Source organism: Companilactobacillus nodensis DSM 19682 = JCM 14932 = NBRC 107160 (assembly GCF_000615905.1).
In the GTDB taxonomy this organism is placed as follows: domain Bacteria; phylum Bacillota; class Bacilli; order Lactobacillales; family Lactobacillaceae; genus Companilactobacillus; species Companilactobacillus nodensis.
Window position 1 is genome coordinate 57672 of record NZ_BAMN01000008.1, and the last position, 57671, is coordinate 115342.

At 37.4% G+C, this 57671-nt stretch carries 53 protein-coding genes, 6 pseudogenes and 1 riboswitch (2 of these 60 cut by a window edge); of the genes and pseudogenes, 12 read left to right on the forward strand and 47 right to left on the reverse strand.

The window, feature by feature from the left end; translation table 11 throughout:
* Positions 1 to 46, reverse strand: the start of a protein-coding gene (gene parC / locus JCM14932_RS07360) for a DNA topoisomerase IV subunit A (protein ID WP_025024316.1). The gene continues 2396 nt to the left of window position 1, outside the view; 46 of the gene's 2442 nt are visible here — the first part of the coding sequence; it begins with the start codon at positions 44 to 46; its stop codon lies off the left edge, out of view.
* A gap of 10 nt (positions 47 to 56) precedes the next feature.
* Positions 57 to 2057 carry a DNA topoisomerase IV subunit B gene (gene parE, locus JCM14932_RS07365; protein ID WP_025024317.1) on the reverse strand — a complete coding sequence of 667 codons (2001 nt, stop codon included), beginning with the start codon at positions 2055 to 2057 and terminating at the stop codon, positions 57 to 59.
* 219 nt (positions 2058 to 2276) lie between these two features.
* Here parE and plsY point away from each other — a divergent pair, with 219 nt between their 5' ends.
* Positions 2277 to 2897, forward strand: coding sequence for a glycerol-3-phosphate 1-O-acyltransferase PlsY (gene plsY / locus JCM14932_RS07370; protein ID WP_025024318.1), 621 nt, complete (start codon positions 2277 to 2279; stop codon positions 2895 to 2897).
* Between the two features lie 19 nt (positions 2898 to 2916).
* On the opposite strand, the gene JCM14932_RS07375 is transcribed toward plsY, so the two are convergent.
* The 12 genes and pseudogenes from JCM14932_RS07375 to JCM14932_RS07430 all read right to left on the reverse strand — a co-directional run bounded on the left by JCM14932_RS07375 (position 2917) and on the right by JCM14932_RS07430 (position 13970).
* Entirely contained in the window at positions 2917 to 3792 is an 876-nt protein-coding gene (locus JCM14932_RS07375) for an aldose 1-epimerase family protein (protein ID WP_025024319.1), read from the reverse strand.
* An 11-nt stretch (positions 3793 to 3803) separates the two neighbouring features.
* Positions 3804 to 5243: an ATP-dependent protease ATPase subunit HslU gene (gene hslU / locus JCM14932_RS07380; protein ID WP_025024320.1), complete on the reverse strand. Its 1440-nt coding sequence runs from the start codon at positions 5241 to 5243 to the stop codon at positions 3804 to 3806.
* Between the two features lie 15 nt (positions 5244 to 5258).
* The gene (gene hslV, locus JCM14932_RS07385) at positions 5259 to 5783 is read right to left on the reverse strand and encodes an HslVU peptidase proteolytic subunit (RefSeq protein WP_025024321.1); all 525 of its coding nucleotides are present in this window, start codon (positions 5781 to 5783) and stop codon (positions 5259 to 5261) included.
* 13 nt (positions 5784 to 5796) lie between these two features.
* Positions 5797 to 6653, reverse strand: a pseudogene (xerC, locus tag JCM14932_RS14925) (tyrosine recombinase XerC).
* A gap of 41 nt (positions 6654 to 6694) precedes the next feature.
* Positions 6695 to 8779 (reverse strand): type I DNA topoisomerase, encoded by a 2085-nt coding sequence (gene topA, locus JCM14932_RS07395; RefSeq protein ID WP_025024322.1) that lies wholly within the window; start codon positions 8777 to 8779, stop codon positions 6695 to 6697.
* 112 nt (positions 8780 to 8891) lie between these two features.
* Positions 8892 to 9713, reverse strand: a complete 822-nt coding sequence (dprA, locus tag JCM14932_RS07400) for a DNA-processing protein DprA (protein WP_025024323.1) — start codon at positions 9711 to 9713, stop codon at positions 8892 to 8894.
* Between the two features lie 25 nt (positions 9714 to 9738).
* Positions 9739 to 10512 (reverse strand): ribonuclease HII, encoded by a 774-nt coding sequence (gene rnhB / locus JCM14932_RS07405; RefSeq protein WP_025024324.1) that lies wholly within the window; start codon positions 10510 to 10512, stop codon positions 9739 to 9741.
* A 1-nt stretch (position 10513) separates the two neighbouring features.
* Positions 10514 to 11368, reverse strand: coding sequence for a ribosome biogenesis GTPase YlqF (gene ylqF / locus JCM14932_RS07410; protein ID WP_025024325.1), 855 nt, complete (start codon positions 11366 to 11368; stop codon positions 10514 to 10516).
* Between the two features lie 9 nt (positions 11369 to 11377).
* Positions 11378 to 11602 carry a YozE family protein gene (locus JCM14932_RS07415; RefSeq protein ID WP_025024326.1) on the reverse strand — a complete coding sequence of 75 codons (225 nt, stop codon included), beginning with the start codon at positions 11600 to 11602 and terminating at the stop codon, positions 11378 to 11380.
* Positions 11603 to 11623: 21 nt separating this feature from the next.
* Positions 11624 to 12220, reverse strand: coding sequence for a YpmS family protein (locus JCM14932_RS07420; RefSeq protein ID WP_025024327.1), 597 nt, complete (start codon positions 12218 to 12220; stop codon positions 11624 to 11626).
* Positions 12221 to 12222: 2 nt separating this feature from the next.
* Positions 12223 to 13083 carry a GDSL-type esterase/lipase family protein gene (locus tag JCM14932_RS07425; protein ID WP_025024328.1) on the reverse strand — a complete coding sequence of 287 codons (861 nt, stop codon included), beginning with the start codon at positions 13081 to 13083 and terminating at the stop codon, positions 12223 to 12225.
* Between the two features lie 44 nt (positions 13084 to 13127).
* Positions 13128 to 13970: a DegV family protein gene (locus JCM14932_RS07430; protein ID WP_025024329.1), complete on the reverse strand. Its 843-nt coding sequence runs from the start codon at positions 13968 to 13970 to the stop codon at positions 13128 to 13130.
* A gap of 272 nt (positions 13971 to 14242) precedes the next feature.
* Between JCM14932_RS07430 and trhA the strand changes: the two are divergent.
* A pseudogene (gene trhA / locus JCM14932_RS14930) lies at positions 14243 to 14895 on the forward strand (PAQR family membrane homeostasis protein TrhA).
* Here trhA and JCM14932_RS07440 read toward each other — a convergent pair.
* The 18 genes from JCM14932_RS07440 to JCM14932_RS14935 form a co-directional block, all read right to left on the reverse strand.
* A complete protein-coding gene (locus JCM14932_RS07440) occupies positions 14892 to 15383 on the reverse strand; it encodes a dihydrofolate reductase (protein WP_235700558.1) in 492 nt (163 codons plus the stop codon). The pseudogene trhA and the gene JCM14932_RS07440 overlap by 4 nt on opposite strands.
* Positions 15373 to 16350, reverse strand: a complete 978-nt coding sequence (locus JCM14932_RS07445; RefSeq protein WP_051528088.1) for a thymidylate synthase — start codon at positions 16348 to 16350, stop codon at positions 15373 to 15375. Before JCM14932_RS07445 ends, JCM14932_RS07440 begins: the two co-directional genes overlap by 11 nt.
* 17 nt (positions 16351 to 16367) lie before the next feature.
* On the reverse strand, positions 16368 to 18269 hold the full coding sequence (locus JCM14932_RS07450; protein ID WP_051528089.1) for an ABC-F family ATP-binding cassette domain-containing protein: 1902 nt from the start codon (positions 18267 to 18269) through the stop codon (positions 16368 to 16370).
* Between the two features lie 114 nt (positions 18270 to 18383).
* The gene (locus tag JCM14932_RS07455; RefSeq protein WP_025024333.1) at positions 18384 to 18848 is read right to left on the reverse strand and encodes a hypothetical protein; all 465 of its coding nucleotides are present in this window, start codon (positions 18846 to 18848) and stop codon (positions 18384 to 18386) included.
* 56 nt (positions 18849 to 18904) lie between these two features.
* Entirely contained in the window at positions 18905 to 20104 is a 1200-nt protein-coding gene (locus tag JCM14932_RS07460) for a CCA tRNA nucleotidyltransferase (RefSeq protein ID WP_025024334.1), read from the reverse strand.
* Positions 20105 to 20121: 17 nt separating this feature from the next.
* Complete coding sequence (locus JCM14932_RS07465) at positions 20122 to 21366, reverse strand: tetratricopeptide repeat protein (RefSeq protein WP_025024335.1); 1245 nt, start codon at positions 21364 to 21366, stop codon at positions 20122 to 20124.
* Positions 21367 to 21481: 115 nt separating this feature from the next.
* A complete protein-coding gene (hbs, locus tag JCM14932_RS07470; RefSeq protein ID WP_010623460.1) occupies positions 21482 to 21757 on the reverse strand; it encodes a non-specific DNA-binding protein Hbs in 276 nt (91 codons plus the stop codon).
* A gap of 194 nt (positions 21758 to 21951) precedes the next feature.
* A complete protein-coding gene (gene der / locus JCM14932_RS07475) occupies positions 21952 to 23265 on the reverse strand; it encodes a ribosome biogenesis GTPase Der (RefSeq protein ID WP_025024336.1) in 1314 nt (437 codons plus the stop codon).
* A 20-nt stretch (positions 23266 to 23285) separates the two neighbouring features.
* Complete coding sequence (gene cmk / locus JCM14932_RS07480) at positions 23286 to 23945, reverse strand: (d)CMP kinase (RefSeq protein ID WP_025024337.1); 660 nt, start codon at positions 23943 to 23945, stop codon at positions 23286 to 23288.
* Positions 23946 to 24017: 72 nt separating this feature from the next.
* Positions 24018 to 25277, reverse strand: a complete 1260-nt coding sequence (locus JCM14932_RS17135) for a LysM peptidoglycan-binding domain-containing protein (protein WP_025024338.1) — start codon at positions 25275 to 25277, stop codon at positions 24018 to 24020.
* A 110-nt stretch (positions 25278 to 25387) separates the two neighbouring features.
* On the reverse strand, positions 25388 to 25939 hold the full coding sequence (locus JCM14932_RS07490; RefSeq protein ID WP_025024339.1) for an ECF transporter S component: 552 nt from the start codon (positions 25937 to 25939) through the stop codon (positions 25388 to 25390).
* Between the two features lie 82 nt (positions 25940 to 26021).
* A riboswitch (FMN riboswitch) is annotated at positions 26022 to 26141 on the reverse strand.
* Positions 26142 to 26172: 31 nt separating this feature from the next.
* A complete protein-coding gene (locus JCM14932_RS07495; RefSeq protein ID WP_025024340.1) occupies positions 26173 to 26895 on the reverse strand; it encodes a pseudouridine synthase in 723 nt (240 codons plus the stop codon).
* A complete protein-coding gene (scpB, locus tag JCM14932_RS07500; RefSeq protein WP_025024341.1) occupies positions 26882 to 27433 on the reverse strand; it encodes an SMC-Scp complex subunit ScpB in 552 nt (183 codons plus the stop codon). The genes JCM14932_RS07495 and scpB overlap by 14 nt, the downstream gene beginning before the upstream one ends.
* A 2-nt stretch (positions 27434 to 27435) precedes the next feature.
* The gene (locus JCM14932_RS07505; protein ID WP_025024342.1) at positions 27436 to 28161 is read right to left on the reverse strand and encodes a segregation and condensation protein A; all 726 of its coding nucleotides are present in this window, start codon (positions 28159 to 28161) and stop codon (positions 27436 to 27438) included.
* Complete coding sequence (locus JCM14932_RS07510) at positions 28161 to 28547, reverse strand: hypothetical protein (RefSeq protein ID WP_025024343.1); 387 nt, start codon at positions 28545 to 28547, stop codon at positions 28161 to 28163. Before JCM14932_RS07510 ends, JCM14932_RS07505 begins: the two co-directional genes overlap by 1 nt.
* A gap of 11 nt (positions 28548 to 28558) precedes the next feature.
* Complete coding sequence (gene xerD / locus JCM14932_RS07515; protein ID WP_025024344.1) at positions 28559 to 29446, reverse strand: site-specific tyrosine recombinase XerD; 888 nt, start codon at positions 29444 to 29446, stop codon at positions 28559 to 28561.
* Between the two features lie 45 nt (positions 29447 to 29491).
* Positions 29492 to 29671 carry a S1 RNA-binding domain-containing protein gene (locus JCM14932_RS17140; RefSeq protein ID WP_235700559.1) on the reverse strand — a complete coding sequence of 60 codons (180 nt, stop codon included), beginning with the start codon at positions 29669 to 29671 and terminating at the stop codon, positions 29492 to 29494.
* On the reverse strand, positions 29668 to 30351 hold the full coding sequence (locus tag JCM14932_RS14935) for a S1-like domain-containing RNA-binding protein (protein ID WP_235700560.1): 684 nt from the start codon (positions 30349 to 30351) through the stop codon (positions 29668 to 29670). The genes JCM14932_RS17140 and JCM14932_RS14935 overlap by 4 nt, the downstream gene beginning before the upstream one ends.
* Before the next feature lie 360 nt (positions 30352 to 30711).
* Between JCM14932_RS14935 and JCM14932_RS07525 the strand changes: the two genes are divergently transcribed.
* From JCM14932_RS07525 to JCM14932_RS07545, 5 genes are all read left to right on the forward strand, one after another.
* Positions 30712 to 31833, forward strand: coding sequence for an NAD(P)-dependent alcohol dehydrogenase (locus tag JCM14932_RS07525; protein WP_025024345.1), 1122 nt, complete (start codon positions 30712 to 30714; stop codon positions 31831 to 31833).
* A gap of 151 nt (positions 31834 to 31984) precedes the next feature.
* The gene (locus JCM14932_RS07530) at positions 31985 to 32869 is read left to right on the forward strand and encodes an ABC transporter ATP-binding protein (RefSeq protein WP_025024346.1); all 885 of its coding nucleotides are present in this window, start codon (positions 31985 to 31987) and stop codon (positions 32867 to 32869) included.
* Positions 32862 to 33623: an ABC transporter permease gene (locus JCM14932_RS07535; protein ID WP_025024347.1), complete on the forward strand. Its 762-nt coding sequence runs from the start codon at positions 32862 to 32864 to the stop codon at positions 33621 to 33623. The genes JCM14932_RS07530 and JCM14932_RS07535 overlap by 8 nt, the downstream gene beginning before the upstream one ends.
* Positions 33620 to 34720, forward strand: coding sequence for a sensor histidine kinase (locus tag JCM14932_RS07540; protein WP_025024348.1), 1101 nt, complete (start codon positions 33620 to 33622; stop codon positions 34718 to 34720). Before JCM14932_RS07535 ends, JCM14932_RS07540 begins: the two co-directional genes overlap by 4 nt.
* A 1-nt stretch (position 34721) precedes the next feature.
* Entirely contained in the window at positions 34722 to 35327 is a 606-nt protein-coding gene (locus tag JCM14932_RS07545) for a response regulator transcription factor (protein ID WP_025024349.1), read from the forward strand.
* A 274-nt stretch (positions 35328 to 35601) separates the two neighbouring features.
* Here the strand turns inward: JCM14932_RS07545 and JCM14932_RS07550 are convergent, their stop codons facing one another.
* From JCM14932_RS07550 to JCM14932_RS17145, 5 genes are all read right to left on the reverse strand, one after another.
* On the reverse strand, positions 35602 to 36402 hold the full coding sequence (locus tag JCM14932_RS07550) for a DUF4931 domain-containing protein (RefSeq protein ID WP_420834772.1): 801 nt from the start codon (positions 36400 to 36402) through the stop codon (positions 35602 to 35604).
* A gap of 102 nt (positions 36403 to 36504) precedes the next feature.
* Entirely contained in the window at positions 36505 to 38274 is a 1770-nt protein-coding gene (pyk, locus tag JCM14932_RS07555) for a pyruvate kinase (RefSeq protein ID WP_025024351.1), read from the reverse strand.
* A gap of 46 nt (positions 38275 to 38320) precedes the next feature.
* Positions 38321 to 39280: a 6-phosphofructokinase gene (gene pfkA, locus JCM14932_RS07560; RefSeq protein ID WP_025024352.1), complete on the reverse strand. Its 960-nt coding sequence runs from the start codon at positions 39278 to 39280 to the stop codon at positions 38321 to 38323.
* A gap of 100 nt (positions 39281 to 39380) precedes the next feature.
* Complete coding sequence (locus JCM14932_RS14940) at positions 39381 to 41966, reverse strand: DNA polymerase III subunit alpha (protein ID WP_369342828.1); 2586 nt, start codon at positions 41964 to 41966, stop codon at positions 39381 to 39383.
* Positions 41864 to 42706 carry a PHP domain-containing protein gene (locus JCM14932_RS17145; protein ID WP_235700561.1) on the reverse strand — a complete coding sequence of 281 codons (843 nt, stop codon included), beginning with the start codon at positions 42704 to 42706 and terminating at the stop codon, positions 41864 to 41866. The genes JCM14932_RS14940 and JCM14932_RS17145 overlap by 103 nt, the downstream gene beginning before the upstream one ends.
* A gap of 92 nt (positions 42707 to 42798) precedes the next feature.
* Between JCM14932_RS17145 and JCM14932_RS07570 the strand changes: the two genes are divergently transcribed.
* Entirely contained in the window at positions 42799 to 42990 is a 192-nt protein-coding gene (locus JCM14932_RS07570) for a YjzD family protein (RefSeq protein ID WP_225422997.1), read from the forward strand.
* Between the two features lie 145 nt (positions 42991 to 43135).
* On the opposite strand, the gene JCM14932_RS07575 is transcribed toward JCM14932_RS07570, so the two are convergent.
* From JCM14932_RS07575 to obgE, 7 genes are all read right to left on the reverse strand, one after another.
* Positions 43136 to 43864, reverse strand: coding sequence for a hypothetical protein (locus JCM14932_RS07575; protein WP_155832090.1), 729 nt, complete (start codon positions 43862 to 43864; stop codon positions 43136 to 43138).
* A 58-nt stretch (positions 43865 to 43922) separates the two neighbouring features.
* On the reverse strand, positions 43923 to 44105 hold the full coding sequence (gene rpmF, locus JCM14932_RS07580) for a 50S ribosomal protein L32 (RefSeq protein WP_025024355.1): 183 nt from the start codon (positions 44103 to 44105) through the stop codon (positions 43923 to 43925).
* Between the two features lie 87 nt (positions 44106 to 44192).
* A complete protein-coding gene (locus JCM14932_RS07585) occupies positions 44193 to 44510 on the reverse strand; it encodes a lipopolysaccharide assembly protein LapA domain-containing protein (RefSeq protein WP_025024356.1) in 318 nt (105 codons plus the stop codon).
* Between the two features lie 12 nt (positions 44511 to 44522).
* Positions 44523 to 45320, reverse strand: a complete 798-nt coding sequence (locus tag JCM14932_RS07590) for an SDR family NAD(P)-dependent oxidoreductase (protein WP_025024357.1) — start codon at positions 45318 to 45320, stop codon at positions 44523 to 44525.
* Between the two features lie 16 nt (positions 45321 to 45336).
* Positions 45337 to 46266: a ribonuclease Z gene (gene rnz, locus JCM14932_RS07595; RefSeq protein ID WP_025024358.1), complete on the reverse strand. Its 930-nt coding sequence runs from the start codon at positions 46264 to 46266 to the stop codon at positions 45337 to 45339.
* Positions 46267 to 46280: 14 nt separating this feature from the next.
* Positions 46281 to 48203 carry an acyltransferase family protein gene (locus JCM14932_RS07600; protein WP_025024359.1) on the reverse strand — a complete coding sequence of 641 codons (1923 nt, stop codon included), beginning with the start codon at positions 48201 to 48203 and terminating at the stop codon, positions 46281 to 46283.
* 15 nt (positions 48204 to 48218) lie between these two features.
* Positions 48219 to 49508: a GTPase ObgE gene (obgE, locus tag JCM14932_RS07605; RefSeq protein ID WP_025024360.1), complete on the reverse strand. Its 1290-nt coding sequence runs from the start codon at positions 49506 to 49508 to the stop codon at positions 48219 to 48221.
* Positions 49509 to 49721: 213 nt separating this feature from the next.
* Between obgE and JCM14932_RS07610 the strand changes: the two genes are divergently transcribed.
* The 4 genes and pseudogenes from JCM14932_RS07610 to JCM14932_RS07625 all read left to right on the forward strand — a co-directional run bounded on the left by JCM14932_RS07610 (position 49722) and on the right by JCM14932_RS07625 (position 54192).
* Positions 49722 to 50474, forward strand: a complete 753-nt coding sequence (locus JCM14932_RS07610; protein ID WP_025024361.1) for a DeoR/GlpR family DNA-binding transcription regulator — start codon at positions 49722 to 49724, stop codon at positions 50472 to 50474.
* A pseudogene (pfkB, locus tag JCM14932_RS14945) lies at positions 50475 to 51397 on the forward strand (1-phosphofructokinase).
* A gap of 15 nt (positions 51398 to 51412) precedes the next feature.
* Positions 51413 to 53364 (forward strand): annotated as a pseudogene (locus JCM14932_RS14950) (PTS fructose transporter subunit IIABC).
* A gap of 126 nt (positions 53365 to 53490) precedes the next feature.
* Entirely contained in the window at positions 53491 to 54192 is a 702-nt protein-coding gene (locus tag JCM14932_RS07625) for a DUF3862 domain-containing protein (protein WP_025024362.1), read from the forward strand.
* A gap of 55 nt (positions 54193 to 54247) precedes the next feature.
* Here JCM14932_RS07625 and JCM14932_RS14955 read toward each other — a convergent pair whose 3' ends face one another.
* The 3 genes and pseudogenes from JCM14932_RS14955 to JCM14932_RS14965 all read right to left on the reverse strand — a co-directional run.
* On the reverse strand, positions 54248 to 55246 hold the full coding sequence (locus JCM14932_RS14955) for a LacI family DNA-binding transcriptional regulator (RefSeq protein ID WP_034542838.1): 999 nt from the start codon (positions 55244 to 55246) through the stop codon (positions 54248 to 54250).
* 34 nt (positions 55247 to 55280) lie between these two features.
* Positions 55281 to 56569 (reverse strand): annotated as a pseudogene (locus JCM14932_RS14960) (SLC45 family MFS transporter).
* Positions 56570 to 56683: 114 nt separating this feature from the next.
* A pseudogene (locus tag JCM14932_RS14965) lies at positions 56684 to 57671 on the reverse strand (glycoside hydrolase family 13 protein) (it continues 688 nt past the right edge of the window).

The window sequence follows — 57671 nt, forward strand, 5'->3', positions numbered from 1 at the left end:
TTTTTTCTAACGGCAGGTCTTGAATTTTAGGAGAATTTTTAGCCAATATATATCACCTATTCCTTATTCAATAAATCATCAACGATTTTATTATCGATTGGATCAGTCTCGTCGACCTTTTCCAAAATATTGTCGCCCTCTTCTGTACCGTTGAATCGAACATTCTTCTCGATCCAGTCACGTCTAGGTTTAACTTTGTCACCCATCAGTGTTGTAACACGGCGCTCAGCTAGAGCAGCATCGTCGATATTGACACGAATTAAAATTCTTGATTCAGGATCCATAGTTGTATTCCACAACTGATCGGCATTCATTTCACCAAGACCCTTAAATCGTTGTAATTCGTAGCCTTTAACCATTTCTTTGATAGCACTCTTCAACTCATCAGGAGTCCAGCAGTACTTCATCTTTGTCTTTTCACCCTTACCCTTTTGTAGCTTGTACAAAGGTGGCAAAGCAATATAGACATGTCCGGAATCAACTAATGGTCTCATGTAACGATAGAAGAATGTCAACAATAGAATCTGAATGTGGGAACCATCATCATCGGCATCGGTCATGATAATTACCTTATCGTAATTGCGGTCTTCTAGTTTGAAGTCTGCACCAACACCGGCTCCGATAGTATAAATCATTGTATTGATTTCTTCGTTTTTATAAATATCTTCAAGTTTTGCTTTTTGAGTATTCAAAACCTTACCACGTAATGGCAAGATAGCTTGGAACTTACGATCCCGACCTTGCTTAGCGGAACCACCAGCTGAATCACCCTCGACTAAGAATAGCTCATTCTTAGCAGCATTCTTAGATTGCGCTGGAGTAAGCTTCCCAGACAATAAGCCATCAGTTTTTTTGTTTTTCTTACCATTTCTAGTAGTTTCACGCGCTTTTCTAGCCGCTTCACGTGCCTCACGCGCCTTCAGAGACTTCTTTACAAGAGTTTGGGCCTGTTCCCCATTCTCCATCAAATAAAAGCTCATCTGCTCGTATACTAGCTGATCTACAGCAGATCTGGCTTGCGGTGTACCCAATTTACCTTTGGTCTGACCTTCAAACTGAAGGATCTCTTCGGGAATACGGACTGAAATGATAGCTGAGAGCCCCTCACGAACGTCGCTGCCTTCAAGGTTCTTACTATTCTCCTTCAACAATCCAACTTTTCTAGCATAATCATTGAACGCCTTAGTAAGCCCTGACTTCATACCAGATTCGTGAGTACCACCATCAGCGGTTCTAACATTATTGACGAATGAAATAATGTTCTCTGAGTATCCGTCGTTATATTGACCAGAAAATTCGATTTCCATATCTGAATTAGTACCTTCAATATAGAAAATACCGCCGATCGTATCTTTATCTTCGTTTAGATATTTAACGAAAGATTGAATACCATCTTCATAATGAAAAACATCAGTCTTTTCTTCCTCACCACGTTTGTCAGTGATAGTGAACTTAACACCCTTAAGTAAGAAAGCTGATTCGCGAAGTCTTTCGGCTAACGTATCGTAATTGTATTTAGTTGTTTGGAAGATACTTGCATCAGGCTTAAAGCTGATAGTCGTACCACTATCTTCCTTGGTCGTTCCAGTCTTCTTGAGTGTTCCAACTGGATGGCCACCATTTTCAAATCTTTCTTCGTATACTTTATGGTCACGTACAACACGTACAGTCATCCATTCGGACAATGCATTAACAACAGAAGAACCAACCCCGTGAAGTCCACCGGAAGTCTTGTAACTATTCTCGGAGAACTTACCACCGGCATGAAGTACCGTTAAGATAACTTCAATTGTTGGCTTACCGCTGGAGTGCATCCCTGTAGGCATTCCACGTCCATGATCGACAACCGTGATACTACCGTCATGATTGATCGTAACGTTTATTTCTTTTCCAAATCCTGATAGAGCTTCGTCAACCGCGTTATCAACGATTTCATAGACTAAGTGATGTAGTCCACGAGTATCAGTTGAACCAATGTACATACCTGGACGCTTACGAACAGCTTCCAAGCCTTCCAAAATCTGGATCGACGAATCATCATAAGATGATTTTGGCATTTATATCATTCCTTTTTTATTAATTACTAGCTCGACATTTTACTATTATATCACTATATTTTAACACCTAAGAATCTTTTTGAACATATGTTCGATTTTTAGACTTTTACTTTTTAGTCGTTTTAGTAGATAATGTCTAAGTTGGTATTTGTTATTCGAAATAAAAATACCTTAGAGTTACAATATACCAAAAAATAAAACATAGAGAGTGATTTTTATATGAAACTTCTCATTTGTGCAATTCTAGCCTACTTAATTGGCTCATTCCCAACCGCATACATAGTTGGTAAAGTATTTTTCCATAAAAATATTTTTAACTACGGTAGTGGAAACGTTGGAACAACTAACGCATATCGAGTATTCGGCCCATATGCAGGTACAGGGGTCTTAGTAGTCGATATCTTGAAAGGAACTTTAGGGGCACTGATGCCTGTGTTCTTCGGACTCGATCATCATTGGATCTTATTCATTGGAATTTTTGCCGTAATCGGGCATGTCTTTTCGATCTTCCTCAAATTCCGTGGTGGTAAAGCAGTAGCTACGAGTGCTGGTATTCTTCTAGCCTATAATCCACTATTGTTCGCAATTTGTTTTATCTGTCTAGCAACGATCGTCTATGTTACTAGTATGGTCAGTGTGGCAAGCTTAACAACTGTCTTATTCTTCGCCATTGCATCTATATTCCTGCATGACTGGATTTTGACCACAGCAGCGGTCATCGTCACTATTATCGTATATGTACGTCACATACCGAATATCAAGCGTTTGATCAAAGGAAAAGAAAATCTCGTTCCTATTGGATTAGCTTATAAACGCCAACAAAAAAACGACCAAAAATAATTGGTCGTTTTTTTTATGTCTACTTAATTGAAATACTGAAGTATGCCTCGAATTGTTCGCTAGGAGCCAATTTGTTAACGCCATACTTAGTCTTAAAGTTATTGTCACTGTCTTTCTTGTCAGCAAGTCCCCACCATGGTTCGATACACATGAAGTTACCTGCATCAGGATATGTTGACCACATACCGAAGTATTTGGCATTTCCTGTATCAAGAGTTAGCTTGTGTGCTGACTTCTCGCTTGAGATCGATACTACTGCTGGATCGTTTAAGCGATAGACAACAGCATCGTCTTTGAATTCATCACGATTCATTGCAAAGTTTTGATTTTCAACTTTGTGTTCAGTATCAAGGTCGATTTGGTGTTCTACGATAGGAATACTTGTTCTTGTTTCAGCTGGATCAACTTCAACATTGAAGTCCTCGAACTTAAGATTCTTGTCAAATGGAACTGAGAAACCAGGATGTGCACCAATATTGAAGTACATATCGTCTGATTCTTCAAGACTATCGACTAAGTAACTAACTTGTACTGTATCTTTAACAAGTTGATAAATAACACTCAACTTGAAGTGATATGGATACTTAGCAAGACTTGCTTCACTTGTTGTGAGTGTCAAAACAAGCTTTGAATCTGTTTGTGATTCAAGAGTGAACTCTTGATCTCTAGCAAATCCATGTTGTGTCATCTTATATTCTTTGCCATCAATAAAGTAATGGTCATCCTTTAAACGTCCAACAATTGGGAAGAGGATTGGCGCATGTCTACCCCAGAAGTTTGAATCTGCTTGCCAAATGAACTCAACGTCCTTGTCATCTTTGATGCTGCTTAATTCAGCACCTTTTGAATTGACTTGAACGGTTAAGAAGTCGTTCTTTAATTCGTACATTTCCATAATCTTTCCCCCTAGAGAATATAACGCGATAGATCCTGATCATCGGCAATTTTACCGACTTGCTCTTTGACGTACTCACGAGTGATCGTAATATCACCCATTTGCATATCTGGACCTTCATATAGAATATCTGCCAAAATCTTTTCTAGCACGGTTGCCAACCTTCTGGCACCAATGTTCTGATTAGTATTATTAAGGTTGAAAGCGATTTTTGCAATCTCTTCAACTGATTCTTTAGTAAAAGTTAAATGAATTCCATCTGCACGAGTCAATGCAACATATTGCTTAGTCAAAGCATTGTCAGGTTTAGTTAGGATTTGAATAAAGTCTTCCTCAGTCAAATCTTGTAATTCAACACGAATTGGAAAACGTCCTTGCAATTCAGCAATTAAATCACTAGGTTTGCTTTCAGCAAAAGCACCAGAAGCAATGAACAAAATATGATCAGTATTAACGGCACCATACTTAGTATTGATCTGTGAGCCTTCAACGATGGGTAAAATATCACGTTGAACACCTTCACGAGAAACCTCTCCAGAATTCTTCTTACTTCCGGCAGCAATCTTATCAAACTCATCAATAAAGATAATTCCGTTATTTTGAGTACGTTCGATTGCTGATTGATAGATCTCATCATGATCGACACGTTTTTGTGATTCTTGTTGAATCAACAATTCACGTGCTTCGCTAACTGTCAGAGTTCTAGTGATCATCTTCTTAGGCATCAACGAATCCATCATGCCACCCATATCAAGACCCATTTGAGCCATTTGGTCATTCATAGGGTTCACTTTACGTGATTCTTCAACTTTGATAGTAACTTCGTGGTCTTCAAGCAAGCCCTTATCCAATTGTTCTTTAACTGATAGTCGTTGGTCACGTACTTCGTCAGTTACATCCGCATTACTATCGGGATCGTCATCGTTATTATTTTGACCACCCAATGCATCTTGTAAGTTTGATGAGTTTTGAAGGTTGTTCAACATAGACATAAAGTCCATATTGTTATTTTCTTGACGGCGTTCCTTCTTGATACCGGGAACTAGTAACTTAACCAATTTCTTATCAACGTCACGACGAACTTCAGGACGAATCTCATCGAACTTTTCTTTTTCTTCCATCGTTACTGCAACGTCGACCAAATCACGAACCATTGATTCAACATCACGTCCAACGTATCCAACTTCAGTAAACTTAGTAGCTTCAACCTTTACGAATGGAGCTTTAACAACTTTAGCCAGACGTCGAGCAATTTCGGTTTTACCAACACCAGTTGGTCCAATCATCATCAAGTTCTTTGGAGTAATTTCTTGTTGTAACTTCTTTGGGACTTGCATACGGCGATAACGATTGTACAATGCAATCGCAACAGCCTTCTTAGCATCATCCTGTCCAATAATATAATTATCCAATTGAGCGACTATTTCTTTAGGTGTTAAAATGTTGTCCATTTATTACTCTCCAATTTAAAATTTGTCTGAAATAATATTATCGTTTGTAAAAATATCGATTCCTGAAGCAATTTTGATCGACTCACGAGCAATCTGTTCTGCATCCATATCTTGAGCATGGCGTTGCATAGCGATTGCTGCGGCTTGAGCAAAATTACCACCTGAACCAATCGACACTACATCTTCATCTGGTTCGATGATTTCACCACTACCAGAGATCAATAGCAGGTTATCCTTATCCATGGCGATCAACATAGCCTCAAGCTTTTGAAGAGTAGGATCTTTTCTCCAGTCTTGAGCTAATTCAACCGCAGCACGTTTAAGATTACCGGAATATGATTTTAATTTCTTCTCTAACCAGTCTTGCAATGTAATAGCATCAGCGACACCACCAGCGAATCCGATAATAACTTGATCATCGAAGATACGTCTGATCTTGTGGGCTGAGCCTTTCATAATGAATTTCTCACTTAATGTAACTTGTCCATCACCAGCAATAGCTGTATGGCCATCATGTTTAACTGCAACAATAGTAGTCATTTATTTACCTGCCTTACCTTGGAAAATATTTTTTATAGTCTTTTTGTAGATGTTCCATCGTCACATGTGTATAGATCTGTGTCGTCGAAAGACTCGAATGTCCAAGTAACTCCTGAACTGTTCTCAGATCAGCGCCATGATCCAACATGTGTGTGGCAAAGGTGTGACGAATCATATGGGGATGGATATCTGAAGTCAAACTAGTTTTTTGATAACTTGATTCAAGATATATTCAATCCCACGACTAGTCAGACCCTTACCACGGTTATTGACAAAGACAAATTGATGGTCCTGTTTACCAGCGGCCATCAATTTTTTTCTGCCGTCATCGATATAACGTTTTAGTGCATTAATGGAATAACTGCCAAAGGGAACATAGCGATCTTTGTCACCTTTACCATGTACGAGGACAATGCCATTAGTAAAGTCCAATTGCTCTAATTGCAAGTTGGAACATTCACTGACACGCATCCCTGTAGCATATAATAACTCTAACAAAGCTGAGTTTCTTTCAGAAAGAGGATCATCGCCCTTCACAGCTTCGAAGAGTTGATTCATTTCTTTTTCATAAAAGAAACGTGGAAGTTTTCTTCCCTTGTGGCGTAACTGAACTAAATCGAATGGGTTAGTCTTAATGAATTTATTGCGCAACATGAAATTATAAAACGACCGCAACGCAGAAATTCTCCTAGCCACTGTTTCGTCAGCATAATCTTTTTCATCCAAATAGGTCAAATAAGTTTCAACATCAACGCGATTGACTTTTGTGAATCCTTTGAAACCACCATTCTGATCCAAAAATTTCACAAAATTATTAATATCTTCTAAATATGAGCTCTTTGTATCTTGAGAATAATGGTGATTGATCATCAAATAATCAATGAACTTATCAATTAAATCTTGTTCTATCACTATTTTTGAACCTGTTCTTCATAGTCGCCATTTGGACAAATAACTTGACGACCACCCTTAACTTTCTTTTCAACTAGATAGTGACCATCCTTAGGACAATCACGGCCAATTGGTTTGTCCCATGAAACAAAGTCACAATCAGGATATCTTGAACAACCATAAAAAATACGATTCTTCTTAGATTTTCTCTCAATAACTTGGCCCTTCTTACACTTAGGACAAACTACACCGATTTCTTTAACGATTGGCTTAGTATTACGACAATCAGGGAATCTTGAACAGGCATAGAACTTACCATAGCGTCCCATCTTGATAACCATTGGGGCGCCACAGATGTCACAGTCCATACCAGCTGGTTCATCTTTGATCTGAACCTTTTCAATTTTGCTTTCGGCTGACTCAAGTTCCTTGGCAAATGGCTTGTAGTAGTGATCAACTACTTCGACCCAATTTTCCTTGCCTTCTTCGATCTCATCAAGTTCATCTTCAAGGTGAGCTGTAAAATCAATATTAACAATGTCAGGGAAGTAATCTTGAATCAAGTTATCAACGATCTCACCAAGTTCGGTTGGTTCAAAACTCTTACCGTTCAATTTAACGTAATAACGTCTTTGGATAGTATCGATTGTTGGAGCATACGTTGAAGGACGACCAACACCATTTTCTTCCAATGCCTTAACCAATGATGCTTCAGTAAATCTTGCTGGTGGCTGTGTGAAATGTTGTGCAGGGTCATTTGATTGAAGCTTGGCCTTATCACCTTCAGCCAATTCAGGAAGAATATTATCCTTCTTGTTAGATTCTGAAGTACTTTGGTAAACCTTGCGGTAACCTTCAAACTTGATCTTTGAACCATTGGCTCTGAACATTACGCCATTCTGTGTTAAATCAACTGTCATTGTGTCATAAACAGCTGGTGTCATTTGACTGGCAACAAATCTTGACCAGATCAATTCATACAAACGGAATTGGTCACGGCTAAGGATGTCTTTTAGTGACTTAGGTGTACGTAGGACAGAAGATGGACGGATAGCTTCATGGGCATCCTGGGCGCCTTCTTGATTCTTGTCCTTACGCATCTTAACAGCAGCGAATGGTTCACCATACTCTGCATGAATGAATTCAGATGCTTCTGTTTGAGCAACTTTAGAAATACGCTTGGAGTCAGTACGCATATAAGTAATTAAGCCTACAGTACCTTCTTTTCTACCAAGGTTGATTCCTTCGTAAAGTTGTTGAGCTATCATCATTGTCTTTCTAGTCTTGTAATTCAACTTACGGTTAGCTTCTTGTTGAAGTGAACTAGTTGTAAATGGTGCGGCAGGGAATCTCTTACGTTCCTTCTTAGTAACCTTTTCAATTTCGAAGTCATCAGTCTTGTTGATACGACCAAGAACATCTTGTACTTGATCATTATTCTTTAATTCAAGCTTTTTGTGATCGACTCCATAAAAATTAGCTTTAAATTTATCTTTACCATGTTTGAAAATGGATTCAATAGTCCAGTATTCTTCAGGTACAAACTTTTTAATATCTTTTTCACGTTCAATTACTAACTTCAATGCAATTGATTGAACACGTCCGGCACTCAAACCTTTTTTGACTTTAGCCCACAAAATTGGTGAGATAGAATAACCAACGATTCGGTCCAACACACGACGTGCTTGTTGTGCATCAACCAAGTTCATATCAATACTACGAGGTGTTTTGAATGCTTGTTTAACAGCATCCTTAGTGATCTCGTTAAATACAACACGGTTATCTCCGTCAACATCGAGTCCCAATAAATGAGAAACATGCCATGCAATAGCCTCTCCTTCACGATCCGGATCGGCTGCGAGATATACTCGTTTGGCTTTTTTAGCCTCTTTCTTCAAATCTTTAATGACAGGACCTTTACCACGAATAGAAATGTACTTAGGTTGGTAGTCATGTTCAAAGTCGATACCCATTTGACTCTTAGGTAAGTCACGAACATGTCCCAAACTAGCAACTACGTGATAATTACGTCCCAAATACTTTTCAATTGTTTTTGCTTTTGAGGGTGATTCTACAATCACCAAATTCTTTTGTTTCGCTGGCACGTAAAGTGCTCCTTTCTGAATGAATCAATTAAAACTGTTCAATATATTATATGATTTTTTAAAATTGTCAATTCAAATGATACATTTAATTACCGAATTGCGAAAGCGTTATCTACAATTCCTTAAAATTAATCAACGGAATTGCTCCTTCTTCGATCAATTTATTGCAACCAAGAGAAAGGGTATCTCCGATTCTCCCAGGTATGGCATAAACGTCTCTATTTTCTTGCAATGCGATTTCGGCAGTGATCAATGAGCCGCTTCTTTCCTTGGCTTCAGTAACGATCACTTTTTGACTGACACCTGCGATTATACGGTTTCGTTGCGGAAAATGCCACCTCATTATGTGACAACCAGGTGGATATTCACTGATCACCAGACCATATTCGAAGATATCATCTTGTAATTTTTTGTTTTTGGTAGGGTAATAATCATCCAAACAATTGCCGATCACTGCGATCGTTTTAGCATGATTATTCAAAGCGGCCTGATGTGCCCATCCGTCGACCCCTTTAGCCAATCCACTGACGATCGTGTACTGAGACTTGATTGTAGAAATAATGCCGTTAATGCAGCGATAACTGTATTCTGTAGCCTCTCTGGCTCCAACTATCGCTAGACAATTGGTCTTTAACAACTTTATATCTCCACGATAAAACAACAACGCAGGAGGATTATAAATTTCTCGTAAAATATCTGGATATTCATCACTAAGATAATTTATCGCCAAAATATCGGACACATTTTGTTGCCTAAATAATGGAAGAAACTGGTTAAATTTTTCTCCACGCCATTTATTTTTGAGAAATAAAAAAGCATCTTGTTCCAGATTATCACTATTCTGTGAAATTTTGATAATATAAAGCATTTCTTGATTTGAAATCATCATCGTTAATCTTGCTTTAATTAATAATTCTGTCAATTTATTTTTCATATAAAAAAACCACCTTCATAATAAATTACGAAAATGGTGTTTGATATACCTTTTTTGTATTGCGAACTGGTGAAAAACTCAAGCGATGAATCGGTGTTCGACCGAACTCATCCAAAGCATGAAGATGTTCTTTAGTACCATAACCATCATTCTTCAAGAATCCAAATTCAGGATAGAGCTTATCATAAGCGCTCATAAGTCTATCTCTGGACACTTTAGCAACGATACTGGCTGCTCCAATGCTCAACGACTTTGAATCACCTTTAATAAGCTTAGTCTGACCGATATTTACTGGAATAGTCATCGCATCAACTAAAATATGATCTGGCTTCAGATATAAACGGTCGATGGCATCCCTCGTGACAAGTTCTGTAGCATGATAAATATTCTCTCGATCGATCAATTGAGGGCTTCCCACACCAATGCTGATGTCAATAGCCTGCTCACAAATTTGACGATAGATTTTGTCACGTTTTTTGGCAGTTAACTTCTTCGAGTCATCAACTTCGTACAAGGTATTGTCGGCAGGCAAAATAACCGCGGCGGTGACGACTGGACCAGCCAACGGGCCACGTCCTACTTCATCCACACCAGCGACTGTTAAACCATGATCCCAATAATCCCGTTCAAGAAATTCTTTTTTATGAAATTTCTCGATGAGTTCAGATTTTTGCTGTTCTTTTTTGAAATATTGCGTTAATAATTTTTGAACACCGGTCCGTTTATCATCAGCCAACAATTCTAGATCATTCTGATCTACATCACCGGCTAATAACTCCTTAACGTCCTTGATGGTCAACTTATTCTTCATAGAATTCACCTGGAATATCAAAGGTGATCCGACCAACTTTAAGCTTACGAACGTCATCAATGATACGTCTTGAAGCCCGTTCATAATCTTCAATATAGCCAAACTTTTCCGTCAAATGCATCAATAATTCAGACGTTGTATGATTCAAAAGATCCGCTCTATCTAGCTTATATACATCTAATAAACGATCCAAATAATGAGTTTCTAAGAAGTTCAATGCATAGATGGCAACATCATCCGGAGCATAGATTTTATCCTTAATAGCACCTGAAAGTGCTAGTTTCATCCCTACTTTAGGATCGTCGATCTTAGGCCACAAAATACCAGGGGTATCTAATAAATCGATATCGTACTTTGTCTTCAACCAATTTTGATTCTTGGTAACGCCGGGTTTGTTACCAGTAACGGCAACATTCTTACCCACGATACGATTAAGGATCGTCGATTTACCAACATTAGGGATTCCAATACACATTGCCTTGATACGGTAGTTCTTAACACCATTCTTCTCATACTTGGCGATTTTGTCAGCAAGCTCCTGATGAATAAGTGTATTGATCTTACCTAATCCTTTATTATGTTTAGCATCTAACTCAACCGCTGGTGTACCTTCTTGTTCAAAGTTAAGTTTCCAATCAGCTGTTAATTTGGGATCAGCCAAGTCAGCCTTATTCAAAATAATAATGTGCTTCTTTTGATCAATAATTTGTTCCAATACTGGATTTCTTGAGCTAAAAGGCAAACGTGCATCAACGATTTCAAGTACGATATCAACCATTTTTAGTCGGTCTTGTACTTGATTCTTTGCCTTATTCATATGTCCTGGATACCATTGTAACGCCATATTTATCACCTATTTTCTGTCTGTGTCTTGGTACTTTTGGTACGCTTCATCAAAAATTGTCATGCTTGGTAAATACCCAGCATTCAATTCTAAATAGTTGGATATTCTTTCATAATCTGTTTCTTGTTTAGGAAAAGACTGATCGCGGTGAGCATTGGCAGCAAACTCTGCTTCTGGTTCAGTACTATCCGCGTTTCTTAACGTCATTAAAAACTCATAAAAACTACGCTTCATTACTCCTCCTCTGAAATACAATTATTGTTTACTAGTGATCTTTTCGTTCATAATATCAAATTTAAGTATATTGTTCTTCAAATCAATCTTTTTGGCACGGATTCCATATCCTTCTTTGGTCGTGAATTTAGTAAACTTCAGCAAGATAGTCTTATCCTTACTATTCACACTGACCCATTCAGGAACCTTAAAACTATTATTAATGTAATTCATAACAAAGCTGATCGGCAATGACAAATCGCCAATTTTAATGGCTTTAGCCTTCAATAATACATCACCATTGGTTTTGGCAAAGGGTGACATGACCAATGTGAAATGGATCTTTGAACCCAAGAAAGCAATGGCTCCAGTCAATTCAGCGTCACTTTTTAACTTCAATTGATATTCAGTTTTACCATCATTCAAAGTGTTCTTCAGATAGTATTGCGCCATCTTATTAGCTTCTTCTTTGTCCATATCAACCGAAAATACTTTGTTATTTTGTGATTCTATCTTAGATGATACTTGATAAGTTTCACTTGGTGAACTAAAAACCTTAGTCCCTAAAATTCCTAGACCAACTACTAAAACTGCTACTAAAGCGATAAATGCATATTTCCAATAATTTCTTTTCTTCATAACTATTTAATCAGCCATTCCTTCGATGTTTTACTTACTTCCTCAAAAACCTTAGCAGTCATCATATCATACCCGACTGCATTGGGGTGGAAATGATCTTCTGTATACAGGTATGGATTAACACCGTCTTTTTTAACCTTTTTCATTGCCTTCTTAGACATATAGAGATTATTGATATCGATGAAGTAAGTATCATTCACGGTTGCAGCAACTTGTGCTGAACCCTTGTTCCAATTAATAAATGCTGTCTTAGCATCTTTAATATTTGATAAATAGATACTAAACGGATTATAAATACCTATCAAATAAATCGGTGCTTCTTTGTTGTAACTTCTAATATCTGACAACAATTGTTTCAATCGTTCGTCGAATTTGGACTGTTCATTCGCAATATCAGTCGCTGTCAGGTCAATACCCTTACGCTTAAGTAAATGCATAAAATCATTTCCGCCAACGGTAACAGTGATGATATCAGCCTTAGGAAGGTCCTCGTGCATCTTATTATCATTTTGAATTCTAGTCATGATCTGATTACTAGTATCACCAGAAACTCCATAATTATACGCATTAGTCTTCACTTTATATTTGTCATGGACCTTATTCTTCAATCGAGTCACATATCCGCCACCAATTGACTTAGAATCACCTATTCCTTCGGTCAAAGAATCACCGACTGCAACAATATTAATCGTACTTTTCTTAGGAATGACTTTTTTCTTCTTTTTCTTAGTTACATTTTCGGTCTTATTAGTATCAGCAGTCTGATCACTGGTTTTAGATTGAGTAAAATAATAACCTAATCCGCCACCAATTACTACTAAAACAATCACAATTATTGTGATCCATATACTTTTTTTCTTCATATATTAATCCATCTTTCAAAAAAAGCTGATGTTTTCATCAGCTTTTACTCTGTATAAAATTCAATTGCGAAAGCTCCTGAACCAGCATGTGTAGCAATAACTGGGCTAGTTACTCTAATGAGTAAGGGAACATCCGGTACAATTTCTTTTAATTTATCTTTTAATTCATTTACATAATCCATCTTATCAACGTATGAAATACCAATAGCCTTGATATTCTCTAAGCTCTTAACTTCTTCCATAACGTTGTTCATGTATTTTTCAATTGTCTTGCGACCACGGCCACGTTTAGCAATATCCAAGCTGTTATTCTTCAATGTCAAAACAAGATTAATGTTCAATAGTGTCGACAAAGTGCTGGCGAATCTACTTAAACGTCCACCACGTAAGATGTTTTCAATACTTGTAACACCCATGTACAAATATGTGTGATCACGAACTACTTCAATTGCTTGCTTAATTTCATCGATCGACTTGCCTTCTTGTGCAAGTTGAGCAGCACGAATAACTTGGAACGCTAACGCACGATCAGTGAATTCAGTATCGACTACTTCCATTTTACGATCGGTCATTTCAGCCACTTGTCTAGCAGCGTTAACTGTACCACTAATAGATTCAGTCATGTTCAACGACAAAATATCAGTATAATCAGCTGGAACTTTGTCAATAATACTCATAAATGTTCCGATAGAAGGCTGAGAAGTCTTGGGTAATTCATTTGACGTATCCATTTCTTGAACGAACTCTTCACGAGTAATATCAACACCATCAGTATAAGTATTACCATCGATGTTAATTGTAAGTGGAACAACTCCAATATCGTACTTTTCGATTTCCTCTGGAGTAATTTGTACCGACGAGTCGGTAATGATTTTTACTTTGCTCATTTTATCCCTCTTTCATAGGGTTTTCATTATTATCGATTAAATTATAACAGATTTGAACTGCTATATTAAATGTTATTGATATATCAACGTTTTGAGATTCTGATAAAACAATAAAATTTCAAAAACATATTCATAAATTTTAACATCTTTTTCTATTATATTATACTTGCTTCAATTATTGAAAATAAAAATGAGCTTTCAATAGATTAATTGAAAGCTCCGGACAAACTAAGTTAGAATATAGACAAGCAACATGAAAGTAGGTTTTAAACTTGGCTAAAAAAGTTAAAGCATTTACTAGAAGATATATTATAACCAACGAAATATTCAGCGCCGTCACACACGGTATTGGTATCATTCTTGCAATAATCGGTGCGGTATTCCTATTAATCAAGGGATTCAAACAAGGAGATCCTTTAGAGATCACGGCATACTTTATCTACGCATTCACACTCTTCTTCTTGTATCTCAGTTCAACTCTGTTTCACAGCCTATACTTCACCAAGGCAAAGGTGTATTCCAAATATTTGACCACAGTTCAATTTTTTTGATGATTGCTGGTACGTACACACCATATTGTTTAGTAGCTCTTAGAGGCTCTGCATTTGGTATTATCATACTTTCAACAATCTGGATACTAGCGATTCTCGGTATCCTTTACAAAATATTCAATGTAGGTAAGTTCAAGTACTTAGAAACCCTGCTTTACGTCTTAATGGGTTGGGCAATCGTCATTGCGATGAAACCACTCTACCATTCAATCGGTGCAACTGGTATCTGGTTACTAGCTGCCGGCGGCATCGCCTTTACATTAGGAGCATGTTTGTATCTGATGAAAAACCTCAAATACATTCACGTTATCTGGCACATATTCGTCATGATCGGCACAGCTTTAATGTATTTTTCAGTTTATTTCTACGTCTAAATTTTATCGTAAGTTTCGAAGGTATATGGATAGATATTCTTATCATCCACAATACCTTCTTTTTTTTCACTTAATTTGAATTTGCTGTAATCCAGATCGATCATCTTAACATCACCGTCGAAGGCATGATCAATGCGTGTTAAATATAATCGATCCACATCATCTTTGAACATCTCAAAGATACCGGCACCACCGATTACCATAACTTCCGTGTCATCATCAACGTAATCTGACAGCTTATTCTTATCAGTCAGTAAGACGACTGATTCTGGAACTTGATAGTTTGGATTACGTGAGATCACAATATTTAATCGATTTGGTAACGGACCATTGGGAAAGCTCTCATAAGTCTTCCGCCCCATAACAATCGTGTGGTGCGCAGTCACGTCCCTAAAATGCTTCAAATCATTTGGCATTGACCATGGCAATGTACCGTCCTTACCAATAATGTGGTTCTTATCTTCAGCCCATACAAAACTAATAATCATCTGTCTTCTCCTTATACGGCAACAGGTGCTTGATTGCTGGTTCTGGATTATAATCTTTAACTTTGATATCAGATACTTCCAAATCAAAAATACTCTTATCTGAGTTGATTTCCAATTGTGGTCCTTCGTGAGGCTCACGTGATAATTGTGTCTTAACTTGATCTAAGTGATTCAAGTAGATATGTGCATCACCTAATGTGTGAACAAAGTCCCCAACCTCAAGGCCAGTTTCACGTGCAACTAGGTGTGTTAACAGTGCATAGCTAGCAATATTGAACGGAACTCCCAAGAAGAGATCACCACTTCTTTGATACAACTGACATGACAATTTACCATCATTCACATAGAACTGGAATAATGTGTGGCATGGGGGCAACGCCATTGAAGGAACATCTTCAGGGTTCCAAGCGCTAACGATCATCCTTCTAGAGTCAGGTGTCGTCTTGATTTGTTCAATAACATTCTTGATTTGATCAATAATCCCGCCATCACGTTTTTGCCAATGACGCCATTGTGCACCGTAGACAAATCCTAGATCACCATACTTCTTGGCAAAGTCATCGTTCTCAAGAATATTCTTATCAAACTGACTCTTTTGAATTTTGTAATCTTTTGCAAAATCAGCATCTACCAAGCTTCGACGACCGAAGTCAGTCATATCTGGACCTTTGTATTCATCACTTTCAATGTACTTTTTAAAAGCCCATTCATCCCAAATATGATTCTTATGTTCTAACAAGAATCTAATATTGGTATCTCCATGTAAAAACCATAATAATTCACTCTTAATGAGTCCAAATGGTACCTTCTTTGTCGTCAACAAGGGAAATGACTTCGACAAATCAAATCTCATTTGATAACCAAAAGTACTGATCGTACCAGTTCCGGTGCGATCACTTTTTTTATGTCCATTCTCTAATACATAATTTAAAAGATCCAAATATTGTTGCTCATTAGTATTTGTCATGATTTCTCCTTCAAGTCCTATTCAAATTGACCTAAATATTCCCAGCGTTCCATTAACTTATCTGCTTCAGCATTTTTTTCATCCAACTGACGTTGAAAGTCCATCAGCTCTTGATATCCATTGGAATCATCATTTAATTGATCCTTCAAAGTAGAAATTTCATCATCTAATTTTTCAATTTGAGGTTCTAACTTATCAAATTCTATTTTCTCAGCATAAGTTAATTTGGTTTTTTCTTGAACCTTTTTCTCAGCATCTGATTCTTCTTGTTTCTTTTCCTTAGCCTCATGATGCTTGGCTTGCTCTAAGTCATTCATCTTCTTGAGGTATTCAGAATAGGAATCGTAGCTCTCTTTGATCTTGCCGTTTCCTTCAAAAATCAAAAGTTTGTCTGCTGTCTTGTCTAAGAAGTATCTATCATGGGATACAGCTAAGACAGTTCCTTTGAAGCTTTCCAAATAATTTTCAAGGATAGTCAAAGTTTCAATATCCAAATTATTAGTTGGCTCATCTAGCAGCAACACATTTGGCTGATTCATCAAAATAGATAGTAGATACAAACGACGCTTCTCACCACCAGATAGTTCACGAATGAAAGCACTCTGCATATTGTGATCAAATTTGAACGTATCTAGTAATTGTGAAGCTGACATTCTTTCTCCATCAGTATTACGAACGTTTTGACCGATTCCTTCGAGATAAAGAATGACACGCTTGTCTGGATCCATATCTTCCGTGTACTGAGTATAGTAACCGATTTTGACCGTTTGACCAGTCTTAATCTCACCAGAATCCAGCGGGATCTTATTGACGATCGTATTCAAAAAAGTCGTTTTACCAGAACCATTTGAACCTGTGACACCGATTCTGTCACCTTTAGTTATCAAATAACTGAAATCATCAATGATGACTTTGTCATCAAATTTCAAACTAGCATCACGGATATCAAAGACATCATTTCCCAGACGTTGTTGGGCGATGTCGATCGACATATCTTGTTGTACATCTGGCTTGTCCTGTAGATCAGCCTTCAAACCCTTAAAGCGGTCAATACGGGCTTGTTGCTTGGTTCCACGGGCTTTAACACCAGCACGCATCCAGTTCAATTCCTGCTTGTACATTTGTGTCTTATGGTGTTGCTCAGAAGCATAAATTTCTTCTTTGGCAGCTTTTTGCTGTAGATATTTTTCGTAATTACCATCATATTCAGTCACATTACGATTCTCAAGTTCAAAAATCCGTGTAGCAACAGTATTCAAGAAATAACGATCATGGGTAACAAATAGAACTGATCCCTTGTATTTGTTCAAGTAGCCTTCCAACCAATCAATTGCTTCATAGTCCAAGTGATTAGTAGGCTCATCTAAGATCAACAGGTCAGAGTCAGAGATCAACGTTTGTGCAAGTGCCACACGTCTTTGTTGGCCACCTGACAGATCCTCAACTTTTTTATCTAATTCTGTAATTCCCAACTTGTTCAAAATCGACTTAACATCTGATTCCATTTGCCAAGCTTCAGCGGCATTCATTTGTTCTTGTAATTTGAAGAATTCATCTTGTGCCTTAGAATCATTCGAATCAGCGTTAAATTTAGTCAATGCACGTTCATATTTTCTGATCAGTTGAAATTTTTCACCACTACCAGCAAAAACCGAATCAATGACTGATAACTTTTCGTCCAACTCAGGTTGCTGAGTCAGATATGTGATTTTATAATTTTTAGGTTTTTCTATTCCAATCGAGTTTAAATCTTCAGGATTAACGATTCCATCCAATAACGTTGTCTTACCCGCACCGTTCAGTCCAAGTAATCCAATTCTGTCGCCTTCACCGATGGTGAAAGTCACATCTTTAAAAAGTGTTCTCTCTCCAAATGACTTATATGCATTTGTGATATTTAAAGTTTTCAAATAATTCACCACGTTAGTTTTAGTATAGTTGCTTCGTCGTCACTTTGAGACAGACGATATCCTACTAATTATCACATAAAATTAGGCAAAACAAAAACCCCACATCAATGTGAGGCATTTATTTTATAAATCTTTGCCGTATGTATCAAAGACAGTGTGTTCTTTATCAATTGAGATATAGAGATTACCTGTCTTACTTGAGATTGTAGAAGTTTGATATACGTTATCCAAACCTTCAGAATCCTTTTGCTTGAATGGGAAATAGATTTGCATTGGTTCCTTATCTTCATCATCTTCAAAGACAAGATCACATTTCTCAATGTCTTGATACTTGATTACACGGTTGAACATTCCTTCAGCCATTGCAGCTGTCGAAACATCAGCATCTTTAATATAATCAGCCTCTGGTAGAATTTCGATTCTGAAACGTTTGCATGGGTGAATCTCTTGCATACGTCCACCAGCGATACGTCCATAACTAGTAGTTACACGAGAAATCCAAACGTCACTCATTTCACTGTGACTTACTGTCCAAGTATCATCATTTCTGAAGTAGAATTTTAATTCTTTGAAAACATGTTTAGTCATATTACCACCCTTTCGAATACTAAATTACTTACTAGATTAATGATACCACAGCAAACCTATTCATTTAACAAATAATGTTCCAAATTATCAAAATTGTTGTAAACGGTTCCTTCCACGACCTTATGCTCTATTTCAGACATGTACTTTCCGATTTTTGGCCCGGGTTTTATACCTAATATCTTGATAATATCATTACCCGTAATTGCTAAATCTCGACTAGATTTTATCGGAATATTAAGAACTTTTTTTGTCAGGGCCTCATCATCGAATTCGATCTTGAATAATTTACATAGACTGATGACTCTAGCATAGTTATCAACTCCCAATGAGTATATCTTCCATAAGTCGAACTCGCCTTCACGGAAATTCTTCAGCATCTTATCGGTTGAAACACTGGCCTCACGTGATTTATTAGAAACTTTCCAGTCACGAAGCATCTTATTGAATTGCTTTGGTGTTAATTCCATCACATAGCCAATCGCCGTCCAAGCGGCTTCTTCATCAAAAAATTTCAAATTTTCTAATTTTAATAATTTTTCTAGATTATCATGCTTATTTTTGAATGCTGGACAGTATTCTGACAAATCCAGCTTCAAAAAATCCGCAAAGCCAGTTTGCCAAGCCTTGCCTAACATTAATTTAATGAACTCTTCTCTGATACGTTCAATGGCAATTTTTTCTAATAGATAAGAATTATCTTTGATAGCGACTGCCGTTTCTTCTTCGATGGTGAAATCCAATTGAGATTGAAATCTGACTGCACGCATCATACGTAGTGCATCTTCATGGAATCGTTCTTCAGCTTTACCAACTGCACGGATCACACGTTTATCGAGGTCTCCTAGTCCATCAAACTTATCGATCACGTCACCATTACGATCCACAGCCAAAGCATTGATCGTAAAATCACGTCGTTTCAAATCATCTTCTAGTGAACGTACAAAAGTGACTTGATCCGGTCGACGAAAGTCTTGATAACCTGACTCGGTCCTGAATGTCGTAATTTCATATGAGTCATCCCCAACAAGCACTGTCACCGTTCCATGTTGAATTCCAGTATCAACGGTACGTTTAAAGATAGTCTTGATCTCTTCAGGATAAGCACTCGTCGCAATATCAACATCATGAATTGGTAATCCTAAAATGTGATCACGCACACTTCCCCCAACAAAATAAGCTTCATATCCTGCTTTTTCGATTTCTTCTAAGACTGGAAGTGCTTGTTTGAAGTCCGAAGGAAGTTGTTCAATACGCATAAAATTACCTCACCAAATTAAATTTGATCCATCAAGTCTCGCATTTCATCATTATCAGGATCTTGCTTCAAGTACAATGTCAATGCTGCTTTCAAGGCATCCTTATCACCACTACTACGCAAAATTTCAATAACGTCAGTCAAGTAGTCAAGATTATCCTTGTATTCATCTAGAACTAAGAGAATATTCTCCTGAGCCTTAGCCACATCATCAGTTTCAAAGTATGACTTAGCTAAATTCCAAGTTAGTTTAGGATTACCATTGATATCAACTCCACTCAATAGATCCAAGTTATTCTTGTATTGTCCACGTGTAACGTAGAAGTCACTCAAGCGAATGATCAATGGCAATGGAGTCTCAACAGTCTTTATACCCTTTTGAATAATAGACATAGCTTCATCTGGTTCTTCTGAGACACCAGCATCAAAAGCAATTTGATACAATCTTTCATCTAATTCATTCAAGTTGATACCCAACTGTGCATACTTAAATGCTTCTTGATTCTTCTTAATATTCAAGTAATCCTCAGCCAAAATGGCATAGGCAGTTGGATAATCATGATTGATCTCAAGCAGTTTTTCTAAAGTACTAATGGATTTATTATAATCCTTTACTTGATTATACAAAAATCCTAATTGGTACTGAGCGTCTTCATTCAATTCAATAGCATTTAACTTCTCAAATTCAGAGATAGCATCTTCATATTGTCCATCTCCAGCCAATGAGCTGGCCTTACGAAGTACAATCGAGATTCCTGAATAATTGGTAATATCTTCATCTAGAAGCATGTCATAGTACGTCAAAGCCTTGCTGAAGAGATTCTCGTCAAAATATAATTCCGCAATCGCAAACTTGAAGACATCTTCATCGGGATAGTTTCTAATACCCGTTAGTAGCTTCTGCTCACTGACTTCATACAATCCTTGTGATTGATAAATATCAGCTGATACCAACAAGTTCTCAGCGTACGCCGGTGAATCTGGTCCTATTTGTGATATATAATCTAGCGCTTTATCCGAATCGCCATCAGATACGGCGATTTCTGCCAATCTAGAGAGTATTTGACCCTCATCTGGATAAAATACCAGTAAGTGTTCATAAATTGTCTTAGCTTGGACTGAGAGCCCGCGGCTCATCAATGTTTCAGCTAAAGAAAATTGTGTTTGATCGTCGTCTTGCTCAAGTGATTGCTTGATTAAACTATTTACATTAGTAAAATCACCTGCATCAATTGTGTCCATTACTTCGTCTGCTTTAGTCAAATTATTTCCTCCGTTTATTCAATAATTTCTTTCAAAACGAGTTGCGAGAAACAAATGGTTCTCTCCACTCTCTCAACAAAAAAAGACGGTCATCCGACCGCCCCCAAGATTAAAACTATTTAACTGAGTCTTTCAAAGCCTTACCTGGCTTAAATGCTGGAACCTTGCTTGCTGGAATCTTAATTTCTTCACCAGTTTGTGGGTTACGGCCTTTACGAGCTGCACGTTGACGTACTTCAAAGTTACCAAAGCCAATCAATTGAACTTTGTTACCTTCTGATAAGTTTTCTTGAATGCTTTCGAAAACAGCATCAACAGCTGAAGTAGCATCCTTCTTTGTTAGACCTGTCTTACTTGCAACACTATCGATAAGTTCTGCTTTATTTGCCATACATAATACCTCCGGAGATTTGTATAATTTTAGAACACATGAACGACGACCTGTGTTCATCATTCCATTAACAAAAGTACCATAGCAGTAGGGTTGTGGCAAGCTTTTACGCTCTAATTTAGGATAAAAATGTAAATCTTTACATAAATTATAATTATAATTATAAAAACGTTCGTTTTACCGCCGTTTGGGGCTTATTTACGCTTTCTAGGCAGAATTTTAATTGGAGTACCTTCAAAATCAAAAGTATCTCGCAATTGGTTCTTCAAGAATCTTTCGTAAGAGAAATGCAACAATTCATTGTCATTAACGAACACAACAAATGTTGGTGGTTGAACGGCAACTTGTGTCATGTAGTAAATTCTCAATCTCTTACCATTAACAACTGGTGTCGGTGCGATCGATGTTGCACGCAATAATAAGTCATTTAAGACAGCAGATTGAATTCTACGATCACGGTTATCATAAACTCTTGATACTAATTCTGGAATTTGATCTAGTCTTTGTCCCTTAACAGCTGATGTAAAGAGGATCGGTGCATAGGCCAAATATTGGAATCCATCCCTAATTTGATTTTCAAAGTCCTTCATCGTGTGGTTATCTTTTTTCAGAGTATCCCACTTATTAACGACGATAATAACACCCTTACCGGCATTATGAGCATATCCAGCAACACGTTTATCTTGTTCACGGATACCCTCTTCAGCATTCAATACAACACAGACAACATCTGACTTATCAATAGCGCTCAGAGCTCTCAAGACAGAATATTTTTCAGTATTTTCGTAGACTTTACCACGTTTTCTGATACCAGCTGTATCGATCATCGTGAAGTCCTTGTCTAACTTGTCATCATGATACTTAGTATCGATGGCGTCACGTGTTGTTCCTTCCATATTAGAAACAATAACACGCTCATCACCAAGAATAGCGTTCACCAATGATGATTTACCAACATTGGGACGGCCGATAAAACTAAACTTTATAGTTTCATCTTCTTCACTTGTATCTTCAACTGGAAATGCTTTGACGATTTCATCCAGTAAATCACCAATACCAGTACCTTGAGCACCAGAAATTGGATTAGGATCGCCAAATCCTAAAGTATAGAAGTCATAAATGTTTTCACGTTGTTCTGGATTATCAGCTTTGTTTACTGCCAAAATAACAGGTTTCTTAGTACGATAAAGGATTTTAGCAACATCCTCATCTTCTTTAGTAACACTGTTCTGACCATTAACGATAAAGACAATAACGTCAGCCTCATCAATTGCGATTTCAGCTTGGTTCTTGATTTGAACCGTCATTGGTTCCCCACTCATATCAATACCACCAGTATCGATCAAACGGAATTCTTTACCTAACCAGCTGGCACGTGCATAAATACGGTCACGTGTAACACCAGGTGTATCCTCAACGATACTCAATCGTTCATTAATGATTCTATTAAAAATAGTTGATTTACCAATATTTGGACGCCCAACTAAAGCTACTACTGGAACTGCCATAAATCTACCTCCCTACATTTCTATTTCTTTTGATTAATAATTTTTGTAATTTGTTCAACAACTTGTTCAATATTCATATTTGAAGAATCAACTTCAATAGCATCATCAGCTTTTTTAAGTGGTGAAATTTTGCGATGTGAATCCTTGTAGTCGCGCGCAGCAATTTCATCTTTTAAGACATCTAACGATGTGTCAATTCCACGTTCGATATTTTCTTTGTATCTGCGTTCTGCTCGAACAGCGACACTTGCAATCAAAAATATCTTGACATCGGCATCTGGCAAAACAGTTGTACCAATGTCTCTTCCATCCATGACAATATTAATATCTCCCGCCATTTGACGTTGCATTTCAACTAATTCAGTGCGAACTTCCTTAATTGCTGAAACCTGCGAGACATTATTTGTGATTTCTTCAGTTCTGATGGCATCAGAAACATCTTCATCGTCAAGCATGACGTGTTGACCATCAGTTTTATTAATAAAATGAATTTTATGTTCATTCATTAATTTCAAAATATTGGAACTATCACCATAATCTATATTGTGCTTTTTTGCAAGTAAAGTAACTGTACGATACATTGCACCAGTATCACAATAGACAAAGTTTAAGTTTTTTGCAATCAATTTAGCAATTGTACTTTTACCAGCTGATGCTGGTCCATCGATAGCTATTTGCATGTTTCTTGTTCCACCCTCTGCTTAACAAAAGGGTCTAGGACATAATCGTCTAAGACCCTTCATAATATAATATTATTTAACTCTTAATTGTGTACCTGGTGTTAATGTTGAAATTCCACCGTTTAAGTTCTGTAATTGTGCTGTCGTCAAATTATGATTGTAGGCAATTCTGAACCAATTATCACCGGACTTCACAGTGTAATATGATGATGCACCATTATCACTGGCATTGTTTGCTGAATTGTTATCAGTTGTTGTACCAGTTGATGATGTATTAGAGTTACCTTGATTTGTCGACTGTTGGTTCTGTGAGTTGTCTGTAGTACTTGAATTATCATTACTATCACTAGCATTTGAATTATTCTCTGCATTACTCTTTGCGGCAGCGGCTTCTTGAGCTGCTTTATCATCAGCTGCTTTTTTGGCTGCGGCTTTCTTTTCAGCGGCGGCAGCTTCATCAGCCTTCTTCTTGTCAGCGGCCTTTTTGGCTGCGGCTTTCTTAGCAGCTGCTTTCTTCTTTGCGGCAGCAGCCTTTTTAGCTGCAGCTTTCTTATCTTTGCTCTCAGTAGAGTTCTCAGATTGAGTGCTACCCAAGTCACCATTACCGCTACCATGAACTGCGCTAATGACAACTGGAGCAAACATAATAACGATCAATCCAATTACTAATGTAGCAACCAATGTATGATTACCACGTTGCTTACCTTTGCTTACAGCACGTGATACATGTCCATCTTCGTCTTCATCTGAATCAAAAGTCTTTTCCCAAGGTTTTGCCTCTTCATTAGACTCTGAATTATCAGGTTCCTCTTGAGAACTAGTATCATCAGTTGCAGCTTGTGCTTGATCAGCAGATTTATCAGAAACATTATCACTAGGTGTATCTGCTGAATGATCTGCAGCCTTGCCAGCAACATATCCGGCCGCAGCGCCAACACCAGCCGCTGCAGCAGGTGAAACAGGTTTGCTTTCAGTTACTTCAGACTGACTCAAATGATCCCCACCATTTTGACTTGCTTGAAGATGATCGTAATTATCATCTTCAGCAGGTTGTTCAGGTTGAGCCGGAGTCTCATATTGTGTATCTTGATTATCAATATTGTCAGTACTGTTATCTGCGAAAGGTTCTGCTGGTTGAGGTTCAGAATATCCATCTTCGCCAGGAGTCTCTTCAACATTGTTAGTACTATTATTAACAGGAATCTCTTGACCGTCAGACGGTAATAGATTGTACTTTCTTAAATCTTCAGGACTAACGGAACCATCTAGACCGTCAGTGCTTTTAGGGATGCGAACACCACCAGAAGTATTGTTTTTGTTATTATCGGCCATTAAAAACCAACCTCCTAATTTCTATCCCTTAAAGCATATCATAAAAGTTTAAAATTTTTCTTTAAAGATTCATAAAAAGCCCTTAAATATACTACTTTTATTACAATTTTTTACTTAATAAAGAAATGACCCTTTAATCTAGGGTAAACAACTATAACTCCAGCCGAAATTATCAATGCCTTTACAACGTTGAATGGTACAACACCCGTTGCCACATAAGTCGCTAAACTCATGTTCAACTGCATCCCTACAACACCCATATATAGCGGCATGACAACAAAATAATTAAGCAATGACATAATAACTGTTAATGAGAGAGTTCCCATTACAACAGCCATTACCTTTTTATTCTTCTGCCAGAAATAATTAAATGGTAATAGTAAAGCAATTGCTCCGACAATACTTGCCCCGTCGCCAATAATTCCAGCAACGCCGGAACCAGTGATCAACCAATGAACGATACCCTTAATGAAGGCAATCAGAATACCTCCGACTGGTCCATAAGCAAATGTTCCAATGATCGTTACCACATCGCTCAAATCAATTTTGAGAAATGGTAGCCAAAATAGCACCGGAAATTCAAAGAACATCACAATCGATGCTAATGCCGAAAAAATTGCTACTCCTACTAAAGCGTGAAATTTGTACGTACTTCTTCCCATAAAATCAACCTTTCCCGCTGATTTCCAAAAGAAAAGAGGTCTGTGTTGGATACACCTAAATAGGGCACACCAAAACAGACCTCTCTGTTTTCTTTCATCTAGACTTTACTATCGGTATTGGAATCTAACCAATTCGGCCAGCTTGCGCTGGGTCGCGGACTATACCGCCGGTCGGGAATTACACCCTGCCCTGAAAACCAACTTATTAAATTTTTCACTATTACTATATCAAACTAATGTCTTTCTTTCAACTGTGCAACTTCAAGTCTTGTCAGATTTCTGTATTTACCAGAAACCAAACCATCTAATGTCAGAAAACCATACTTTTCACGAGATAGCTTCTCTACCGGGTGTCCAACAGCATCAAACATACGCTTAACTTGGTGATTATGACCTTCATGGATCACAATTTTCACGAGTGAAGTATTTTTCTTAGTGTCTTTAGACATCACATGAACTTTGGCAGGAGATGTACTGAACTCCTTCAACTTCATGCCGCCCTCTAACTTCTTGATTTGTTCTACTTCCATGAATCCACGAACCTTGGCAATGTATGTTTTCTCAACGTGATAACGAGGATGCATCAATAGATTAGCAAAGTCACCATCATTAGTTAACAACAATAAACCTGAAGTATCGTAGTCTAAACGGCCAATTGGGTAAACACGCTCTCTTACGTCATCTTCTAGCAAATCAGTAACAGTTTTTCTACCTTTGTCATCTGTAACTGCTGAAATAACACCACGTGGCTTGTACAACAAGATATAACGTTTCTTCTCATCCTGCAATGGCATCCCATCAACTTCAACCTTATCGCGATGATCAACTTTGATTCCCATTTCAGTAACGGTTTTACCGTTAACTACGACATGGCCTTCAGCAATTAGTTTTTCTGACGCACGGCGTGATGCAACACCTGCATCAGCCATAAATTTTTGTAATCTAACTTTCTCCATTAAAATCTCCTATGTTCTCTTCTTGTATATTTTCAAATTTTTCAATTGGTGGTAAATCTTTTAAACTCTTGATACCAAAGTAATCAAAGAAATCATCTGTGACAACGTACAAATTGGGATGTCCGGGAACATTCTTCTTACCATTCTCCATGATCAAACTTCTAGCAAGCAAGGTATTGATACTTCCCGAACTCTGTACACCACGGATCTCATCGATTTCAATTCTAGTGATGGGTTGACGGTATGCCACGATCGACAAGACTTCCAACGCTGCCTGACTCAATTTGGTACCTAGACCGGACTTGAAATACTTCGTCAGCAATTCACTGTACTCGCTCTTAGTGATCAGCTTATATCTGGAATTGAAATTAGCAAGTTTGATTCCTGATTCTTCGTCACTTGCCAGTTTAACTGCCAGTTGTTCCATCGTCTGTCTTAAGGCGGCACTATCGATCTCCAATAATTCAGCGAGATCCTTTTCTTTGATACCTTGATCTCCTGCTACAAAAAGCAGTGCCATAATTTTTGCTTGATACAATGTTAATTCCTCAATTCAATAAATAATTCACCATCTAAATCATCTTGTGTGGCAGTGATCTGTTGCTTACTAATCATTTCCAAAATTGCCATAAAGTCAGTAACAACTTCTTCAATGTCATTTTGCAACTTCAGTAATGACTTAAAGGTAGTTCGTTTCAAACTTGATAATTTGTTCAAAATATTCTCTTCAGCATCTTCGATCGACAAAACTTCATTTTGAATTATCTCAGTCTGTGGCTGACGATTCTTTGCTTGTCTCAACAATTCAGCATACGTCGATGCCAAATCATCCAACACAACTGAATCAGGTTTCAAAAATTGCTCCAATTGAACTTGAGGAACACTCATATCCTTATCAAATGAGAGTTTACGCATCTGTTCTTTTTCTTCAAAATATTCAGATACTTGCTTGAACGTTTGATACGTCAATAACTGCGAAACCAATTGTTCACGTGGATCTTCCATATCAAGATCATCATCAATTTCATCAGGTGCTTGTGGCAGCAACATCTTACTCTTGATCGACATCAAAGTTGATGCCATGACCAAATAATCGCCAGCAATATCTAATTCAAGAACTTTCATACTATTCAGGTAATCAATATACTGCTGTGTTATTTGAGCAATCGGAATATCATAAATATCAATCTTTGATTCTTTGATCAGATGCAGCAACAAATCAATTGGACCTTCAAAATCCGTTAAAACTAATTTCAATTTTTCCATTATTCTTTTTCCGACAACTCACTCTCTTGATCTGCCTTACTATCACGCCAATCTTTTAACAACTTACCCAAGTTGAAGTTTCCTAAGATCGTTTGCTCAGGGAATCTCTGTTGAATATCGTCAAAGATCTTAAAAATATTACTCTGTGAACGATACGAGGGGCTGAGTGAAATATACTCAATAAAAACAGTATGTTCAGAAAATGAGAGTGCCACGATCCCAGAGTAATCTTCAATATTGCTCTTCCAAAGATACAGTTGGCGATTCTCATCTTCCTTATAAAGCTTGAGTTCCTGATCCAAATTGGACATATCTTTCAAATCAGAAATATACGATAAAAAACCCATCGCTATTTTTTTGTTTTCATCACTATATTTATTGAGCATAATTATCTCCTCTATGCACGAGGATGTGAGTTCTCATAAACCTGCTTCATTCTCGTCTTATTAATATGCGTATAAATTTGGGTGGTCGAAATATCTGAATGACCCAGTAACTCTTGGACCACACGCAAATCGGCACCATTTTCTAACAAATTTGTTGCAAACGAATGTCGTAACGTATGTGGTGTAACATCCTTTTTGATCCCAACTTGCGCAATATATTTTTTGATCATACGCCAAATAGATTGTCTGGTCAGTTTATTGCCACGAAAGTTCAAAAAGACTTCCTTTTGCTCACCGTATCGTTGAACTAATTGTTCACGCGTCTCCGCAAAATATTTTTGAAGCCATTTGATGGCAGTATCTCCGATTGGTAACAAGCGTTCCTTATCACCTTTACCAAGAGTCTTGATCAAACCCAAGTCCAAATGCAGATCGCCCATAGCCAAATTAACTAATTCACTGACACGCAATCCTGTAGCATACATAACTTCAAAAATTGCTCGATCACGTATCCCCAAGGGTGTGGACACATCTGGCGATTCAATCAATGAATCGACTTCCTGCATCGACAATACTACCGGTAGATGTTGGCCTTTCTTAGGTGCATCCAACTCATTCATCGGATTGACCTGCACCTTATTCATCAATTCTAACCATTGATAAAAGCGTCTCAATGAAGAAAACATACGCATCTGTGTTGTCTTTGACTTACCAAGTTTGTCTTGGCTCGCAAAAAAGTTAGTGATCACAAAGTGATCTTCTGGATACTGTGACTTTTTATTACTCTCTAAATAATAACTGAACTCCAGTAAATCCTGTTGATACGAGGTGATTGTATTCTTCGAAAGTCCTCTATCAAGCCTCAAATAACGTCCATAATCAGAGATCGTATCGATCATCGCTTGATTATGAATGGTCAGCTTTTCAGTCAAATAGTTTCACCTCTATTTAAGATAGGTATAACCATCTTTTTGTTCGATTTTTCTTTGTTTCATTAAGTTACCTAAAGCACGTTTAAAACTACCCTTACTGATACCAAAGTATTCTTTGATGTCATCGGGATCACTCTTGTCAGTATATGGAATCTTACCATCACGAGCATGTTCCAAAACCGCCATGATCATTTGAGCATCCGGTGTGATTTCCTCAAAAGCACGAGTCTCATCGACAAATTCAAACGACGGTGACTGGAACCAATTGCACGTGCCTTAATGTGTTGACCGATGTGCATTGGACCATCTTGTTCATTAATGTGAATGAATCCCAAATAGTAATCTTCAGTGATAACAAAGGTTCCTGAATCTCTGATAGCAATAACCGTTGATTCTTCATCTTTGTTCTTCAAAGTATCATTAGCACTACGAACCAATTGCATGTAAAGGTTCAGGTCGGCCAACTTGCCCCAAAGACGTCCTTTGTGGTCGACTTCCAGCTTGACCATTACTCGGTCACCCTTCTTAGGCCACTCTGAATGTTCTAGTGGTAAGTCATCAAGTGAGACAACAATATCCTTATCAACCAAGCCAACATCGACGAAGACACCTAAGTCAGTTCTAATATTAGTGACTTCAGCATAATCCCAGACACCAGGCATAACAGTTGGTAAATCAACCGTCATACGATTCTTATGTGCTTGATTTTCGTAAACGAATCCAGCAATAGTATCACCAAGTTCTGGTGTCTCCTCGAGTTCTGTTAATTCTAGTGAAAATGTGTTTCCTTCAATTTGAACAAAGGCTTCATCCTTATTCAAATCAGTGACTGTACCAGTCATAACTTTACCGTACATATCTTTTAATTCCATAATTTCTCCATATTCCTCAATTAATAATTAACAACTATAAGTCCATTTAATATTTACTTTAACTAAGTACTATTTTAACAGTTATACTCAGAGTTACATAATTATTTCAGCTGAATAATTGTACCATGTTTTCATTCATTATCAGAAAAAAATCAAAAATATTTAAATCAGTTTAAACACCCGTTTTCAGCCTACATACATACTGGATTTCGCTTACATAAATTTATTGAATATTTCTATTTTTGTGTAAAGTCACAAGTTTTTTCAAATACAAGATTGAAATACTATTAATATTGTGAAATAATTTTCTTTGTGGAAAGCGTTTCCAAATATTTTAATACAGAAAGAAGATTTTAATTTATGAAAATTAAAGCTGCTGTTGTTGATAAAGTAAACGATCCATTCGTCATCAAAGATGACATTGAACTAGCTGACATGCAAGATGACGGACTTCAAGTAAAAGTCGTCGCATCAGGTATTTGCCATTCTGATGAAGCCTTGCGTAAGGGTGATGCTGGATTCAACCTACCTGCTATCTTAGGACACGAAGGTTCAGGTATCGTTGAAAAAGTCGGTAAGAATGTTCACAATTTTGAAGTTGGTGACCATATCATCATGTCATTCTACTCATGTGGAGAATGTGACAATTGTCTCAAAGGTATTCCAACACAATGTCGTAAATATGCTGCCTCAAACCTAAGTGGTACACGTCCAGATGGTAGTGATCACTTCACAGAAAATGGCAAACATATTAGTGACATGTTCAACCAATCATCATTCACAACTCATACTGTAATTAATAAGAGAAATGCTGTTAAAGTTCCTAAGGACTTAGACTTAAGAAAGCTTGGACCTCTAGGCTGCGGATACGTTACTGGTAGTGGTACTGTCTTCAATACTTTGAAACCAAGACCTGGTGACACAATCGCCGTCTTTGGTACAGGTGCCGTTGGTCTTGCTGCCATGATGGCTGGTAAGATTTCTGGATGCACACACGTTATCGCTGTTGATATCGTTCCATCACGTCTTGAACTCGCTAAGAAGTTGGGCGCTACTGATATCGTAAACAGTGCTGACGAAGATGCTGTTGAAGCAATCAAGAAAATCACAAATGGTCTAGGTGTCGACTGGGCCGTTGATACAACTGGTGTTGCCAAAGTTATGACAGATTCAATTGCTGCTCTAACACAAGGTGGTACAACAGCTACTATCGCCGTTACACCACACAATATCGATATCAGTACATGGAATGACCTATGTGTTGATGACAAAAAAGTCGTTGGTGTAAACATGGGTGATTCAATTCCTCAAGTTGACATCCCTCGCCTACTTGAATTCTACAAGATGGGTGTCTTCCCATTCGACTTAACTGAAAAATTCTATGACTTCGATCAAATCAATGAAGCCGATGCTGACTCAGTCAGTGGTAAGACTATCAAACCTGTTTTGATCATCGATAAAGATTACAAACCCGAAGCCTAATTGTATATTATCTGAGAGTCCAATCAATTGATTGGACTCTTTTTTTGTTCAATAATGTGACAAATGTCATAGAAACATATGACATTGCTTACTACCTGTTGATTGCTGAAAAAATTAAACTGTAATCATCAAGTAAAGGAGGCAATCAATCATGAGCACAATTATTAATGTTGAACACCTTAATAAAAACTATGGACAAAAAGAAATCTTACATGATCTTAATTTCAAAGTTGACCACGATCAAATAATCGCTTTAATCGGAGAAAATGGTGCCGGGAAAACCACACTGATAAATATTTTATTAAACTTAATTTCTACGAATTCTGGCACAGTTAGTATTTTGGATAATGCCAAGGATCTTAAAGAACGTATTGGTGTAATGATGCAATCAAATATTTCCATCACACGTATTACTGTTAAAGAAATTTTGAAACTAACTCAAAGTTATTATAAGAACCCACTTCCATATGAGAAGCTAATTGAATTAGCCAATTTAAAAAAGTTAGAAAACTCAAAAATGAATGAGTTATCAGGTGGACAAAAAAGACATCTTGCTTTCGCATTAGCAATTGCTGGTAATCCCGATTTACTTTTTCTGGATGAACCCACTGCCGGTATGGACAGCCAAAGCCGCACAAAGTTTTGGCAAACTATTTCTACCTTGAAATCCCAACACAAAACTATTTTTGTTACGAGTCACTACCTGGAAGAGTTAGAAACGATTGCAGATAGAATCATGATTCTTCAAAACAAATCGATTGATTTTGATGGATCAATTGCTGAACTACGTTCCCTAGAGGGCGAAAGTATGGTTGAATTCGATAGTGAACTCTTGCCAGACTTATTCAAATCCATTCCTGACATCATCGACTTCAAAAATATTGGTAACCACTATCGATTTACAACGAAAAATGCCGAATCATTAATGGAGAAAATAACCCCATATCTAAATGCCATTAGTAATTTAAAAGTTCAGCAAAATTCATTAGATTCATTATTCGTTAATTTCAATAAAGGGGATGCCAACCATGAATAGATTTATTTATCAGATCAATATTAATTTCAAAAGAATTATTCTCCGAAACAAGCGCTTCTTCCTATTTGATATGATGCTACCAATCGTATTTTATCTACTGTACTCCAAAGTATTAGTTACCGGTATCCCACAAACAGATTTGAAAACTTGGCAAATGAATTATTTGATCAGCATGATAATTTATAGTTGCTTATTAGGCTCAATCATCACTGTAGCCAACACACTCCTCGAAGATAAAACTAGTCATTTTGATATTTTATCTCAATTGACTCCCTTACCAAGATGGCAATACTATTTATCGAGAATTCTGATTTTCTTATTATTAAATTTGATTTCTTCAATTGGTATTTGTTTGGTTGGAATCTTCGTAAATAATTTAACATTGTCAATTACAACTTGGTCTCTAATAATCCTGATAACTATTATCGGTACCGTACCGCTTATATTTATTGGAATATTAATTTCACTTGCCAACAACCCAGCAACTGTTAATATGCTAAACAATCTCCTTGTGTTCCCATTAGCAATGATCAGCGGGTTATGGTGGCCAATAACTATGATGCCAAAGTGGCTCCAATCAATCGGCAAGTTAACACCAACTTTTGAGCTATCTAACATCGATCAATCGATTCTTCATGGTAAAATTATAGATAATCAATACGTCCTAGGAATCATTCTTTGGCTAGTGGCAATTGGAACAACAACCCTGCTCATAACTAAGTATCAAAAATACAAGGAGTTAGACATAGAATGAAATTCTTAGAGGATCATATCTTTTTCCCAAAAAGACTTGGTATTATGCCATACTTTTGGACATTCGCTTTAATTGCTTTATCCAGCCAACCATTATTTGGAAGTAATGGCTTTGACTGGATTTTGTTTTTACTATTAATAATTTTTCTCAAATTGTATCGAGATGGATACTGGATCAATCGCTTATTACCAATACAGATAATTGGTCAATTGATTATCACCACTTATTTAGTCTATGAGTACAGTTTAGGAACACTGTTTATTTTTACGGCTTGGGAAATTGGTTCGCTGCCCTTTAAAAACAAACAATTTTACGAGTATACAATTATTTACTTAGTCTTCAGTATTCTTTGTATCTCTGGAAATATAATAGTTAATTTCAAGTCTTATGGTGTTTACGGAATAATCATCACTACCTTATTCGCAATTGGTTCACCATTTGCCGCAAGATCACTTGGAAATAGTTATCGTAGAACGTACCGCTTGAAACAAAATAACAAACGATTAGAGACCATCATTAAACAAAATGAACGAGAAAGAATTGCCAAAGACTTACACGACAATCTCGGACAATCATTTTCACTAATAACCTTAAAGGCCGAATTAGCTGACAAACTAATAGATAAAAATACTGAACAGGCACGTCAAGAAATCAAGGATATCACTACCGCCTCCAGAGAAAACTTAAGTTTAGTTCGACAAATAGTTAGTGACTTAAATCAAAAGTCAATTGCGGAAGCCATGATCGAAGAAGAAACCAACTTGCGAATCGTAAATATCATTCAACAATCAAACAATGAAAAAATATCCGTTGCTTGGCCAATCAAAGTTCAAAACGTTTTGGCAGCAATTATTAAAGAAGCATCAACGAATATCATCAAGTATAGTAAGGCACACATAGCCACCTTTGATTTCGATGAAGACGATAATTACTACATCTTAAACATTAGTGATGATGGTATCGGATATAAGAAAGTTCGAAAAGATTCATTTGGCTTAACAGGAGTGTCACGGCGACTATCTGATATTAATGGAATCATTGATATTAGTTCAGACCACGGAACTATTTTAAAAATAAAAGTAAAAAAGGCAGACTAAAATGACTACAATTTATTTGGCTGAGGATCAAGAAATGTTAAACACCGCGTTGGCAACTTTATTAGGACTTGAAGATGACCTCAATGTAATTGGAACAGCAACTGATGGCCAAACTGCTCTATCAGAAATCATTCAAAAGAAACCACAGATTGCCATCCTAGATATTGAAATGCCCAAATTATCCGGACTCGACGTCGCTGAACAAATAAATCTACTGAATATTCCAACAAAGGTAATTATCTTAACCACATTTGCCAGGGCAATCTATTTCGAACAAGCAGTCAAAGCCAATGTTAATGGATATTTATTAAAAGATAATCCGACTGATCAGTTAGTCAAAACGATTCATGAGGTTTTGGATGGACAAACAATTTTCTCACCCGAATTAGTTACGACTATAATATCAGCTGAAAAGAATCCTTTAACCAAACGAGAATTAGAAGTTTTAAAAGAAATTAAAACTGGCAAAAACAGCAAAGAAATTGCGAAATCCGTTTTTCTATCTGATGGAACAGTTCGTAATTATATTTCATCCATTCTCAGTAAGACTGGTACCTCATCCCGAATTGAAGCATTAAATATTGCCGAAAAAAATAAATGGATCTAAAAAAGAAGCTGTTATCTCATATGTTTTAAATTACAACATGTGAAATAACAGCTTCTTTTATTTGATTTTACAGTAAGAACTAAATCAGTCGTAAGAACTGATAATGTTTGCCAGCTGTGAAAGTGGCGTTATGGCTTTAGCCATTACACCACCAGACGTGTTTATAGCCTTGTGAATTTTGCAAGGCTACAAACCGAGGCCCGAGACCGCACCACAGGCTCGGACCGATCTGCACAGCAGGTAAATATTCTCAGTTCTGAAGACAAAATTACAATTAATTTTTCACTTCATCACAATCAGCTTCATTTTTAAGCTTATTCAAAACATCAGCAGCAAATTTCTCCAAAGTATCTTTATTATCACGTTGTGGCAACTTATATCCCACAAAATAAGGAGATGCTACAAATCGAGGAACAATCTTGCAAATAATATCTCCACCTTCATCATAAAAGAAAATATTATATGAATCACAAGATCCATTATGAAAATCATTTAACAAATAGCGAACAGTGACTCTGGCAAATTCCGCCAGATCATTCAAATACTTAGCATCTTTAATTCTAATATTGAATTCAACAAATCCCATAATCGGTTCTTTTGAAATATTAAAATCAATATTCTCTGATTTCCAAATTTCATAACCAGTGAAATTATGCTTACTAATATACTGATATCCATCGACATTATTCAGACCAACAATTTGAAAATGTGGATGTCTAAGACTACCACCAGACATTGGTCCAAAATTCTTATACATCAAAACACTCTTGTACTTTTTAGTTTGTAACAAAGAATTCCAACAATTAAAAATAAATTGAAATACTTCGGAATTCTTCTGAACTGAATACTTTGAGATATCATCGTCATGTTTACTAGACTCAATCAGAACAGTCTGATACGTATCCTTCAAAGTTCGAAACTTATTTTCAAGCCAGATCATATCGTCCTTTTGTTTAATAATATTGGTCAAATTATCAGTATCACAAAACGGACAAACGGCAGCTTTCTTCTTGATATCTCTAGGTTTATCCTTCGCTACATCTAGCTGAAAAATTAATAAATCTTTTTCATCCAAAATAGTACTCCTTTACTGCGAGTATACAAAAATACTGAAGGGAATTTGATCAGAATCCCCTTCAGTATTTTTAATACTTGTTAATTAATATTTATTTACAAATTATAGTGAGCGTGAAGCACCCTTGTAAACAACACCACGTCTTGAATCAACTGTGACTGTTTCGCCATCATTGATCAAGTTTGTAGCATCCTTAGCACCAACAACAACTGGTAGACCCATAGCAATACCAACTACGGCTGCGTGTGAAGTCAAACCACCGTTTTCAACAACTACGGCACTAGCTTTTTCAAGAGCTGGAAGGTAATCCTTGTCTGTCATTTCTGTAACAAGAATGTCTCCTTCTTTAACCTTTTCATTAGCTTCTTTAGCTGAATGAGCAACTACTGTATTACCAACAACTGATTCTTCACCAACACCTTGGCCTTTAACTAACTTAGAACCAATTAATTGAACCTTCATAACGTTTGTTGTACCACTTTCACCAACTGGAACACCAGCAACGATAAGAATTAAGTCTCCCTCTTTAGCAAAGCCAAGTTCTTGAGCTTTCTTAGCAGCAAGGTCGAACATTTCATCTGTGTTAGCAGGTCTGTCAGCAACGATAGGTTGTACACCCCAGTTAACTGTTAGTCCACGTTGTGTAGTTTCATCAAATGTGATAGCAAGAATATCAGCACTTGGACGATACTTAGAAATCATACGAGCTGTGTAACCTGACTTAGTAGCTGCAACAATTGTCTTGATGTTCAATTCTTCAGCAGTTCTAACAACAGATTCACCGATTGATTCTGTAACGTTTGAGCCTTTGTATTCTTCGAAACGTTGGATAGCTAATTGGTTACTCTTGTCCAATTGCTTTTCTGTACGTTCGTCGATGTTAGCCATTGCAGCAACAGCTTCAACAGGGTAATCACCGTTAGCACTTTCACCAGAAAGCATAGTTGCATCTGTACCATCAAGAACAGAGTTAGCAACATCAGTAACTTCGGCACGTGTAGGACGTGGGTTTTCTTGCATTGAGTCAAGCATTTGTGTAGCTGTGATAACTGGCTTGCCTAATGCATTACATTTGCGGATTAAGTCTTTTTGAACGAATGGTACGTTTTCAAATGGAATTTCAACACCCATGTCACCACGAGCAACCATCAAACCATCAGAAACCTTCAAGATAGAATCGATATTGTCGATACCTTCTTGTGATTCGATCTTAGGGAAGATTTGTACTTGTTCCATGTGTTTTTCTTCAAGGATTTCACGAATATCAAGAACATCTTGAGCTTTACGAACGAATGAAGCTGAGATGAAGTTAATGTTGTTGTCACAACCGAAACGAATATCATCAGCATCTTTTTCTGTGATACCTGGTAGGCGGATTTCAACACCAGGTGCGTTAACACCCTTACGTGAACCGATCATACCATCGTTTTGAACAACTGTAACTAATTCACGGTTCTTGTCGTCTTTTTCTGTGATCTTAAGATCAACAAGACCATCATCGATCAATACGTGACCACCAACATGTGTATCATCGTACAAACCAGGATATGTAACGGCAATCTTTTCTGGGTTACCAGTTAATGAATCATCCATTGAGATACGGATAACATCACCGATCTTAGCTTGGAACTTGTTACCATCTTGAACAGTTGTACGGATTTCAGCACCCTTTGTATCTAGAACGATACCAACTGTCTTACCAGTAATCTTTTCAGCTTCGTGAACCATGTTCATACGTGATAAATGTTCTTCATGATCACCATGTGAGAAGTTGAAACGGAAAATGTTGGCTCCGGCTTCGATTAACTTTGTAATTGTTTCAACATCATTAGATGCAGGTCCAAGTGTACTTACGATTTTTGTTCTTTTCATCAAGAATCTCCCTTTTCTTTTGTTGTTCATTGTTTATTGTAACAAACTATCTGCTTAGTGATTGATTTAAATCATATAAGTCTAAATCAGGTTTGTGCTTATTATCAAATAGATCAAGCATGTTGTGATATGTCAACTTATTGTCTTCAATACCAATAGCAACGCCACCCTTGCCTTCTTCAAGAAGGTCAACGGCATAAGCACCCATCTTACTTGCTAGAACACGATCTCTAGCTGTTGGTGAACCACCACGTTGTACGTGTCCTAAAACAGTACTACGAACTTGGAAGTCACCATATTCATTAAGCTTATCTGCGAACTCTTGAGCGTGCATAACACCCTCAGCAAGAACAACAAGCATGTGTTTCTTGCCCTTTTCACGTCCCTCTTTGATACGTTGAGCAATATCAGCAATATCAAAGTCACGTTCAGGAACAACGATTTCTTCAGCACCACCGGCAACACCAGACCATAAGGCGATGTCTCCAGCTCCTCTACCCATAACTTCGATAACAAAAGTTCTTTCATGGGATGTAGCAGTATCTCTGATCTTATCGATTGATTCGATAACTGTACTTACAGCTGTATCAAAACCAATTGTGAAATCAGTGTAAGGAATATCATTATCAATTGTACCTGGTAGACCAACAGCGTTATATCCATGCTCTGTTAAACGCAAAGCACCGTGATATGAACCATCTCCACCGATAACAACTAATGCATCAATTCCGAATTTCTTAAGTTGTTCAATACCCTTAAGTTGACCTTCTACTTTGGCGAATTCAGGATATCTTGCTGAATACAAGAATGTTCCGCCACGTTGAATACGGTCAGAAACGTCAGAGGCTGTAAGTGGGAAAATATCACCCGCAACCAATCCGGCATATCCATAATTGATACCAAACACTTCAAGACCCTTATCCAAGGCCCTACGTGTGACTGCTCTAATAGCAGCGTTCATTCCAGGGGCATCTCCACCACTGGTTAAAATACCAATCCGCTTCATTTGTTCACACTCCAAATTTATTTGTTTCAAAAACAAAACCTAATAAAATATAACATTTTTATCGGATACTTTGTAGAGCTGAAAACGTTTTATGACAAAATTAATTATGTTTTTTCAGGAAAACGTTCTTTTCACCCAACAAACTCTCTAATTTCATTCTTACTTCATCTGAAAAGTCGATCCAGCGATTAGACTTTAAAATCACGGCTCGCTTATCTTTTTCCCGATATAAGATGACCGGGATCTTTCCAGGAGAACTTTCGATAGTTTCATAAAGCTTAGACAAATTGTCTTCATTATCAAAGGTTTTCATAATTTTCAGATATAACTTTTCATCAGGAAGTTGTACTGTATACTGCTTTGGATCATTAAATCTATCAGCAATAAACTCAATATCACCACGACGTCCATCACTTGAACGTCCAACAATCAAGAATATTTTACCTTCTAATTCAGTATTCTCAAGTTTCTGAAAAAGCTTAGGGAAAATAGTGACTGAAATCGAGCCTGTCTCATCTTCAACCGTCGCAAAGCACATTCTCTGTCCCTTCTTAGTTCGAATAACTCGGGGACGCTTGATCAATCCTAGGACATTGACGTCTTGATTCTTAACATTTGCTAAGTTCGAGATTTTAACAGTATTCGTATTCAGTAATTTCTCTCGATATTTTTCAACCGGATGTCCCGAAACATAAATACCAAGATATTCCTTTTCTTGATTCAACTTCTCAGTCAATGAATAATCATCGACTTCATGTTTCTTGGGATCAAGTACATCGAACAAAGAAAGATTACTGCCAGCGAGTTGAATACTTTCAATCAAATCTTTGAAGTCCAGCATCAATTCATGACGATTACGATTGAATGAATCAAAAGCTCCAGACAAGATTAGTGGATCAATGTAATCATCTTTGACAAATCTAATATCAATTCGCTTCAAGAAATTCTGTGCGTCAGTAAACTCGCCCTTATTTTGACGTTCCTCAATAATATCCTTTGCCAAATCACGGCGCATCCCTTTAACACTCAAAAACCCAAAACGAATCCCACTACTATCAACCGTAAAGTTGCTTTCACTTTTGTTGATATCCACACTTTTGATTTTTAAATGTCGATCCTTGGCTCCTTGAACATACAATGAAATCTTGCCCTCATTGTTCAAGTTAGCATTCATCAAACAATTGAAGAATATTTCTGGAAAATGAACTTTGATATAAGCCAGCCAAAAGGCAATCATCGAATATGCGACTGAATGAGACTTATTAAAACCGTAATTACCAAAGGTCTCAATATATTGATAAACCTTCTCAGCTGATTCTCTATCATGTCCTTGAGCCACTGAGCCATCAACGAACTTCTTATGGTTTTCATCCATCAGAGTTTCGTTTTTCTTACTAATTGCACGCCGTAAAATATCAGCATCCGCCAGTGAAAACCCAGCCATCTCTGAACTAGCTTGCATGACTTGCTCTTGATAAACCAAGATTCCATACGTCGGCTTGAGGATCTTCTTCAAAGAAGCATCTGGATAAGTTACCGGCTCTTGTCCATGCTTTCTAGCAATGAACGTGGCAATGTTTTGCATGGGACCAGGTCGATACAAAGCGTTAGTTGCGACGACATCATTAAAGCTCGTCGGTTTGAGACGCCTTAGGACACTTCTAATGCCATCAGACTCAAACTGAAAAATACCGTCAGTATCGCCTCTCTGGAATAACTCTAAGGTTGGTTCATCATCTAAGGGAATTCTTTCAGGTACAAATTCTTTTTGATACTTCTCAGAAATCAACTTAATAGCTTGATCTAAGATAGTTAGATTTCTCAACCCCAAAAAGTCCATCTTCAGCAAGCCAACACTCTCAACGTTATTCTTAGTTTGCTGCGTCAAATTGATACCATCATCTTCCAATTGAACAGCGACGATATCAGTCATAGGTTTCTTACTAAGGACAATACCTGCCGCATGTGTTGAATAATGTCTAGGTATCCCTTCGATCCTACGGGCAACTTTGAAGATTAGTCGATTCTCTTCAGAACTGTCAACCAACCCTTGAAGTGTATTCGACTCATCAATTGCTTCCTTCAACGTAATATTGAGCTTACGTGGAATGGCGTTCGACCATTGTGTCAATTGAAACTGTGTCTGGCTAAACGTTCTCGAAATATCTCTCAATGCCATCTTAGCTGCGAGCGTACCAAAAGTAATTATCTGTGCCATATGGTCAGAACCATACTTGTCATGCATGTACATTACCATTTCGTCTCTACGGTCATCAGGGAGGTCCAAATCAATATCGGGCATGTTGACACGTTGAGGATTCAAAAATCGTTCAAACAGCAAATCATACTTAATTGGGTCCACTTGCGTGATGCCTAAGGTATAAGAAACTAGTGAACCAGCAGCTGATCCACGGCCAGGACCAGTCTTGATTCCAATTTCATGAGCATGCTTGATAACATCCCAAACGATCAAGAAGTAATCCGAAAAGCCCATCTTATCGATAACGCCTAATTCATACTTCAATCGCTGTGAATAGTTATCAGGAATATTACCATTAAGACGTTTTTTCAATCCGCGACTAGCTAAGCTATACAAGAATTCAGCTGATGATAAATTGTCTGGCGTTTCAAATTCAGGTAACTCAGTATCTTTGAACTCGATCTCAACATTACATTTATCAGCGATCTCGTTAGAGACCTTAACGTCATCTTCATATCCACCCGACCGAAGTCACTCTCAAAGACATCAGCTGTCCGCAGATAATGGTCACCTTCCTCAACAACTTGACTGATACTCTCGAACTTTTGACCAGTTCTCAAGTTGTTCAATACCTGATATGCCAAATGATCATCTGCATTAACGTATCTCACATCACCCAACGCCGCCATTGGTACTCCGATAGTGTTAGAGATTTCCTTCACACGTTTAACATTGTTGATCTGTTCCGAATACAAACCGACTCCCAAGAAAAATGAATCTGGATCTAACACTGAATTGATCTTAGCAAAATAATCTTGTACATTATCCGAAATAATAATTTCACAATCAGTCGCTGGAGTGATCACAAAAATATTATTCATAAATTGTTTAATATCATCAATATCAACAAACTTCTTTGTGGACATAACCACAGAAGATATTTTAATAAGATTCTGATAACCTTGATCATTTCTTGCTAATAAAATCAATGGATAGGAATTGTCTGAATCTTGAATTCCAGCAATTTCAATCGTTAATCCAATAATCGGCTTGATTCCAACTTTTTTAGCATACTTATAAAAATCGATTGAACCATACAAATTGTTAATATCAGTCAAGGCAATCGACGAGTACCCTCGTTCTTTTGCCTGATCGATCAGTTCTGGAAGCTTAACGGGACTATGCAGTAAACTGTAGCTGCTCATTACTTGTAGTTGCGTTTGCAATTTGTCGCCCCCCTTGGTTAAAATTATATCAAATTGAGTAAAACTTTATTGGGCTAAACTCTTTTTTGTGCTAAACTACTGGAGAAAGTGAGATGGAAGATATGAGATATGTTGCTGTAATTTTTTGGGCAGTTGTTTTAGGTCAAGTAGCTGGCTTTATCGGCGGTGCATTGAACCAACAAACTTTTAATTCCCAACAAACAATGATTGTTACTGTAGTATTTGCAATTATCTTCAGCATTATTCCAATGCTTCTAGATAACGATAAAAAGAATCGCGCTTAGTCATAAGCGCTTTTTTTGTGCTTTGGAGGAGAAAATTGAATCGGTATATATTCGTGATCCAGACATGAACTTGATTGAATTATCAAACTACAAACAAAAATGAGACTATCACGGCCAGCATGGCTGACATCATAGTCTCATTTTTTTATTTTGTAATATATAGATAGAAATCATTAGTTGCCAAATTGACGTTGTAATTTACACCCTTAGATGTAATTTGCTTCATAGTAGTTGTACCGCCATCTGCATCTTTTACTTCGTCACCGAGCTTTTTAACAACTTTTTTACCGTCAGCACCAACATATTGAGATATCAGAACCAAATCCGTTCCAAAGTCCTTCATGCCAGACTTGGACTTCATTGACTTGTATGTAATATTCATTGCAATACCCATCAATTGTCCGCCTTGAACATTCATTCTTAACTTAGTTCCATTGCTAGTCGTGTACTTAAAAATACCGTCTTTAGCAATCAAAGGTAATTGATCTGTTTGCTTACCCATCTTCAAATTCATGAAGTTGTACTGTTGCGCAAACGTCGTATAATCGATCAACGCCTTTTCTTTAGTTACTTTGACGATTTTTGTTTTAGTATCATTGCCCTTAGCAGCTTTGATCTTTACATTCTTTGATTTAGTAGCGACTGGAACAGAAATAGCAAAATGATCATCACTGACTTTGACGTTCTTAGTAACTCCACTAACTGTATAAGTTAATTTATCAAAGTCGGTTGCCTTACCTTTGACTACAGCCACTAATCCATCTGCTGAATATTCACTCTTAGTAGTTGAAAGGTCCAACTTTGAACATCCGGTCAGCAGTATGAAGAATAAAGGAACTAATACTAAAAATAAATATTTTATTTTTCTATTCATAATCATATGATTCCCCATGTATTAAAAAAAAGCCAAGCATAATTGACTTGGCTTTTAATTAAGCTTCTTTCTTGTCATCGATAACTTTTTCACCCTTGTACATACCTGATGGTGATACATGGTGACTTAAACGATATTCACCGTTAGCAACGTCGAATTGCATATTTGGTGTATCTAATTTAATGTGTCCACGTCTTTGACGTTTTCTTTGTTTTGATATTTTTCTCTTTGGAACAGCCATATTTAAAAACTCCTTTATTTATATTACTTAATCAAATCTAACGTTTAATATAATACTATCATAAAAACGTTTGAGCAAGCAAAAATACTATTTTGTTTGCTTTTTTACTTGATTTTCCTTCAAAGCGTCAGCAATTTGACTATCATTGGACACTTTTACGTTAGAAATTTGTTTCTTAGCACTACGTGATAATTTGTTATCGTCTTTCTTTTTGCCTGAACTTGCAAGCAACATTGTGATGATTGCTCCAAGTAATAAAGAAACAATAATCAAAATTATCAATGGTAATTTAACATGTGTAAATCCAAAACTGACTGTGACCGGATTAACATTTAATACTGCAAAAATAACAACTATCAATGCAATAATTAATCCAATTACAAATCTTGACTGTTTATTATTCATAAAAGTCATCCCCTACTTACGATTTCCTAATGTACCAGCTAGGTAATCTCCTACGCTTGGAGCAATCTTATAAAGAACTGCTGCTAATTCCATATAACGTGGACGATTAATCTCACGCTTGCTCTTATTGAACGTATTAACGATATCCCACGCTAACTTGTCTGGATCTAAAACAAAATACTTCACTGAATCTAGATAATTTCCACCATGATCAGCTACATCAAAAAAGTTCGTCGCAACCGGTCCAGGATTAATCGTTGTTACCTTAACATCGAATGGTTTAAGTTCCAAACGTAATCCATCGGAAAATCCAATAACTGCAGCTTTAGTTGCTGAATATGCAGCTGACTTAGGAGTTGTGATCTTACCAGCCATTGAACCAACATTGAAAATGTGGCCATGACCGTTAGTAATCATTTTTCCTGCAATCAAACGACTCATCAACATCAATCCTAATACATTAACTCGGAACATTTTTTCAACTGTTGCGAATTCAGTATCTAGATAATTTGAGAAATCACCAAACCCTGCTGCATTTACTAATATATCAATATTATCAGAAAATTCAAATGCCTTATCAACACCAGCAGTAATTTGTTTAGGGTCACTCATGTCGATCAAGATATATTCGTGGTGAGCTGTTTCAGCACCCACACGAGTACATTCATTCTTGACCTTGATCAGTTTATCTTCACTTCTAGCAACTAAAATCAAATTGGCACCAAGTTTAGCAGAATTAACTGCAACATCTTTACCAATACCAGATGATGCACCAGTTACCAAAACTGTTTGATTCAATAAATTATTCATCCTATTACCTGCTCTCCTATATTTTAAATGGTACCTCGTAGATATCGAAATCATTAACTACTTTAGTATTCTTAAAAACCTTTTGAGCTTCTTTTTGCAAAATCAATGAACCCTTGCCTGTATATCTAGCTGAAATATGTGTCAACAATAATCCTTTAGCATTACATTTTTTAGCTACTTCAGCGGCACTGGTTGCGGTTGAATGAAAATAATTATAAGCTAATTGTTTTTCATCATTTGAAAAAGTCGATTCATGAACGATCACATCTGCATCCTGTGACAACTTGTCGATTTCAGGAGTGTAGCGTGTGTCTGAAATAATCGTTACAACCTTGCTTGGCTTATCAGGTCCAATAAAATCTTGGCCATTTAATTCTGTACCATCTTCAAGTTTAACGATCTTTCCAGCTTTTAATTGTCCAAAGATCGGGCCATTAGGAATATTATATTTTTTCAACTCATCAACTAGCAGTTCCCCAGTACGAGGTTTTTCAACTACTCGATAACCGTAACAAGTAATTCGATGCTTCAGTTTTCCAGCGTAAACGCTGAAGGTCTTATCATTGAATACTTCTCCACCGGTTTTTAATTCAATGTACTTAATTCTGTAGTTTAATTTGCTGCCAGTGACCCTCAAAGAAGTTTCAACGAATTCTTTGATGCCGACAGGACCATATATCTCCAATGGAGAAGTGCCGCCCTGGTTGGCTCTACTAGCTAATAAACCAGGCAAGCCAAAAATATGATCACCATGCAAATGAGTAATAAATATCTTAGCAATTTTTCTTGGTCGAATTGTTGTTCTTAAAATTTGATGCTGTGTCGCCTCGCCCACGTCAAATAACCAAACTTCATTTCTTTCATCCAGCATCTTTAATGCTGTACTCGAAACGTTGCGGCCTTTTGAAGGGACCCCGGCTCCTGTTCCTAAAAATTCTAATTCCATATAAAAATCCTATTCTATTTTTTATCTAATACTTTCAAAATATCTTTTACTACAAATGAAGTATAGTACATTGATCCATCCGGATTTGGATGAACGTTATCATCATAGAACCAGTCTGTATGACCGTTAGAATAGCCGTTCCAATCAATCACATGCAAGTTCTTATACTTGTTAGTAGCCTGACTTAGAACACCATTAACCGTCTTCTCCCAAGGTCTAGTTGGTACATGAACGTTGATCCAGAAAACATTTCTGCTTGGACCGACCAATTTCATAATTTGATCGACTTGTTGAGCGCTGATTGGACCATTTGTACCAAGGCCAATCATAACATTTGGTGCTAATACACCTTGGTTCTTGTAATTTTGTAAAATATCGACACTGGCATCAACTTGACGACTGACAGCAGCATCAACGATAACCTTCTTATCATCGAACAACTTCAAGAAGTTATCCGAACCATCGGCCATAACTGAATCACCAACAGCAGTAAGTGGTATATCTTTTAATTGTTGTAATTGGATCTGAGTCAGACCATATTTTTCAAAGTCCTGGTTAACTGGATTATCTTTTGCAGCCTTCTTATATTTAGCCATATCAGCTGCACTGATCTTCCCATTTGCCTTCTTAGCTTTGTTTTTCTTCAAATTATCAATAGCTGCTTGTTTCTTTTTCTTATTAGCCTTTTCGTTCTTAGTAATCTTGTCAGCCAATTGACTGTGATTAACATTAGGATTCGGCGCACTGACAGCTTTAACAACACTATAACAACCAGTTATAGTGATCAAAGCAATCAACACTGCCAAGACCTTTTGATAACCCAATGAACGCTTGAAGAAATACTTAATTGAATCCCAATTAGCATGTGCCAATGGTTGTTCAACGTACCTGAACGAGAATTCAGTAACCAAAACAATCAAAATAACTTCAATTACTGGATAAAGAATCGGATGGTCAGCAATATTCTTGAATTTTGATTCAAAGAAAATCATTACAGGAAATTGGTATAGATATAATCCGTAACTTCTACTTCCAATATAATGGAAAACCTTGTTACTCAATACCTTATTCCAAAAGGCATCGGGATGTGCGACGACTGCAATTAAAATACATGTAACCAATGTAAAGATAAACATTCCACCACGATATAAGAATGGATCATTGTCCTTCACTGTAAATATCATCAAGATAAGCAAGGCAATTGCCAATCCACCGATAATATTCAGTTTGAACTTATCCTTCTTATCCAGACCACCTTTAAGGCGCTCGGCCGGCCATATCAAGGCCAATCCACATCCCATAAGAATAGAGAATAGACGAGTATCAGTACCATAGTAAATTCTACTTGGATCAACACCCGGCTGGAATAAAATTGCCATCCAAATTGCTGAAGCAATTGAAACAACCATCGTAAATCCAAATATACGACTCTTCTTCACACCAAACTTGATAAATAATAGCAATAACAAAGGCCAAACAATGTAGAATTGACCTTCAATTGATAAAGTCCAAAGGTGCGTGAATGGTGACTCGTTATTCGCAAATCTTTCGAAGTATGATTGGCCATTAAATATTTGCCACCAGTTATAAACATTCAGAACATTCGTTAAAACGATTTGATCTAAATGATAAAGCAGATTCTTCAAGAAGAAGCAAATGTAGGCCCCAGAAGCCAGCAGCACAAACAACATCCCTGGATACAAACGTTTAACACGTTTCCAATAAAAATTCTTTAAATCGAATTTCCCACCATAATCGGTCGTATTGAAAAAGTGATCCGTTATTAAATAACCAGAAATTAAGAAAAAAATTGGAACTCCTAAATATCCACCGGAAAAGACGTTAGGATTCAAGTGATACATTATGACACCTATAACCCCTAAAGTACGCAATCCGTCAAATCCGCTAATATATCTTCTTTTCGGTGATTTATTCATTATACTTATTTACCCCTAAATAAATTCAAACGTGAAATCAAGAATTGTTACAGAATCTCCAGATTGTGCGCCAGCCTTCATAAGGCCTTCTTCAATACCCATGCCTTTAAGCTGACGTGCAAATCTCATGATTCCATCTTGATGATCCAAATTACTTCTTTGAAGAAGCAATTCAACTTCATCACCCTTGACGATATAGCTGTGTTCATCTTCTTTTTCAATCGTGAACTTATCAGCTTTTGCTTCATAATTATATTCTTTGGTTTCGTCAGTTTGAACATCAAAGTGAATAGGTTCCGCTTTAGATAGAACTTCACTAGTATGATTCATCAAAGCTTTGACACCAGTATGCTGAATACTTGAGATTGGGAAAATATCAATATCCTTCTCATCCTTGTGTTCAGCCAATTGCTTCTTGAATTCTTCCATTCTCTCTTCCGAGCCAGGAATATCAAGTTTCGTTGGTACGATCACCTCTGGACGATTAAGAACGTTCTTATCATAGTTTCCTAATTCATTGCGAATAGCGACATAGTCTTCATATGGATCACGACCATTTTCAGGATCCATATCAACTAAATGCAAAATTACTCGTGTACGTTCAACGTGACGTAAGAATTGAATCCCAAGTCCAACACCATTTGAAGCACCTTCAATAAGTCCTGGTAAATCGGCAATAACGAAGTCTTGTCCGTTATCTAATTTAACCATTCCCAAATTAGGTGAAAGTGTCGTAAAGTGATAAGCCGCAATTTTTGGCTTAGCAGAAGTGGATACTGACAATAAGGTAGATTTACCAACAGATGGGAATCCAACCAAACCTACATCAGCAATCAGCTTCAACTCTAAACGAATATTCAATTCTTGTCCTGGTTCACCATTTTCAGCGATTTCAGGTGCACGGTTCTTAGAATTAGCGAAGTGAATGTTACCACGTCCACCTTTTCCACCTTGAGCAACAACCAATTCTTGATCATGTTCAACTAAATCACCGATTAATTTACCATTTTCTTCATTATATACAGATGTACCTGCTGGTACGGCGATATAAACGGGATCGGCTTTGTGACCATACATACCCTTGATTTGTCCGTTTTGGCCAGGTTGAGCCTTGAAGATACGCTTGTATCTGAAATCCATTAAGGTATTCATACCTTCATTAGCTTTTAATATGATGTCACCACCGCGACCACCATCTCCACCGGCTGGTCCACCTAGCGGAACATATTTTTCATGGCGGAAGGCGACTGCTCCGTCGCCACCCTTACCAGATCTAACGGTGATTTTAACGTTATCTACAAACATTAAAACCCCCCTTTCTACACATAGTTATCATTTTTAAATTTTAGCACAAAAATAGATATCATTATACGTTGAATAAAAACTTATCCATTATTAGAAACTGCTCAACGATGATACATTTTTAAACGCTTTTGAAGTTTTTTGAAAGAATTTGAACGATATTGGTTGATTTTGGCTGAATTTGTTGTATTATATTTGTCGTGAGGTGATATGAAAGTGCTTACCGAAGAGAGACATCAAATTATACTAGAACAATTAAAAGTTCATAATATTGTCAAATTGCACGATTTGATACCACTGACCGGGGCATCCGAGTCAACATTACGACGTGATCTACAGGATTTAGAAAATTGTCATAAATTATTAAGAATTCACGGTGGAGCTCAGAATGTGATTTCTTTGCACGAAGAACCAGCTTTATCCCAAAAAGCTTCGATTCATCTCGATGAAAAAAAAGCAATTGGAAGAGTAGCCGCGAGCCAAGTAAGAAACCAAGAAGTAATTTTCTTAGATTCTGGTTCAACGATTCAATTTATGATCCCCTATCTTATAGAGCATAAAAACTTATTAGTCATCACCAATAGTGTTGATAACGCCTCAATGTTAGCTGATTACGATATTGAAACCTTCCTACCTGGTGGTAAATTAAAATCTTCCACTAAGGCATTGGTTGGTTCCACTATGGTACAAACGCTAGAAACTTACCATTTTGATAAGTGCTTCCTGGGAACTAATGGATTCTCGATCGAATCAGGTTATACAACACCCGATCCAGAGGAATCATCCATCAAGCAACTAGCCATAAAACAGTCTAACCAAACATTTATTCTTTCTGACAGTTCAAAATACTGCCAAGTCAGCTTCAGTAAATTCGCCGACTTGAAAGATGCTACATTAATTACCAACGAATTGCCAGTAAAAGAATCAGTATTATTAAATAAGGAAACAAAAGTTATGGAGGTAAACTAATTGATTTACACAATTACAGCTAACCCTTCAATTGATTATGTATTGCAATTGAAGACTCTTACGACTGGTGAAGTTAACAGAACAACTAGTGATGTTAAGCTTCCCGGTGGTAAAGGAATCAATGTTTCACGTATTCTTAAAGAATTGAACATTGATTCAACTGCTTTAGGTTTTGTCGGTGGAGCTACTGGTGAAATGTTCAAAAGCCTACTAGCACAACATAATTTGAAGACAAACTTCACTACTGTTAAAGAAGATACGCGTATCAACGTCAAAGTTAACGCTGTCGAACAAGATGAAGAAACAGAGATCAACGGAATGGGACCTGCTATTTCATCTGATGAAAAAATGAATTCATCGATCAACTCAAATCTGTCGGTAACGGTGATGTCGTTATTATGTCTGGTAGTCTACCAAAACAATTACCAGAAACATTCTATCTAGATATTGCCAAGATGATCCAAGCACAAGGTGCTGACTTCATTATTGATACTACTGGCCAAGCACTATTAGATACATTGCCATTGCATCCCCTAGTTGTTAAGCCAAACAATCATGAACTAGCTGATTTGTTCCAAACAACTTTTAACTCTGACCAAGAAATTATTGATCATGCTAAGAAATTATTGGATCAAGGTGCAAAACATGTCTTAGTATCAATGGCTGGCGACGGTGCTTTGCTTGTAACTAAGGGCCATACATACAAAGCTAATGCACCTAAGGGAACTGTTATCAATTCAGTTGGTGCTGGAGATTCAATGATTGCTGGTTTTGCTGGAACATTCATGAAAACCGGTGATCCAATCGAAAGTTTCCATATCGGAGCTGCATGTGGTTCAGCCACTGCTTTCAGTCAAGATATCGCTGTTAAAGAAAAGATTGATAAAGTTTATAAAGAAATAAATATTTCAGAATTAAGTTAAGGGAGGGACTTATTCATGGATCTAAAACAATTATTACTTAAAGATGCCATGATCATGGATCTTAAGGCTACTACTAAAGATGAAGCTATTGAGGAAATGGTCGACAAGTATTACCAAGTTGGAGTTATTAATGACAAAGACTTGTACAAAGCAGATATTCTAAAACGTGAAGCTCAAACAAGTACAGGTATTGGTGATGGAATTGCCATGCCACATGCTCGTGATAAGGCTGTACAACGCGCTACCGTGTTATTCGCTAAGAGTGCCAAGGGAATCGATTATGACTCACTTGATGGACAACCAGCATTCCTATTCTTCATGATTGCTGCTCCAGATGGTGCTGACAATCTTCACTTGCAAGCACTTGCTGCCCTATCATCACTATTGATCAACCCAGAGTTGGTTGCTAACTTGAAGAAAGCAACTACTGCTGATGAAGTTCAAAAGTTATTCGATGATGCAATGGCCGCTAAAGAAGCTAAAGACAAAGCCGATGAGGAGAAACAAGCTGCTAAGGCTGCTGCCGCAAAAGCTGCTGAAGCCGCAGGTTCAACTGAGGATCAAAAGCCTTACGTTGTTGCCGTAACTGCTTGTCCTACTGGTATTGCCCACACATACATGGCTGAAGCTGCTCTTAAAGAACAAGCTGAAAAAATGGGTGTTGACATTAAAGTCGAAACAAATGGTTCTGAAGGTGTTAAGCACAAGCTAACAGCTGATGAAATCAGACGTGCTACTGGTGTTATCATTGCCGCTGATAAGAAAGTTGACATGCCTCGTTTCGATGGCAAGCACTTAGTCAACCGTCCAGTTTCAGATGGTATCAATAAAGCTGAGGAACTTATCAACTTAGCTACAGAACAAAAAGCCCCTGTCTTCCACGCTGAAGGTGGAGCTGCTGCAGATGAAGAAGAATCTACAGAATCAAAATCACTTTGGTCAAAGATCTATGCTGACTTAATGAATGGTATCTCAAATATGCTTCCATTCGTTGTTGGTGGTGGTATCTTGATGGCTATCTCATTCTTACTTGAAAACTCAGTTGGAGCACATTCACAATGGTTCTTATTCTTCAACAACGTTGGTAACTATGCATTTAGTTTCTTGATTCCTGTTTTAGCCGCTTATATCGCTGTTTCAATCGGTGATCGTCCTGCCTTACTACCTGGTTTCGTTGGTGGTTATATGGCATCACAAGCTACTGCATCAGTTGTTTCATCTAAGAGTCCTGCCGGATTTATCGGTGGTCTACTTGCTGGTTTCATCGCTGGTTGGACTGTTGTTTACTTGAAGAAGGCTCTTAAGAACCTTCCTAAGTCACTAGATGGTTTGAAACCTATCTTGCTCTACCCTGTTCTAAGTCTTTTGATCGTCGGTGCAATCATGTACTTCGCTGTCGATCCTGTCTTCGCCGTAGTAAATCATGCTATCACAGCCTTCCTTGAATCAATGGGTACTGGTAATGCCGTTATCTTGGTACATTGCTTGGTGGAATGATGGCTGTAGATATGGGTGGCCCATTCAACAAAGCTGCTTATACATTCGCTATCGGTACATTTACTGCAACACAAGATGGTGCCTTGATGGCCGCTGTTATGGTCGGTGGTATGATTCCACCTCTAGCAATCGCTATTGCCACAACATTCTGGAAGAACAAGTTTACTGAACAAGAAAGACAAGCTGGTCTATCTAACTATGTTCTAGGTATCTCATTCATCACTGAAGGTGCTATTCCATTCGCTGCCGGAGATCCACTTCACGTTATCGTATCAAGTGTTATCGGTGCCGCAATTGGTGGTGGTCTAACACAACTATGGGGTGTTAACGTACCTGCACCTCACGGTGGTATCTTCGTTACACCACTTGCTAACAAACCACTAATGTACTTGTTAGCAGTTGTCATTGGTGCTGTAATCTCAGGTGTTATCTATGGATTATGGAAACCTGCTAAGAAAGCTGAAAAATAATTATTAACCGAAGCACCTGCATAATTGCAGGTGTTTTTTTTGTACATTTGAACTTCAATTGTCGGTTTACCTTCTATTACTGGTATTATAAAATTAAAGTTATATAGCAATCAGGGGGATTTTATAATGAAGAATCAAGTTACAATGAGCCGTTCACAATATCGCACTCAAAACAAAAAGAAAAAGCGTTTCTTCAAAAAGTGGTGGTTTTGGCTACTAATAGTTATTTTGGTTGCAGCCGCTGGAACTGGATATTACTACTACCAAAATAATAATTCAGATACAAAAACCGAATCCTCCTCTAAAAAAAATAAATCCGCTAAGAAAAAATCCTCCAAAGTTAAAAAGACTAGTGGTATCAGACTTGATAACTACAATGGAATATATTTGAGCCAAACTGATGGACTCTCCTTAGCTAATCTTCAAAAACTATTCGGTAACTACTCATCAAGTTCAGACAGCACGATTGGTGACGTTCAAGCTACCTCTTACATTTGGAAGAAGATTGCTAACGGCGACCTGGGAGCATCCCTCATTGTCGGATTCGTTAACGATCACGCTATCAGCAAGTCAATCTCTGGATTAAAGGTCTCCCGTAATAAAAAAATCACTCTCGATTTGTACAACCAGATTCAAAATGGTCAGTCAGAACAAGATGTCATTAATCTGCTAGGCAAACCAAATGGCTATTCAGAAACATCTGTTGAGAATACCGCATCTAAGGTCTACTCATACACCTCAGATGTCAAAGGTGATATTGGAGCCAACATCGTTATTACCTTCACAGACGGAGCGGTCAGCAGTAAGAATCAGTTGAGTGTTCAATAATATTAGATACCAAAAAGGATTCGATCATAATGATTTTGATCGAATCCTTTTAAATTTACTTTGTTGAATCCCGCTCATAAATATGAACTGGTATGAGCTGTTGATGATCTTTTGATGCGGTTTTATTAACTACACTTTCCTCAATGCGCTGAACACCAACTACACCCATCTTATAAAAATCTTGTGACACACTAGTTAGCTGTGGTTGAACTATTTGACACATCTCAGTTCCATCAATACTGATAATGGACAAGTCGTCAGGAACACGCAATCCTAAGTTACGTGCCTCATTAAGAGCACCAATTGCTGCCATATCACTAGCGGCCACGATCCCCGTTAAGTCAGTATCCTTACCATAAGCTTTCATTGCTGATTCACCAGCTGTATAACTATAATCTCCAGATTGAATCCACGAATTATCCGGAACTATGTTCGCCTCATTAAGAGCCTTACTATAGCCGGCCAATCTTAATCTTCCAGTATAAGGATACTTATCAATAGCAGCTAGACCAATTTTTCGATGGCCTTTATCGATCAAGAACTTAGTAGCTTCATAGCCTATTTCCATATCATCAGAGCTGACAAATGGCCGATCATCATCGAATCCCATTGACAAGAAGCAATACGGAATATCTGATTCTTTTAACATCTTCAAATTGTCATCAGACAAAGCAATCGATAATAACAGAATTCCCATTACTGGGCGTTCAATCACTGTCAGCAAGGCTTTTCTTTGCTCTTCAGCACTGGCACTATTTGAATAAACGACAATCAGATTATAGCCGTGTTTGGAAGCTTCTGACTGAATCCCATCAATTATTTGGCCAGCAAAGTTAGTCTTAACTGAACTAACGACAGCCGCAATAACATTACTCTGCTTCTTTACTAATTCCACGGCTGCCTGATTCTTTTTATACCCTAACTCACGAGCAGCCGCCTTCACCTTCTCTGCTGTTTCCGAAGTATAATACTTTGATTTGTTCGATAAAACACGAGAGACGGTTGAAGGCGCCACTCCGACTTTACGTGCTATATCCTTAATCGTTGCTGACATTCGACCGTCTCCTATTAATTTATTAACTACAATTCTATTTACCTTCGTGAACAATTGCAACTGAGAAACCACCGATAACCATTGCAACGAAACCGATGATCATCATCATACTTTGGCTGCTTCCAACCATTGGGAAGATAATAAAGCTGGCTAGTGAACCAATGATCTGTGGCAAACAAACCGCAATATTGAATAATCCTAAGTATGAACCATTGTTCTTACCATCTAATGAAGTTGTCAACATAGTAAATGGCAATGTGTTGATCGTAAAGTTACCAATACCATACAATGCAAAGGCTAATAATGCGATCCATTGACTGTGTGTTGTGGCAACGATAATAATACTGATTGCATCTGCGAATAATCCTACTGAGTACCATAACTTACGTTGGTTGGCCTTGGTCTTAGCATAGAACAATCCCCACAATAGAGCTGCAACACTATAAAAGGCAGTCATAACACCATACCAATTACCAGCAGCTTGGAAGCCGGCTGATGAAGGATTAGTTGTATTCCAGATATTATTTGCCATAGCACCTGTTGCATAAGTCCATGTGTACATAATTCCGATCCAACTGAATAGTTGAACAATTGATAATTCCCAGAATGCTCTTGGAGCACTCTTTAATAATTTCCATAAACTAGGTGTTGCTTGTTTCTTAGTTGTATCTAACTTGTGATACTTAGCATATGTTGCTGGATCATATTCTTTAACTTTGAAAATTGTTACCAAACTAGTAACTAATAGCATACCGGCACCAATTAAATATGCCAGATAACAGTAGCTGGAACTTGTCCTTTAGGCGCAGTATTCGTCATACCAAACTTTGTAAGAATAAATGGTAGTAATGCGGCTAAAATACCACCGGCATAACTAAAAATTTGTTGCCATGACCATGCAAGGTTCTTTTGATCTTCGTTGACCATATCACCAGCAAGCATCTTGTATGGTGCCAAACAAACATTACTGAATAGATCCATTAACGCAATGGCGATGGCCGCATATACAAGTGCTGTCATCGACCCATATCCGAAGCCAAAGGACCCTGTGAATGGCAATAATACCATTACGATAACAGTGATTGGTGCTCCGACGATCAGGTAAGGGATTCTTCTTCCCCAACGTGTCCAAGTACTATCAGAATACTTACCTAATAGTGGTTGAACGAACATTCCTAATAGTGGAGGCAATAAGAAGAACCATCCTAAACTGTTGGGGTTAACACCAATAGTTTGAGTAATTCTACTCATTTGTGATCCCTGCAATGTAAATGCCATATTGACACCAATACAACCAAAGGTCATTGCAAAAATCGTACTCATCGGTAATTTTGGTAATGCATTATCGAAGCCAAAAGATTTCTTTTTCTTAGGTGTGTCTAATGCATCAGTCGACTTTCCAGTTTCGGCTTTCATCATAATAATTCCTTCTTCTATCTAAAATTGATAAACCTTAGCTTCGTATGGACGAATTTCATCACCTAAATCATCTGAATAATTACTGATCAATAGCTTGGCACTGGCTGGCACTTCATACGATCTGTTTAGGTTCTTATCAGTATAGTTAAGGACAACTAACAATGTAGTATCCTTATCTTTTCTTGTGTATGCATATACTTCTGGATCTTTGTCATTGCCTTCAACCAATTCGTACTTTCCATCAGTAATTACAGGCATTGTATGACGTAATTTAATAAGTTCTTGATAATAATAGAAAATTGAGTTTGGATCCTTTAATGCTTGTTCAACATTGATTTCCTTATAACGAGAATTCATATTTTCCCAAGGCTTACCAGTCGAAAATCCAGCGTTCTCGGTAGCATCCCATTGCATAGGAGTACGTGCATTATCACGACTGTGCATACCCATATACTTCAACATTGTTGGTCCATCCAAAAGATGTTGTTCATCAACGAGTTGGTGATATGAATTGATTGAATCTAAGTCTACATAGTCACTCAAGTTCTTGAAGTAAGCATTAGTCATTCCAATTTCTTCACCTTCAAAAACAAATGGTGTTCCTTGTTGGAAGTGCAACATTGTAGCTAGCATCTTGGCACTCAAGACACGATATTCTTCAGTTGTATCATTACCAAATCTTGATACAACACGTGGTTGATCATGATTGTTCCAATACAATGAGTTCCAAGCTTCACCATACAATGACTTCTGCCACTTAGTAAGATTGTCTCTCAAATCGCTCAGTGCAACTTTACGATCAGACCAACGACCTAATGCAGGATTCTTGTTGCCATCTAAGCCCATGTGTTCAAATTGGAAGACCATATCTAGTTCTTTACCACTAAGATTTGAATATCTCTTTGCTTCATCCGTTGTAACTGCAGGTGCTTCACCGACTGTCACCATCTTATGCTTGCTCATGACATTTTTATTCATTTCTTGCAAGAATTCGTGGATTCGATGT

Excerpts from the sequence above, each read along its gene's own strand:
- parE (WP_025024317.1), bottom strand. The coding sequence starts at position 2,057 with ATGCCAAAATCATCTTATGATGATTCGTCGATCCAGATTTTGGAAGGC.
- plsY (WP_025024318.1), top strand. The coding sequence starts at position 2,277 with ATGAAACTTCTCATTTGTGCAATTCTAGCCTACTTAATTGGCTCATTC.
- JCM14932_RS07375 (WP_025024319.1), bottom strand. The coding sequence starts at position 3,792 with ATGGAAATGTACGAATTAAAGAACGACTTCTTAACCGTTCAAGTCAAT.
- hslU (WP_025024320.1), bottom strand. The coding sequence starts at position 5,243 with ATGGACAACATTTTAACACCTAAAGAAATAGTCGCTCAATTGGATAAT.
- hslV (WP_025024321.1), bottom strand. The coding sequence starts at position 5,783 with ATGACTACTATTGTTGCAGTTAAACATGATGGCCATACAGCTATTGCT.
- dprA (WP_025024323.1), bottom strand. The coding sequence starts at position 9,713 with ATGAAAAATAAATTGACAGAATTATTAATTAAAGCAAGATTAACGATG.
- ylqF (WP_025024325.1), bottom strand. The coding sequence starts at position 11,368 with ATGGCGTTACAATGGTATCCAGGACATATGAATAAGGCAAAGAATCAA.
- JCM14932_RS07415 (WP_025024326.1), bottom strand. The coding sequence starts at position 11,602 with ATGAAGCGTAGTTTTTATGAGTTTTTAATGACGTTAAGAAACGCGGAT.
- JCM14932_RS07420 (WP_025024327.1), bottom strand. The coding sequence starts at position 12,220 with ATGAAGAAAAGAAATTATTGGAAATATGCATTTATCGCTTTAGTAGCA.
- JCM14932_RS07425 (WP_025024328.1), bottom strand. The coding sequence starts at position 13,083 with ATGAAGAAAAAAAGTATATGGATCACAATAATTGTGATTGTTTTAGTA.
- JCM14932_RS07430 (WP_025024329.1), bottom strand. The coding sequence starts at position 13,970 with ATGAGCAAAGTAAAAATCATTACCGACTCGTCGGTACAAATTACTCCA.
- JCM14932_RS07440 (WP_235700558.1), bottom strand. The coding sequence starts at position 15,383 with ATGATTATTAGTTTTGTATGGGCTGAAGATAAGAACCACATTATTGGT.
- JCM14932_RS07445 (WP_051528088.1), bottom strand. The coding sequence starts at position 16,350 with ATGACAAATACTAATGAGCAACAATATTTGGATCTTTTAAATTATGTA.
- JCM14932_RS07455 (WP_025024333.1), bottom strand. The coding sequence starts at position 18,848 with ATGACTAAACATGTTTTCAAAGAATTAAAATTCTACTTCAGAAATGAT.
- JCM14932_RS07460 (WP_025024334.1), bottom strand. The coding sequence starts at position 20,104 with ATGCGTATTGAACAACTTCCTTCGGACTTCAAACAAGCACTTCCAGTC.
- hbs (WP_010623460.1), bottom strand. The coding sequence starts at position 21,757 with ATGGCAAATAAAGCAGAACTTATCGATAGTGTTGCAAGTAAGACAGGT.
- der (WP_025024336.1), bottom strand. The coding sequence starts at position 23,265 with ATGGCAGTTCCAGTAGTAGCTTTAGTTGGGCGTCCAAATATTGGTAAA.
- cmk (WP_025024337.1), bottom strand. The coding sequence starts at position 23,945 with ATGCAAATAGCTATCGATGGACCAGCATCAGCTGGTAAAAGTACAATT.
- JCM14932_RS17135 (WP_025024338.1), bottom strand. The coding sequence starts at position 25,277 with ATGGCCGATAATAACAAAAACAATACTTCTGGTGGTGTTCGCATCCCT.
- JCM14932_RS07490 (WP_025024339.1), bottom strand. The coding sequence starts at position 25,939 with ATGGGAAGAAGTACGTACAAATTTCACGCTTTAGTAGGAGTAGCAATT.
- JCM14932_RS07495 (WP_025024340.1), bottom strand. The coding sequence starts at position 26,895 with ATGGAGAAAGTTAGATTACAAAAATTTATGGCTGATGCAGGTGTTGCA.
- JCM14932_RS07505 (WP_025024342.1), bottom strand. The coding sequence starts at position 28,161 with ATGGAAAAATTGAAATTAGTTTTAACGGATTTTGAAGGTCCAATTGAT.
- JCM14932_RS07510 (WP_025024343.1), bottom strand. The coding sequence starts at position 28,547 with ATGCTCAATAAATATAGTGATGAAAACAAAAAAATAGCGATGGGTTTT.
- xerD (WP_025024344.1), bottom strand. The coding sequence starts at position 29,446 with ATGATCGATACGATCTCTGATTATGGACGTTATTTGAGGCTTGATAGA.
- JCM14932_RS17140 (WP_235700559.1), bottom strand. The coding sequence starts at position 29,671 with ATGATCATGGCGGTTTTGGAACATGCTCGTGATGGTAAGATTCCATAT.
- JCM14932_RS14935 (WP_235700560.1), bottom strand. The coding sequence starts at position 30,351 with ATGGAATTAAAAGATATGTACGGTAAAGTTATGACTGGTACAGTCACT.
- JCM14932_RS07525 (WP_025024345.1), top strand. The coding sequence starts at position 30,712 with ATGAAAATTAAAGCTGCTGTTGTTGATAAAGTAAACGATCCATTCGTC.
- JCM14932_RS07530 (WP_025024346.1), top strand. The coding sequence starts at position 31,985 with ATGAGCACAATTATTAATGTTGAACACCTTAATAAAAACTATGGACAA.
- JCM14932_RS07535 (WP_025024347.1), top strand. The coding sequence starts at position 32,862 with ATGAATAGATTTATTTATCAGATCAATATTAATTTCAAAAGAATTATT.
- JCM14932_RS07540 (WP_025024348.1), top strand. The coding sequence starts at position 33,620 with ATGAAATTCTTAGAGGATCATATCTTTTTCCCAAAAAGACTTGGTATT.
- JCM14932_RS07545 (WP_025024349.1), top strand. The coding sequence starts at position 34,722 with ATGACTACAATTTATTTGGCTGAGGATCAAGAAATGTTAAACACCGCG.
- pyk (WP_025024351.1), bottom strand. The coding sequence starts at position 38,274 with ATGAAAAGAACAAAAATCGTAAGTACACTTGGACCTGCATCTAATGAT.
- pfkA (WP_025024352.1), bottom strand. The coding sequence starts at position 39,280 with ATGAAGCGGATTGGTATTTTAACCAGTGGTGGAGATGCCCCTGGAATG.
- JCM14932_RS07570 (WP_225422997.1), top strand. The coding sequence starts at position 42,799 with ATGGAAGATATGAGATATGTTGCTGTAATTTTTTGGGCAGTTGTTTTA.
- JCM14932_RS07575 (WP_155832090.1), bottom strand. The coding sequence starts at position 43,864 with ATGAATAGAAAAATAAAATATTTATTTTTAGTATTAGTTCCTTTATTC.
- rpmF (WP_025024355.1), bottom strand. The coding sequence starts at position 44,105 with ATGGCTGTTCCAAAGAGAAAAATATCAAAACAAAGAAAACGTCAAAGA.
- JCM14932_RS07585 (WP_025024356.1), bottom strand. The coding sequence starts at position 44,510 with ATGAATAATAAACAGTCAAGATTTGTAATTGGATTAATTATTGCATTG.
- JCM14932_RS07590 (WP_025024357.1), bottom strand. The coding sequence starts at position 45,320 with ATGAATAATTTATTGAATCAAACAGTTTTGGTAACTGGTGCATCATCT.
- rnz (WP_025024358.1), bottom strand. The coding sequence starts at position 46,266 with ATGGAATTAGAATTTTTAGGAACAGGAGCCGGGGTCCCTTCAAAAGGC.
- JCM14932_RS07600 (WP_025024359.1), bottom strand. The coding sequence starts at position 48,203 with ATGAATAAATCACCGAAAAGAAGATATATTAGCGGATTTGACGGATTG.
- obgE (WP_025024360.1), bottom strand. The coding sequence starts at position 49,508 with ATGTTTGTAGATAACGTTAAAATCACCGTTAGATCTGGTAAGGGTGGC.
- JCM14932_RS07625 (WP_025024362.1), top strand. The coding sequence starts at position 53,491 with ATGAAGAATCAAGTTACAATGAGCCGTTCACAATATCGCACTCAAAAC.
- JCM14932_RS14955 (WP_034542838.1), bottom strand. The coding sequence starts at position 55,246 with ATGTCAGCAACGATTAAGGATATAGCACGTAAAGTCGGAGTGGCGCCT.